This is a genomic window from Pseudomonas sp. TAA207 (genome assembly GCF_001529285.1).
GTDB classification, from domain to species: domain Bacteria; phylum Pseudomonadota; class Gammaproteobacteria; order Pseudomonadales; family Pseudomonadaceae; genus Aquipseudomonas; species Aquipseudomonas weihenstephanensis.
Genome location: NZ_LLWJ01000068.1, coordinates 1 through 57,671, shown reverse-complemented (window position 1 = coordinate 57,671; position 57,671 = coordinate 1). Strand labels below are relative to the sequence as shown.

The window sequence follows — 57,671 nt, the reverse complement described above, 5'->3', positions numbered from 1 at the left end:
TTGCGGTCGTAGGGGCGTTGGTCGAGGAATATGACGTCACTATGAGTGTAGCTAGCGGCATACGTCACACGCCCTCGCAACACGTAGACATTATAGCTTTTGCCAAGCGCCGTAGCCCGCTGAGCCACCCGACTGTGGTGTTCAGGAAAGAGGCAGTTTTGGCCGTGGGCGGCTATCCATTGTTCCGAAAAGCTCAAGATTATGCGTTGTGGTCGCTTATGTTACAGCGCGGGTACACGCTGCATAACGTGCCGGAAGTCCTGCTCAATATGCGCGCAGGGGCCGGTATGATGGAGCGCCGTAAAGCCGATCATTTGAAATATGAGCTGGCCATTTTGAAATACCAGAAAAGCATCGGCTTTTTAACGCCGAGTGAGTACCTCTTCAATGTGTGTGCGCGGTCGATCACTCGTCTGTCGCCTTCATTTGTAAGAACATTGATTTATAAATTCGCGCGCTGAGTGACAGACACCATGAAGATTTTAGTAACCGGGGCCGCTGGTTTTATTGGTCATGCATTAGTTAAACGCCTGGCCAGTTGCGCGACCTCCATTGTGGGCATTGATAATCTCAATGACTATTACGATGTTGAGCTTAAACACAGTCGACTGAAAGAGTTGGAAGCGGTCACCAACTTTCAGTTTATGAAGGCCGACATCAGTGATGCGACTCAGCTGAATGAGATTTTTCAATCGCATCAGTTTGATGTGGTTGTCAATCTCGCTGCCCAGGCGGGCGTTCGCTATTCGATTGAGAATCCGTCAGCCTACATTCAGGCTAACGTCGTGGGATTCTTTAATATCTTAGAAGCGTGTCGGCATTTTGCTGTTAAGCATCTTCTGTATGCGTCTTCCAGCTCTGTCTACGGGCTTAACAAAAAGACGCCATTCAGTGTTGACGATTCGGTGGATAACCCAATCAGTTTGTATGCCGCGACCAAAAAGTCGAATGAGCTTATGGCTCATACGTATGCACACCTTTATAAGTTCAAGACCACCGGCCTGCGATTTTTTACCGTCTACGGTCCTTGGGGTCGGCCGGACATGGCGATGTTCAAATTCACCAAGTCTATTTTCGAAGGCAAACCCATTGATATCTACAATAATGGCGAGCTTTCACGGGACTTTACGTACATCGATGACATCGTCGAGGCGGTCTCTGCGCTGGTTCAGCGTTCGCCGCGTGCTGATGAACCGCTTTACCACGTCTACAACATTGGCCATGGCAGCCCTGTCAAATTGATGGACTTTGTGCGAGCCGTGGAAAAAGCAGCTGATAAAAAAGCCATTTACAACTATCTGCCCATGCAAGCTGGCGATGTATCCCAAACCTGGGCTGATACGCAAGCGTTGTACGAGGCTACCGGTTGTCGCCCCGCGGTGAAAATTGAAGAGGGCTCCGAACGCTTCGTTTCGTGGTTCAAAAATTATTACAATGTTTAATATTTGAAAATGCAGGTGATACTTTGAAAGTTACTATTTTCGGCACGGGGTATGTAGGTTTGGTCACCGGTACCTGCTTGGCAGATATTGGGCACCATGTGACATGCGTCGATATTGATGAAGTAAAAATCAATAACCTGAAGAAGGGCATTATCCCCATCTATGAGCCTGGTTTGGAGGCGATGGTTGTTCAGAATTACACAGCGGGTCGCCTCAACTTCACGACCGATGCGCGCGAAGCCATTGAATTCGCCGAAATTCAAATTATTGCTGTCGGCACTCCTCCGGACGAAGACGGTTCTGCAGATTTGAAATATGTTCTCGCGGTGGCCAAATCCATTGGTCAGCATATGAACGAACACAAAATCGTTGTTGATAAGTCCACGGTACCGGTGGGGACCGCGGATAAGGTCAAGGCTGAAATTCTGAATCAGTTGGCTGCGCGTGACCTGTCGTTGACGGTCGATGTCTGTTCCAACCCTGAGTTTCTGAAAGAGGGTGCAGCCATTGAAGACTTTACCAAGGGCGCGCGAATCGTCATTGGTACGGATTCTGACTACGTAAAAACCCGTATGCGCGAATGCTACGCCCCCTACAGTCGTAACCACGACAAGCTGATTTTCATGGATATCCGTTCTGCTGAGCTGACCAAGTACGCAGCCAACGCCATGCTGGCAACTAAAATCAGCTTCATGAACGAAGTAGCTAACCTCGCTGAAAAGCTGGGTGCAGACATCGAAAGCGTTCGTATAGGCATTGGCTCCGACCCGCGCATTGGTTATCAGTTCATCTACCCGGGTTGTGGTTATGGCGGCTCTTGCTTCCCGAAAGATGTACAAGCCCTTGCGCGAACGGCGTTGGAAGTGGGTTATGTGCCGGAGTTGATTCAGTCCGTAGAGAAAGTTAATAACCGTCAGAAAAAAGTACTGTTCCAGAAACTGTCTGATGCTTTTGGCGGTCGTTTGGAAGGCAAAACCATTGCGGTTTGGGGCCTGTCTTTTAAACCTAATACTGACGACATGCGCGACGCGCCAAGCCGTACGCTGATGGAAGCCATCTGGGCGGCTGGCGGTAAGGTTAAGGCGTATGACCCTAAAGCCATGGAAGAATGCCACCGTATCTACAAGGATCAAGCAGGCCTGACGCTGTGTGCGACCAGTGATGAAGCATTGGCCTCCAGTGATGCCTTGGTTATTTGCACTGAATGGAAAGCATTCAGAGCCGTAGACCCTGCCTGGCTGGCGTCTAACCTGGCAGAGCGCATTGTGATCGACGGCCGTAATTTGTTTGAACCCGAAGCCATGTCCAAAGCGGGCATTGCTTACTCTTCCATTGGCCGCAATAGCACCGTTTAATGTGCGCGATCTGAGTGCAGTTCTGCAGGCGCTTTGATTTGCGGCCCCTGTGATGGATGGCAACTGTGTGTTGAGTCGCTCTGACGGCGGCTTGACACGCAACACAGTTGCAATCTGGACGCTTGGCTGGTTCGCACACCCGCAGGGCTTGAATCGCAGGCCTGTCTAGAGGTTTTGATGGATATTTCTTTATTTTTTATCGCCGTTGTATTGGGTTCTGCGTTGATGACTTGGGTGCTGCGTCAATATGCGCTGCGCCGTAACATCATCGATATTCCTAATGCGCGAAGCTCACATGTGATTCCGACCCCGCGAGGGGGAGGTGTTGCCATTGTGGTCATTTATTTATTGGCTATTGTTTTGCTCTATGTCGCCGGTGCTATTGATCAAGCCGCGGCAGTGTCCATTCTTGGGGCCGGAGCGTTAGTCGCAGTTATTGGCTTCATGGACGATCATGGCCATATTGCCGCGCGTTGGCGTCTGCTGGGGCACTTCAGTGCTGCATTGTGGGCGCTCTTTTGGGTTGGGGGGCTGCCTTCTATAGAGGTGTTTGGCTGGACCATAAACTTAAGTTGGGCGGGGTATGTGCTCGGGGCTTTCTATTTAGTCTGGATGCTCAATCTTTATAACTTCATGGACGGTATCGACGGTCTTGCCAGTATTGAGGCCATTTGCGCGTGCTTGGGGGCTGCCCTTATTTACTGGCTGGCAGGGAGTGCGGGTTATCTGCTCGTAGCGCCTCTCTTGCTGGCGGCGGCTGTGGCGGGGTTTCTTTTGTGGAACTTCCCTCCTGCGCGCATTTTCATGGGCGATGCAGGCAGTGGTTTCCTCGGTTTGATTCTCGGTGTGTTGTCGCTTCAGGCCGCCTGGGCGCAGTCTCAACTGCTTTGGGTATGGCTCATTTTGCTCGGCGTATTCATTGTCGATGCAACGTTCACACTCTTCAGGCGTCTGCTGCGTGGAGAGAAAGTCTATGAGGCGCATAGAACGCATGGTTACCAATATGCCTCGCGCTCAGCGGGTCGTCACTTGCCGGTCACCCTTGCCGTTACGGCCATCAATATTGTTTGGCTTTTCCCGATTGCCTTGGGGGTGGGTGTCTATGGTTGGAATGGTGCGCTGTGTCTAGTGCTGGCTTATGTCCCGTTGATCGCTCTGGCCTATAAATTCAAGGCCGGCACTGCTGAACCTGTGGCTTGAAAGCGGTACGTACAAGGAAATTGCGGTATTGACGCAATGAGTTAACAGTTACTCTTATCGCAATCAAGAGTTACAGAGGTGTTAGAAGGCGTTATGGATAGAATCAGATCGTATTTGCTCAACCTCTCACGCTGGCACAAACGCGTTTTGCAGGTATTCACAGATGTTTTATTAGTCTGGCTCGCGCTGTGGCTTGCTTTTGTCGTGCGCCTTGGCGTTGACGAGATGATCAATCCGATCGTGATGCACACGTGGCTTTTTGTCTGTGCGCCGGTGATTGCGATACCTCTGTTTGTTCGTTTTGGCATGTACCGCGCGGTAATGCGTTACTTCGGAAATGATGCGTTGATCGCCATTATCAAAGCCGTCAGCCTTTCATCGCTGATTTTGGCCGTGGTCGTGTACTGGTACAGCAACCATCAAAATGTGGTGCCGCGTTCGATCATCTTCAACTACTGGTGGCTGAGCCTGATCATGTTGGGCGGGCTGCGCCTGGGTATGCGTCAATACTTTCTCGGGGACTGGTTCGCAGCGGCACAACATGTGCCTTTTACCAATCGCGATGACGGATTGCCCCGGGTTGTGATTTATGGTGCAGGCGCGGCGGGCAATCAATTGGTCGCGGCATTGCGGATGGGGCGAGTCATGCGCCCTGTGGCTTTTATTGATGATGATGAAAGCATCGCAGACCGAGTGATCTCTGGTTTGCAGGTTTACCGGGCTAAAAACATACAGCAAATGATCGACCGAACGGGGGCTCAGGAGTTGCTGCTGGCCATACCGTCTTCTTCGCGCGGGCGTCGTCGAGAAATCCTCGGGTTGCTGGAAGGCTTTCCTCTGCACGTGAGAAGTGTTCCGGGTTTCATGGACCTGGCCAGTGGCCGGGTCAAAGTAGATGACATCCAGGAGGTCGACATTGCTGACTTGCTGGGTCGTGATGCTGTGCCTGCCCAAGGTGAACTTCTTGAGCATTGCATCAAGGGGCAAAGTGTTCTGGTGACCGGTGCCGGCGGCTCGATTGGTTCTGAACTGTGTCGCCAGATTCTTGCACTACGTCCAACCACGTTGCTGTTGTTTGAGCACAGTGAATTCAACCTTTACAGCATTCTTTCGGAACTTGAACAGCGTGTAACCCGCGAGTCTTTGTCGGTGAGGGTCTTGCCTATTTTGGGGTCCGTGCGCAACCCGCAAAAATTGCTGGATGTGATGCAAACCTGGCGAGTTGATACGGTGTATCACGCCGCTGCCTACAAGCATGTACCGATGGTTGAGCACAACATTGCCGAAGGCGTGCTGAATAATGTCATCGGTACGCTCAATACCGCTCAGGCGGCGTTGCAGGCAGGCGTTGCGAACTTCGTGTTGATCTCGACCGACAAGGCTGTACGGCCCACCAATGTTATGGGTAGCACCAAACGTCTGGCAGAAATGACGTTGCAGGCGCTCAGTCGCGAATTGGCCCCAGTACTGTTCGGCGATAAAGCGAATGTATCTCGGGTTAATAAAACCCGCTTTACCATGGTGCGCTTCGGCAATGTATTAGGGTCTTCGGGCTCAGTTATTCCGCTGTTTCACAAGCAGATCAAAGCGGGCGGTCCGTTAACCGTGACGCATCCGAAAATCACGCGCTACTTCATGACGATCCCGGAAGCGGCGCAACTGGTTATCCAAGCGGGTTCAATGGGCCTGGGCGGCGATGTGTTTGTGTTGGACATGGGGGAGCCGGTGCGCATCGTTGAATTGGCTGAGAAGATGATCCATCTTTCCGGTCTTAGCGTACGTTCCGACAAGAATCTGCACGGCGATATCGAGATTGAATTCACGGGGCTGCGTCCTGGTGAAAAGCTCTACGAAGAGTTATTGATTGGTGACAACGTTGTGGCCACCCAGCATCCGATGATCATGAGCGCCACCGAAGATCTACTTTCGTGGGATGAGCTTAAGCAGCGTTTGTCGCAGTTACTGCAAGCCGTTGAGCAGGATGATTATTCACGCGTGAGACAACTATTGCGCGACACCGTGAGTGGTTATGCGCCGGACGGTGAAATTGTGGACTGGATCTATCAGCAGCGCCGTTTAGAACCCTGATCGGTGTGAGCTATGTATTACGCAAGGAATTTGAAGTGCTGACATTGGTAATCCCTGTCTATTGCAACGAAAGCAATTTACCCAGTTTGCTACCTGCCATCTCCTCTATGAGTGAGCAACTCAATGATGCGCTGGAGGTTGTTTTCGTTGTGGATGGCAGCCCGGATCGTTGTTATGAAATATTGCGCGACACGCTTTCCACGCAACGTTTTGGTTCGCAACTGATTTTATTGTCGAAAAACTTCGGATCGTTCATGGCCATCCGAACCGGTTTGCAATACGGCACGGGTAGTCGATTTGCAGTGATGGCTGCAGACCTCCAGGAACCGCCGGAACTGGTGATAGAAATGAATCGCCTGTTGCTCAATGATCAAGCCGACGTGGTGGTGGGGGTACGCGAAAACAGGAATGATCCGTGGCTGAGCAAGTTATCGTCTTCACTGTTTTGGGGGGCTTACCGACGCTTTGTTGTCCCGGAAATCCCACCCGGCGGGGTTGATATGTTCGCCTGCAACAAAGCGTTTCGTGACACGCTTTTGACACTGGATGAGCGACACAGTTCATTGATTGCCCAGATTTTTTGGTTGGGGTTCCGCCGAGAACAAGTCACTTACACACGACAGACACGTGAGCATGGCAAGTCAGCATGGACATTACGCAAGAAAGTTAATTATTTGATGGACAGCGTATTCTCATTCACCGACTTGCCGATTCGTTGGTTGACGAGAGCAGGCGCTGTGGGGGCAGGAGTGGCAGCGCTGTTTGGGCTGTTGACGCTAATTGCCAAGCTGCATGGCGCAATTGAAGTGCCCGGCTATGCAATGATCATGATCACGCTGACGTTTTTGGGATGCCTCAACCTGTTGGGGATGGGAATTGTAGGTTCGTACGCCTGGCGAACTTATGAAAACACCAAGAATCGTCCACTTGCGATTCCGATGTGCAGCTCTGTCTACGCGGGTGCAAAAGCGGGTGAAGCCGTTTCGGTAATAGAAACATAAGTGTTTAAGGCGAAGCGTTGAATGTTCAAGCATAGATTTGTCCGTTTTCTGGTATCGGGCGGCATGGGAACACTGCTCTCATACGGTATTTACCTTGCCTTATTGCAAGTGCTTGATTTCAGGCTGAGTTATACCGTCTCCTATGTATTTGGGATCATTTTCGCCTACGTCATGGGGCGTTTTTTTGTGTTTAAGGCAACCCAAGGGGCAGCATCAATCCTGCTGTTCCCACTGGTGTATGCCGCGCAGTATGTGTTGGGCGTGTGTGTGGTATGGGGCAGTGTCGAATACCTCGGCATGCCTCAATGGATAGCGCCGTTAATTGCTGTTGCCGTGACTATTCCCTGTACCTATTTTCTGTCGAAGTATTTATTCGTTGGACGGTTTTGACGTGAGTAAAGAAAGTTTTTTTGCACATCGCTACACCACTCAATCTATGATTGTGCTGTTCGCTATTCTGCTGTTTGTTGTGGTGTATTGGGTGTGCGGTACTATTGCGGTCAATGCAGGGACGGGATGGGATGGTTCGATCTATTTGAACTATATTGAGCGGCTTGCCCGAGGGGAGGCCATTCATGGCGATCCGTATCGTTTAATGCGGATGCCAGGCTTTGGTCCTTTGATTGGCGGTGCCGCACTCGGGTTGTCGCCAACGTACTTCTTGACCTTTCAAATGTTGGTGAATGGGCTCGTTGTTTCCATGGGGCTGGCTTTGTTTTATTCAGCCTTGATGAATATAGGGTGCGAACGAAAGTCGGCGTTAATGTCGACAGCTTTGCTGATGTTGACCTGGCCCGTATTGGTCATGCCGGTGTATTACCCAATTCTCAGTGATCACGCTGCAATTGCGTTGAGTTGTACAGCACTTTGGCTGTGGTCAAAGTCTCTTCGGGTGTGGCTGTCAGGTCTGTGTGTGCTGAGTGTCTGGGTACTGCCCGGGTTGTTTTTATTGCCTCTTGTATTACTGTGCTTCCCTTTTCAGCACGCCAGCAAGGATGAAGGTTGTCAGTCAGCCAAGGTGTTGTCAGTTCGTATATTTGCAGTCTCCGGGGTCATTGCTGCTGCGTTGTTGTTAAAACACTTACTGCGCTTTTCTGTTGAGAAAATTGCTGTTCATGCCGTAGATAAAAATGGTCAAACAGCGCTGACTGAATGGCTACCACTGACGTATGTCGCCGCTATTTTATGCGTTTTGTATGTCGCCTGGATCTACTCAAGGATGATCGTCGACCGTTCTGTCTGGTCGGCATTGAACATAAAGTGGTTGTGCGTGAGTCTTGTGGTGCTTGCCAGTACCTTTGTGTGGGTGTACTTAAGTTTTGATTGGTCTGTAGGGTTCGCAGGCCCGCCGTTGACCAAGTTCATGACATTTCAATCACTAGCGGCGCCGTTTAAACCGCTGGTTGCACACTTTTATGCGTTCGGCCCGGTGATTGTGTTGTCCCTGTGGAGCCTTTATCGCTGGAGTATCAAGCGCGAGCGTAATGTGCCCCGGGCACTGATTGTCGTACTGGCTGCTTATTTACCCTTTCTGTTGTTCGGCTCGGAAAGCAGGCAATGGATAGGGGTGCTGCCAGTCAGTGCAGCTATCTTCGCCATGTCAGGTTTTTCGTTTGGCCTGCGGATATGGAGTGTTATTTATGCGGCTTTGCTCATCACGCCATTAATGTTTCTTCAGTCAAACAATGCCCAGGCTCTTGCACAAGGGTTGAGTTATCAAAGTGGTGAGTGGCAATATTATTTCGGCCGACAAGGGCCCTGGATGTCGGCGAGCATGTATTTATCTGTAGCGACACTGCTTCTAGTCTTTGTCCTCGTGGCGATGTTGATCCAACGCTTTAGCAAGCAGGCCGTGAAGTAAGGTGTGAAACGCTAAATTAAAATAATGAAATGGCTGAGCAGTAGGGGCAGGGCATGACAGGTGTTTGCATTGAAGATGGGCGAGAGCGAGCAGTTGGCGAGTCCGAAAAAATTAACTGTGTGCGGAATAAAAAGTGATAAATAATATTCAGTTTTTACGGTTTGTAGCAGCGTCGCTGGTAATATTTGCTCACGCACCTCTCAATGCCTTTGGTGTGTCATCACACACCATTCATCTGGGTGGTTTTGGTGTGGATATATTTTTTATTATCAGTGGATTCATTATTCCTTACATCTTGTTTGGTGCTTCTCATAACGTAAGTCAACTCCCGAAAATGGGAGGTGTCAGTTTCTTTATTCGTCGAATAGTTCGTATCTGGCCCTTGTATTTCGTGGCGACCGCCTTTGTTATTTTGACTGCCCTGATCGTGCGCTATTCAGGGTTGACCCCAAACTTTGAAGTGAACAATGTCTATGGGTTGGCTAAGTTGGACTGGACGTTGTTGTTTGAGTCTTTAACCTTCACTCATGCCGTTGTAGCGCCCACGCTGAATGTCGGCTGGACACTGCAACTTGAATTTTTGTTTTACACCGCCGTGGCTATTATGCTTCTGCTCGGTGCTAAAAGTTTTTTTCATGTGGCCATCTCCTATGCACTGTTATTGCTGGGTTCTGCACTGTTGCTTGGCTCTGCGGGGGCCACGTTTGCAAGCTATTTTCCGCCGTTAAAGCTATTGGCCACACCCATGATGATCGAGTTTTTGTTCGGTCTTATCCTTTATGGGTGCTACCTCAATGGCTATTTTTTGAATAAGTGGTTGTCGGCAGCATTGATGCTGTTGATTGTCCCAGTGTTTTACTACACAGAGCTTCATGCGCTGATGTCCAGTGTTGGGGGCGCCTATAACCGGGTGTTGGTCTGGGGTACGTTTGCATTTTTCATCGTATGGGCAGCGATAAGCCTGGAGCCCCACTACTCAATGCCAAAGGTTTTCAGTGTGCTGGGTGATGCGTCGTACAGCCTCTATTTAACTCATTGGTTAGTCCTTCCCTGGATCACCTTTGTGATCGATCGATACACGTTGTATCCGAAAATTGGCTTGTTAGGCTTGCTGGTTATATGCTTTTTCGTCTGTCAGTTTGTGGCGTTGCTCACTCACTTCTTTGTTGAAAAACCACTCAATGAAAAAGTGCGCAAGGTTGTATTTTTGAGGGGTGTAAATCGTACAGGTGTTCAGCCAGCCACCGTGGTTTGAAAGAGGGACGGCCATTGTTAACCGCGTGTGAGAACACGGGTAAATATGAGCCTGTTTCGTATCTCTAATCACAGTTTTCCGGCATGTTTCGCACCTGCTTTCATCGGTTTCGCAGTGCGCTCGTCAGGCTCAATACACATGCTGCAATTGCTTGATTTTTGACTCTTTCTCGACATCGTCTAGGTTTGGCATACAGCTCAGGAAAGCTGTTTCCATTTAACGATGTCTTGGAGTGTCACTCATGCGTATTGCACTTGTTCCTTTGTTCGTCATGGCCATGTTGTCGGGTATTTCGGGGTTGGCGGGTGCCAATACGCCAGTCACACCGCCCGCCGCAGTCGTTACACCCGCTCAAGTGGCACCTGATGTTCAAGTGATGACCATTAATTTGAATACGGCAGACGAAGCGACCTTGCAGCGTGAGCTGTCGGGTGTTGGCGCCGCTAAAGCCAGAGCCATCGTGGCCTACCGGCAAGCGAATGGTGATTTTGCTTCTGCGGACGAGTTGCTGGAGGTCAAGGGAATAGGCAAGGCGATCTACGAGAAGAACCGTGACAAGGTTGCGGTTAACTAAGCCCTATCGATGTATGACAGAAGGCCAGCCTGTGACTGGCCTTTTTGCTTTTTGTTGTTTAAGCCTGCGCAGCAGGACCTTTCAACGCTTTACGCGTTACATCCAGAATCTTCTCTTTCAAGTCGTCGTTCTCGGCGCCCCGGGAGAGAACCAGCGCACCCACTAGGGTGGCAAACAGCACAATGCTTTGATCTTCGGCGTCAGGGCCGGTCAATACATCCTGGATTTGCTTGAGCCGGGCATTGATGACGTAGTCGGTGGTCGCGCTAGGGTTGCCGTTCTGGGCCATTTCGATGGACATGGTTGGCAGCGGGCAGCCCTCGTGGGGAGAGGTGAGGTGCCATTCGGAGAGGTAAGTGTCGATAAAGGTATGCAGCGGGTCCGTGGTGTTGAACAGGTCGTTACAGCGACCATCCACCTCGGAGGCAGCGTGCTGGAGGGCTTTTTCGACCAGCTCGTCTTTGGAGGAGAAGTGCGCATAAAAGCCGCCATGAGTCAGGCCCAATGCTTTCATAAGAGGCTGTAACCCCGTTGCGCCGATGCCGTCTCGTCGAAAACGTATAGAGGCTTCTTCGATAATGCGCTGATGGGTGTGGGCCTTATGGTCTTGGGAATACCTCATGGCGTGCGTCCTTGATTTCAATCAGCCATCATATGCCTGTGTTTCCGCAGGTTGTATGGGCGATTTTATGTAAAGACGTGTAGGCGTTTGGCTATGAACACGTTTAAAGCTGTCGGTCACTCAGCGTTTAATTGTCTTTTGATTCCTTGGCGTCCATCTCTGCATTGCGTTCGGCAACGCGTTTACGCTGTTCATCAGTGAGTTCGACTTTGTTGGCGGTGTCACGCAGGGTCATCAGCCCGCCTACGATGGCACCAATAGCAACGATCAGAATTAACCAGGCATACCAGGGCATAAATCTCTCCTTGAATGGGCGCGCTGCCGAGCAAGAGGTTGCTCATTGCCTCGCCATTGATAGATGTGAGTGCAGTCAGGCGTCAGTGGTTCAATTGTAGGCCGCTTATCCCGCCATGCCCTTTAATTGTTGGACGATGACTAAAATCGCGAATTTACGATCATCGGGTGCCGGTAAGCGGCTGGTTCCGCTACAATGCGCGCCGATTTCGACCTGCCTGAGAACCCGCTAATGTCCGACTGCCAGACTCCTATTATCGTCGCCCTGGATTTCCCAACGCGTGACGCCGCATTGAAACTGGCTGATCAGTTGGACCCCAAGCTGTGCCGCGTCAAAGTGGGCAAAGAATTGTTCACCAGTTGCGCCTCTGAAATTGTCGGTACATTGCGCGACAAGGGCTTCGAGGTATTCCTGGACCTCAAATTCCATGACATCCCAAACACCACTGCGATGGCGGTTAAAGCTGCTGCTGAAATGGGCGTTTGGATGGTCAACGTGCATTGCTCGGGTGGCATGCGCATGATGGCCGCTTGCCGTGAGGTACTGGACAAGCGTTCAGGTCCTCAGCCGTTGCTGATTGGGGTCACGGTGTTGACCAGCATGGAGCGTGAAGACCTCGCGGGCATCGGCCTGGATATCGAGCCGCAAGAGCAAGTGCTGCGTCTGGCAGCTCTGGCACAAAAAGCCGGTATGGACGGTCTGGTGTGCTCGGCGCTCGAAGCGCAAGCGCTGAAGGCAGCTCACCCGTCATTGCAGTTGGTGACGCCAGGTATTCGGCCTGCGGGCAGTGCGCTGGACGACCAGCGCCGCATCTTGACGCCACGTCAGGCGCTGGATGCCGGTTCTGACTATTTGGTGATCGGCCGTCCGATCAGCCAGGCCGCAGATCCGGCCAAGGCATTGGCGGCGGTGGTCGCCGAGTTGGCGTAAACCCGCTTTGGGGCAGCGGTGTAGTCGGGTGTGACAACTATACCGCTGTACTCGGGTTGAGCCGTGCTGAGCACTGGATCGCAGCCTCGTACCTCGTCAACTCTCAGAGCACGAGGTTGCGTGTCAGACCTTCAATATGAGCTTGCCGAAGTTTTCGCCGTTAAACAGCTTCATCAGCATTTCAGGGAAGGTTTGCAGTCCCTCGACAATGTCTTCTCGGCTTTTGAGTTGGCCTTTGGCTAACCATCCCGCCATTTCTTGCCCGGCTGCACCATAGCGATCGGCATAGTCCATCACCACAAAGCCCTCCATGCGTGCGCGATTGACCAACAGCGACAAGTAGTTCGAAGGCCCTTTTACGGCCTCCTTGTTGTTGTATTGGCTGATGGCACCACAGATAACGACGCGAGCCTTGAAGCTCAAACGGCTGAGTACGGCATCCAGAATGTCGCCGCCTACGTTGTCGAAATACACATCGACGCCTTTAGGGCATTCACGTTTCAGACCTGCGAGCACGTCTTCGTTTTTGTAGTCGATAACCCCGTCAAACCCCAACTTGTCAATCAAGTAGCTGCATTTCTCTTTGCCGCCAGCGATGCCTACTACACGGCAGCCTTTGAGTTTGGCGATTTGCCCGGCAATGCTGCCCACAGCACCCGCAGCGCCAGAGATCACCACCGTGTCGCCTTCTTTGGGGGTGCCGACTTCCAGCAGGGCAAAGTAGGCGGTCATGCCGGTCATGCCCAGCGCGGACAAATACACGGGCAGTGGCACCAGAGTCGGGTCGATTTTGTAGAAGCCTCGAGGTGCGCCCAGAAAATAATCCTGCACGCCCAGCGCGCCATTGACGTAGTCACCTACGCTGAAATCGGGGTGTGAGGAGGCAATCACCTTGCCCACGCCCAACGCACGCATGACCTCGCCCAAACCGACGGGAGGAATGTACGACTTGCCTTCGTTCATCCAGCCGCGCATGGCGGGGTCAAGGGACAAATACTCGTTTTTGACCAGGATCTGGCCTTCGACGGGCTGGCCCACGGGGATTTCTTGATAGGTAAACGTGTCGCGAGTTGCTGCACCGACGGGGCGTTTAGCAAGCAGGAATTGGCGATTGGTCAGGTCAGTCATGGCAAGGAGTCTTCAAAAAGGCAAAGGCTGTTGATAGACGCTCTTGGCTTTGACCGCAAGTAAATGCGTGATGACGAATGTTTTTTTATCAGTTTGGATGATGTTGCTGGGCAGGGTTTTATCACTGCGATAAATACTTCTCGGGCTGTCGATGCGCAGCGCACTTCGATAAGGATAAAAATAATGAGCATGACATTTGCGGGCCGCGTAGCGGTCGTGACGGGTGCAGGGGCAGGCATCGGCAAAGCGACAGCCCTGGCATTTGCCGCTGAAGGGTTATGTGTAGTGGCCGCCGATGTAGACGTTCATGGTGGGCAAGAGACGGTCAGGCAGATCCAGGCCGCTGGCGGCATTGCCCTGTTTGTGCGCTGTAATGTGACCCTTGAAGCGGATGTCAAACAGTTGATGGAGCAAACCGTTAACACCTACGGGCGTTTGGATTATGCGTTCAATAATGCGGGCATCGAAATTGAGCAGGGCCGTTTGGCTGACGGCACGCAGGACGAGTTCGACGCGATCATGGGGGTTAATGTCAAAGGCGTGTGGCTGTGCATGAAGTACCAGTTGCCCTTGATGGTGGCGCAGGGCGGCGGCGTCATTGTCAACACCGCGTCAGTGGCCGGTTTGGGCGCGGCACCGAAAATGAGTATTTATTCGGCATCCAAACATGCGGTGATAGGCCTGACCAAGTCGGCGGCGATTGAGTACGCGAAAAAAAGCATCCGGGTGAATGCCATCTGCCCTGGGGTGATCGATACCGACATGTTTCGCCGTGCCGGCGAAGCAGATCCGCGCAAGGCGCAGTATGCAGCGGCCGTGCATCCGATGGGGCGCATTGGCACTGCCCAGGAAGTGGCCAGTGCCGTGTTGTATCTGTGCTCTGACGGTGCGGCCTTTACCACAGGCCATGCGTTGGCGGTGGATGGCGGAGCACTGGCGATCTGATAACCCGCTGCAGGCTCAAGCACGCTTGCGCCTGCACGCGTGTGGCTTATCGGGTTTTCCAGCTCAGGATCATCAGCGTCAAAACCCCTGCGACAATCCCCCAAAACGCTGAACCCACCGAGAACAGGGTCATGCCCGAGGCGGTGACCATAAATGTGACCAGTGCGGCTTCACGCTCTTTGGATTCGTTCATGGCGATGGTCAGGCCGTTCATGATTGAACCGAACAATGCCAGAGCGGCAATCGACAGCACCAACTCTTTTGGAAACGCCGCAAACAGCCCGGCCAGCGTTGCGCCGAAAATACCGGCAATGCCGTAGAAGATTCCGCACCACACGGCGGCGGTATAGCGCTTTTTGGGGTCTTCGTGGGCGTGCGGACCGGTGCAGATGGCGGCGCTGATGGCCGCGAGGTTGATGCCATGTGAGCCGAAGGGCGCTAACAGTAATGAAGCGATACCGGTCGTGGTAATCAGCGGCGACGCGGGCACGGTGTAGCCGTCTGCGCGCAGTACGGCAACGCCGGGCATGTTTTGCGAGGTCATGGCCACAACAAACAGCGGGATGCCGATACTGATCGTCGCGGCCAGTGAAAAGGACGGCGTGGTCCACTCGGGGATCGCCACTTCGAGGGCGAAATCCTTGAAGTCCAACAGCCCCAGTAACCCGCAGATCAACGTGCCCACCAGTAATGACCCCAGCACGGCATAGCGGGGGGACAGGCGCTTGACGATCAGGTAGGTGATAAACATCCCCAGTACCAGTGCGGTCTGGTGCTGGGCCGCGACGAATATTTCGCTGCAAATTTTAAACAGGATGCCCGCCAGCAGCGCCGAGGCGAGTGATGCAGGAATGCGTTTGACCAGGCGGTCGAAGCTGCCAGTCACGCCACAAATAATCACCAGCACGGCACAGGTGATATAGCCACCGATCGCGTCGGGGTAGCTGACGCCGCCCAAACTGGTAATCAGCAACGCAGCACCTGGCGTCGACCAGGCAATGGTGATCGGGGTGCGATAACGCAGTGACAAACCAATGCTGCAAATGGCCATGCCGATGGACAACGCCCAGATCCAGGACGATATTTGCCCGCTGGTCAGGCCCGCCGCCTGGCCTGCCTGAAACATCAGCACCAGGGTACTGGTGTAGCCGGTCATCATCGCAATAAAACCTGCGACCACGGCCGAAGGGGAGCTGTCTGCCAATGGCCGTAAGCGCTTATGAGTGGCATCCGTCATGAAGCTATATTCCTTGTTCTTTAAATAAGGGTGGGCAGGGCGCCAGCCTAAACGCAAAGGTTACATGTCATTGCAATACAGCCGTGGCAGCAAAGAGCCGTACAGTCGTACTGGCAATCTGGGTTGTGTACAATGCGCGCTGTTTTTAAGTATTAATTCATTACCAGCGGCGCCCGTTTACGTACTAACGTAAAACCTCATCCGCCGCCGCTATCCCACACGAGACCTCATGAACGAACAGTTGCAGCCCCTCAAGAAACCCACCCGGGCAGGTAAGGCCGGTCGCACCGGAACTCAGGACGATATCGTTTACGCGCATATTTTTGAGGCCATTCTCGAACAGCGATTGGCGCCGGGCACCAAGCTGAGCGAAGAAGCGCTGGGTGAGATTTTTGGAGTGAGCCGCACCATTATTCGTCGCGCGCTGTCGCGTCTGGCCCATGAAGGGGTGGTGTTACTGCGCCCCAATCGCGGTGCAGTGGTGGCCAGCCCGAGCATTGAAGAAGCGCGTCAGGTGTTTTTTGCGCGGCGTCTGGTTGAAAAGGCCATTACCGAACTGGCTGTTGTACATGCCACTGCCGAGGACCTCGCCGATTTGCGCAAAATGGTGCAAGACGAGCGTGACAGTTTCTCGCGGGGTGATCGCGGTGCAGGTATTCGCTTGTCTGGCGAGTTTCACCTCAAGTTGGCAGAAGCGGCAAAGAACACTCCGCTGATCAGCTTTCAGCGCAGCCTGGTGTCGCAAACCTCGTTGATCATTGCCCAGTATGAAAGCGGCAACCGCTCGCATTGCTCTTACGATGAGCACATGCAGTTGATTGATGCCATTGAGGCGCGCAATGCCGAGCTGGCGGTGAGCCTGATGATGCACCACATGGATCACATCGACAGCAAGCTCAACCTCGACGAAGAGAGCGCCTCGGACGACTTGCACGCGGTCTTCTCGCATTTGCTGCAAACCAAGGGCAAGCCCTCACGGCCGTCGGTGAAGCTTTGATTTGCAGTCGCTGCTTTGGGCAGCGACTGCATTCAAGCATCGAGCGTGTAAACCCGTAGGCGCTGACGAGTAACACGAGGCTGCGACCGGGCGCGCAGCGGTCGAAAAAACCATTCAACGCGGTGGCGCAGATCCACAACCATTAGAACATCGCCTTCGGCAACTGCTACGCCAACCCCGGCCATTGTCTGTAGCGTGTTCGCTCAGCGCTGGTGCACCAGGTTGCCGGCCGCAAAGGTCTGTTGCACGGTGCGGTCGTCGCCCAGCGTCATCAGGACGAACAGCGTTTCAGCGATGTTTTTTGATTGCTTGAGGCGATAGCTCAGCAGCGGAGTCGCGTTGTAGTCCAGCACCAAAAAGTCTGCATCAGTGCCCGGTTGCAGGGTGCCAATGCGGTCTTCCAGGCGCAGCGCGCGCGCGCCGCCCAATGTCGCCAAATACAACGACTTGAACGGGTTAAGGCGCAGCCCTTGCAGTTGCATGACTTTGTAGGCTTCGTTCAGGGTGTTGAGCAGCGAGAAACTGGTGCCCGCGCCTACGTCGGTGCCCAGGCCGACGTTAAGTTTGTGCTTTTCGGCCATTGGCAGGTTGAACAGGCCGCTGCCCAAAAACAGGTTTGAAGTGGGGCAAAACGCAACTGCCGAGCCGGTTTCGGCCAGCCGCGCGCATTCTTCGTCACATAAATGCACGCCGTGGGCAAACACAGAGCGCTCACCCAGCAGTTGGTAGTGGTCGTACACATCCAGATAACCTTTGCGTTCAGGGAACAGCGATTTAACCCATTCGATTTCCTGAAGGTTCTCGCTGATGTGGGTGTGCAGGTAAACGTCCGGGTATTCTGCGAGCAGTTTGCCTGCCAAGGTCAGTTGCTGCGGGGTGCTGGTGGGGGCGAAGCGCGGGGTGACGGCGTAATGCAGACGACCCTTGCCGTGCCAGCGTTCGATCAGCTCCTTGCTCTGGGCGTAGCCGGTTTCTGCGGTGTCTGTCAGATAGTCCGGCGCATTGCGGTCCATCATCACCTTGCCCGCGATCAGGCGCAGGTCCAGACGCTGTGCGGCTTCAAACAGTGCGTCAACGGATTGCGGGTGCACGCTGCCAAACACCAGTGCGGTGGTGGTGCCATTACGCAACAGCTCTTTGAGGAACACGTCCGCCACTTCTTGCGCGTGGGCTTTGTCTGCGAACTGGCTTTCGCACGGGAAAGTGTAGGTGTTGAGCCAGTCGAGCAACTGTTCGCCGTAAGAACCAATCATGCCGGTTTGCGGGAAGTGGATGTGGGTGTCGATAAAGCCGGGGGTGATCAGGGCGTCGGTGTATTCAGTGACGGCCACCTCAGCCGGCAAGGTGGGCAACAACTCGCGAGCGTTGCCGACGGCTTTGATCTGGCCGTCGTCAACGATCAGCAAGCCGTCCTCAAAATATTCATAGGACGCTTCGACGCCGACCTCGGCCGGGTCGGCGATGCTGTGCAAGATGGCGGCGCGGTAGGCTTTACAAGTCATCATGTTTCTCAGTTCGTGGCTTGGCTGCGTCGCGAGGACGGCAGCACTCTTTTAATGGGTTCGACGCTGGCACTCGGTTGGCCGAAGTGGGCGTTGTAGGTGGCGATAATTTCGCCGGCGATGGAAATGGCGATTTCAATCGGCAACTTGCCTTTGACTTCGCTCAAGCCCATCGGGCAGCGCATACGCTGCAAATGAGGGGCGCTGATGCCTCTGTCGCGCAGGCGGTGCTCGAACTTCATGCGTTTGGTTTTGGAACCAATCAAGCCGAAGTAGGTGAAGTCATTGCGTTTGAGCAGGGCTGCGCTGAGTTCCAGATCCAGGGCGTGATTATGCGTCATGACGATGCAGTAGCAACCCGCTGGCAGATCATTGACCTCATCCACCGGTTCATCAGTGATGATTTTTTGCACCCCCACCGGGATGTCGGCGGGGAACTCCTGCTCGCGCGAATCAATCCAGCGTACCCGACACGGCAAGCTGGCGAGCAGTGGCACCAGCGCCCGGGCCACATGGCCTGCGCCAAATACAGCGATCTGCGCCTGCACCTGGCCCATGGGCTCGAATAACAACACCGCCACGCCGCCGCAGCATTGTCCCAGGCTGGCGCCGAGGCTGAAGCGTTGCAGGTGCGTGTCGGGCTGACCGTTGTTCAGCCGCTCGCGGGCAATTTGCATCGCCTTGTATTCCAGATGGCCACCGCCGATGGTGTCGAAGGTTTGCGTGGCGCTGATGACCATTTTCGAACCGGCATTGCGCGGGGTTGAACCTTGTTCTTCGATGATGGTGACGAGCATGCACGGTTCGCCGCGCAGCTGTAAGTCGGCCAGGGCACTGATCCAGTTATGCATGCTGTTCATCCTGCGCCGTGGGGGCCTGTTGGGTGTGCTTGCGCATTTGCTCGCAGCCCCAGAGCACACGCTCCGGCGTGGCCGGTGCGTCGATGTCGGGTTGCACGCGGTAGTTGGCCAGGCTGGCCACTGCGTCCTTGATGGCGCACCACGCGGCAATACCGAGCATGAACGGTGGCTCGCCCACGGCTTTGGAGTGGAACACCGTGTCTTCCGGGTTTTTGCGGTTCTCGACCAGTGTCACGCGCAAGTCCAGGGGCATGTCCGCAACAGCGGGGATCTTGTAGCTGGCGGGGCCGTTGGTCATCAACTTGCCTTTGGCATTCCACACCAGCTCTTCCATGGTCAACCAGCCCGCGCCCTGAATGTAGCCGCCTTCGACCTGGCCGATGTCGATGGCCGGGTTCAATGAGGCGCCAACGTCATGCAGGATATCGGTGCGCAACATTTTGTATTCGCCGGTCAGCGTGTCGACGATCACTTCTGCACAGGCCGCGCCAAACGCGAAGTAATAAAACGGGCGCCCACGTGCCTGGCTGCGGTCGTAAAAGATTTTTGGCGTTTTGTAGTAGCCGGTGCTCGACAGTGATACCTGGCCGAAATAGGCCTGTTGGATCAGCGTCTCAAAACTCAGTAGCAGCTCGCCGACAAGCACCTGGCCGTTATGGAAAATCACCTCCTGCTCACTGACCGCGTAGGTGGCGGCAGCGAAGGCAATTAAACGCTGCTTGATGATTTCAGCCGCATTCTGCGCGGCCTTGCCATTCAGATCAGTGCCGCTGGAGGCTGCGGTGGGCGAGGTGTTGGGTACTTTGTCCGTATTGGTCGCGGTGATCTGTACGCGGCTGATGTCCACTTGAAACACTTCGGCAACCACTTGCGCGACCTTGGTGTTGAGGCCTTGGCCCATTTCGGTGCCGCCGTGATTCAAGTGAATGCTGCCGTCGGTGTAGACATGGATCAACGCACCCGCCTGATTGAGAAAGCTGGCGGTGAACGAAATGCCGAATTTGACCGGCGTCAGCGCCAGGCCCTTTTTCAGGTACGGGCTGCTGGCATTGAACGCCTTGATCGCTTCACGCCGTTGCGCGTACTGACTGCTGGCTTCCAGGTCGGCGGTCATTTCATCCAGCAGGTTGTGCTCAACGGTCTGGTAGTAGTGGGTTTCGTTGCGTTCGGTCTTGCCGTAGTAGTTGATTTTGCGCACGGCCAGCGGATCAAGCCCAAGATGGCGGGCGATATGGTCCATGACCTGCTCGATGGCCACCATGCCTTGCGGGCCGCCGAAGCCGCGATACGCGGTGTTGGAGGCGGTGTTGGTCTTGCAGCGATGGCCATTGATCGTGGCGTCGCCCAGGTAATAGGCGTTGTCGGCGTGGAACATTGCGCGGTCGACAATGGAGGCAGACAAATCGGGTGAATAGCCGCAATTGCCGGCCAGCTCCAATTGAATGCCTTGCAAGCGCCCGCGTGCGTCAAAGCCGACATCGTATTCGACGTAAAAGGGGTGGCGCTTGCCGGTCATCTGCATGTCTTCGACGCGGGGCAGGCGCATTTTCGCCGGTTGGCCGGTGATGCGCGCTACCACGGCGCACAGGCACGCGGGGCTGGCGGCTTGCGTCTCTTTGCCGCCGAAACCGCCGCCCATGCGGCGCATGTCGACGACGACTTTGTTCATCGACACGTCGAGGACTTCCGCGACTAATTTCTGGATCTCAGTGGGGTTTTGCGTTGAGCAATACACGATCATGCCGCCGTCCTCGGAGGGCATGACCGATGAAATCTGGGTTTCGAGGTAGAAGTGTTCTTGTCCGCCAATGTGCAACGTGCCTTGCAGGCGGTGCTCGGCATGTGCCAGTGCGTTTGCCGAATCGCCTCGCCGATGGGTGTGGCTGTCGAGCACAAAGTGTTTTTTGCGCAAGGCCTCGACCACGTCCAATACCGGCTCCAGGTCTTCGTATTCGATGATGGCGGCCATGGCGGCGGTGCGGGCGGTGTCGAGGTCACACGCCGCTACGGCCAGTATCGGTTGCCCGACGAACTCCACCGTGTCGATGGCTAAAAGCGGGTCGCCGGGCAGTAGCGGGCCGATGTCTTTAAGGCCGGGAATGTCGTGGTGGGTGATCACCAGGCGCACGCCGTCGATGGCGTAGCATGGCGAGGTGTCGACATGGATGATTTTGGCGTGGGCGCGGTCTGAAAGACGGGCATACACATGCAGTTGATTGGGGAATTCCAGACGGTCATCAATGTACTGCGCTTCGCCGCACACATGCTTTTGGGCACTGTCGTGCTTGACGCTGCGTCCGACACCGGTTTGCAGGTCTTGCTCGAACAGGGCCAGCAATTGGGCTTGGGACGGCTCGATCTTGTGATGGTTAGACATAAGCCGTCACCCGCGTTTGAAGGTCTGGGGTTTGCAGTTCGATGAAGTATTTGCGCAGCAGGTTTTGCGCGCTCAGCAGCCGGTATTCCTTGCTGGCGCGAAAGTCCGACAGCGGGGCGAAGTCTTCGGCCAATGCGAGGCAAGCGCGCTCAAGGTTGTCGTTGTTCCAGTGAGCGCCATTGAGCACGGCTTCACAGGCCGTGGCGCGCTTTGGCGTCGCGGCCATGCCGCCGAAGGCGATCCGCGCTTCGTTGACCACGCCCTGACTGATGCGCAGGTTGAACGCGGCGCAGACGGCGCTGATGTCGTCATCCAGTCGTTTGGAGACTTTATAGGCACGAAAGGTGGCATCGACGGATGCGCGGGGAATGATGATTTTTTCGATGAATTCGCCTTCTTGGCGCGCCGTCACGCGGTAATCAATAAAGTAGTCCTCAAGCGCCAGGGTGCGGCTCACTTCGCCTTTGCGCAGAACCAGGCGGGCGCCGAGTGCAATCAGCAGCGGAGGGGTGTCGCCAATCGGGGACGCGTTGCCAATGTTGCCGCCCAAGGTGCCCTGATTGCGGATTTGTAGCGAGGCGAAGCGTTGCAGCAATTGGCCAAAGTCGGGGTATTCACTGTTGAGCGTGGTGTAGGCGTCGGTCAGCGAAACGGCAGCGCCGATTTCAATTCGGTCTTCGATGTACTCAATGCGCTTCATTTCGGCCACGTTGCCGACGTAAATCATCACCGCCAGTGGACGGTGCAACTGGGTGACCTCCAGGGCCAGGTCTGTGCCGCCTGCCAACAAGCGCGCTTGTGGGCAAGCGTCATACAGGTCGGCCAGGTCGTTGAGGGTCAATGGCAGCAGGCAGCGCTTGTCTCCGCTGTTGAGTTCGTCTGTGCGGGTGGGGGTGATGGCTTTGAGGGCGGCGATGGTCTCGCGCTCGCGTGCATCAAACTGGTCGCTGCTGCGCTGCGAACAGGCGCGTTCGGCGGCGGCCAGAATCGGCCGATAACCGGTGCAACGGCACAGGTTGCCAGCCAGCGCTTCGTGGGCTTGATGAGTGTCGGGTTCGGTGCTGTTTTTTTGCAGCGCGAACAGCGACATCACAAAGCCTGGCGTGCAAAACCCGCATTGCGAGCCGTGGCACTCAACCATGGCGCGTTGCACGCTGTGCAGTTCGCCTTGATGCTTGAGGTCTTCGACGCTGATCAGTTGCTTGCCATGCAGGGTCGACATGAACGTCAGGCAAGCGTTGATGCTGCGATAACGCAAGCGCTCAGTGCCGTGTGGATCGGTGTGCAATTGGCCGATTACCACGGTGCAGGCACCGCAGTCGCCGCTGGCGCAGCCTTCCTTGGTTCCGGGTTTGTGCAGGTGCTCACGCAGGTAATTGAGCACGGTCAGGTTGGGGTCCAGCGCGTGCTCGGTACGCAGCGTCTGGTTAATCAGGAACTGGATCACGGAAGGCCTCGCAAAATCATTATTGTTATCGAGCGGGATGGGCTGAATTTAGTCATAACTGACTCGCGGGTCAAGAAAATGAGTGCGGGCTACCAAAACGACAGTTTCGGGAGGGTAATTACCCGGTTATTTGCTTAAATCGTGCCAAATTCTGCGTCCCGGGCACTCCGCTAGTACGTAGCAAGTGCGCTACACTGCGCCGCTTGCACTGATCAAAGATTTTGAAGGTAAAACATGACGTTCAAGGCGCCGGACAGCCTCGCCGAGCAAATCGCTCATCACCTCGCCGAACGGATCATTCGTGGCGAGTTAAAGCCTGGGGAACGCATTCAGGAACAGAAGGTGACGCTGGCGCTCAATGTCAGCCGCGGCTCTGTGCGTGAGGCATTGTTGATCCTGGAGCGTCGGCACTTGATCGCCATCCTGCCGCGGCGCGGTGCGCATGTCACCGAACTGACTGCGCACAAGGTGCAGAGCCTGTGCACGTTGATGAGTGAGTTGTACATCTTGCTGGGTAATGCAGTGGCGCAGCGTTGGGCCGTTCAGGCTGACCTGGGCCCGTTCCTGCAAATTCAGCAGCGCTTGAGCGCCAGCCTTGAGCGCCAGGACATCAGCGCGTTTGTCGAAGACAGCTTCAATGTGATGCGCGCGGCGTACCCCTTCGCCAACAATCCGTACTTGCAGGAAACCGTAGAAAATCTGCACCCGGCCATGAGCCGTGCCTATTACCTGGCACTGGAGCAGCGCAAGGCCGCGATGAATGAATTCCTCACCTTGTTCGCCCAGTTGCTCGACGCGGTGGTCGCCCGCGACCTGCCGCGCATTCGTGTGGTGCTGAGCAGCTATGCCCAGCGCAGTTGTGATCTGGTGTTGTCTGCCTTGACGGTTGCCTGAGCGTGCGTCTCAAGTGCATCAAACTGGCGGGTTTCAAGTCTTTCGTCGATCCGACCACGGTTAACTTCCCCAGCAATATGGCGGCGGTGGTGGGGCCTAATGGTTGCGGCAAGTCCAACATCATCGACGCCGTACGCTGGGTAATGGGCGAAAGCTCAGCCAAAAACCTGCGTGGCGAGTCGATGACCGACGTCATTTTCAATGGCTCAACGACCCGCAAGCCCGTCAGTCAGGCCAGCATCGAGCTGGTGTTTGATAACTCGGACGCCACCTTGCTGGGCGAATACGCGGCTTACGCCGAGATTTCCATTCGCCGCAAAGTGACCCGCGACAGCCAGACCACCTACTACCTCAATGGCACCAAGTGCCGGCGTCGCGACATCACCGATATCTTCCTCGGCACGGGCCTTGGGCCGCGCAGCTACTCGATCATCGAGCAAGGCATGATCTCGAAACTGATCGAGTCCAAGCCCGAAGACCTGCGTAATTTCATCGAAGAGGCGGCAGGCATCTCCAAGTACAAGGAGCGCCGACGCGAGACCGAAAACCGTATCCGTCGCACCCATGAAAACCTCGCGCGTCTCACCGATCTGCGTGATGAGCTGGGGCGTCAGCTTGAGCGCTTGCATCGCCAGGCCCAGTCCGCCGAGAAGTATCAGGAATATAAAGCCGAAGAGCGTCAGCTCAAGGCGCAACTGTCAGCCCTGCGCTGGCAGGCACTGAACGAGCAAGTTGGCCAGCGCGAAGCGATTATCGGCAATCAGGAAGTCAGCTTCGAAGCCCTGGTGGCCGAGCAGCGCAACGCGGACGCGAGTATCGAGCGCCTGCGTGACGGGCACCATGATCTGTCAGAGCGCTTCAACTTGGTGCAGGGGCGCTTCTATTCCGTGGGCGGTGACATTGCCCGCGTTGAGCAAAGCATTCAACACGGCCAGCAGCGTTTGCGCCAGTTGCAGGACGACTTGCGTGAGGCTGAGCGTTCGCGGCTCGAAACCGAATCGCATTTGGGTCACGACCGCACGCTGCTGGCCACGCTGGGTGAAGAGCTGGCGATGCTTGAGCCCGAGCAGGAACTGACCAGCGCTGCCGCCGAAGAGGCCGGTGCCGCGCTCGAAGAGTCCGAAGTCACCATGCAAGCCTGGCAAGAGCAGTGGGATGCTTTCAACCTGCGCAGTGCCGAGCCGCAGCGCCAGTCCCAAGTGCTGCAAGCGCGCATTGCGCAACTGGAAACCAGCATGGAGCGGGTGGCTGAACGTCAGCGTCGTTTGGGGGAAGAGCGCGCCTTGCTCGCGGCTGACCCGGAAGACGCTGCCATTCTGGAGCTGAGCGAGTGTCTGGCCACCAGCGAATTGACTCACGAAACGTTGCAGGCCACTGAGGATCAGGTGGTTGAACGTTTGGAACAGGTGCGTCACGACCTGCAACAAGCCACACACAATCAGCAACAGGCTCAGGGTGAATTGCAGCGGCTCAATGGCCGTTTGGCATCGCTTGAGGCCTTGCAGCAAGCCGCGCTGGACCCGGGCACGGGCACCGCACAATGGCTGCGCGAGCACCAGCTCAGTCAGCAGCCGCGTCTGGCAGAAGGCCTGAGCGTTGATGCGGGCTGGGAGCTGGCTGTCGAAACCGTGTTGGGTGCTGATCTGCAAGCGGTGTTGGTCGATGACTTTGCGCGGTTCGATCTGGCAGGGTTCGCACAAGGCGACTTGCGTTTGTTCAGTGCAGGCACACCCTCACAGGGCATGGCGGGCAGTTTGCTCGACAAGGTTGAGTCGACGTTCGACCTCGCGCCTTGGCTGGGGCAGGTCAAGCCGGTTGAGACCCTTGAGCAGGCGCTGGCACTGCGTGCGCAACTGGCAGACGGGCAAAGCCTGATCAGCCGAGACGGCTATTGGGTGGGGCGCAATTTTCTGCGTGTTCGCCGTGCCAGCGAAGCTGAGAGCGGCGTGCTGGCCCGTGGCCAGGAAATCCAGCGCCTTGAGCTTGAGCGCGATGAGCGCGAAGCCACGTTGGCAACACTCGAAGCGCACTTGCAGCAGTTGCGTGAGCAACAGCTGACGCAGGAAGAGGCGCGTGAGCAGGTGCGCCGTCGCTTGCAGGACGAGGCGCGGCAGCAGGGTGAGATCAAAGCCAAACTCTCAGCCAGCAAAGCCAAGGTCGAGCAACTGACCCTGCGCCGTCGGCGTCTGGATGAAGAGCTGACTGAACTGGGTGAGCAGCGCACCGTTGAACATGAACAGGTCGGTGAGGCGCGTCTGCACTTGCAGGATGCGCTGGATGCTATGGCGACAGACACCGAGCAGCGCGAGCTGTTGCTGGCGCAGCGTGACAGTCTGCGCGAGCGTCTTGATCGTGTGCGTCAGGATGCACGCCAGCACAAGGATCACGCGCACCAATTGGCGGTGCGCCTGGGTTCGCTCAAGGCTCAGTACGATTCGACGCGCCAGGCCCTTGAGCGCCTGGAGTTGCAGTCCGAACGCCTGAACGAAAAACGTGAACAACTGAACCTCAATCTGGAAGAGGGCGAAGCGCCGCTTGAAGAACTGCGTCTCAAGCTCGAAGAGCTGCTCGACAAGCGTTTGAGTGTGGATGAAGAGCTTAAAGTCGCCCAAACCGCGCTTGAAGATGCCGATCGTGAGTTGCGCGATGCCGAGAAGCGCCGCAATCAGGCCGAGCAACAGTCGCAACTGATCCGTGGTCAGCTTGAGCAACAACGCATGGAGTGGCAGGCGCTGACGGTGCGGCGTACCGCGTTGCAAGATCAGTTGCTGGCTGACGGCTATGACTTGCACGGCGTGCTGGCCACGTTAAGCAACGAGCTCAATGAGCAGCAGGCGCAAGAAGAATTGGAACGCATTGCAGCGCGAATCCAGCGCTTGGGCGCGATCAACCTTGCAGCCATCGACGAGTACCAGCAGCAGTCCGAGCGAAAACGTTATCTGGATGCACAGGATGCGGACTTGGTCGAAGCGCTTGAAACCCTGGAAAACGTCATTCGCAAGATCGACAAAGAAACCCGCAGCCGCTTCAAAGACACCTTTGATCAGATAAATGGCGGTTTGCAGGCCCTTTTCCCAAAAGTTTTCGGCGGAGGCAGCGCTTATTTGGAACTGACGGGCGAAGATTTACTCGATACAGGGGTAACGATCATGGCGCGCCCGCCAGGCAAAAAGAACAGCACCATCCATTTGCTGTCGGGTGGCGAGAAGGCATTGACCGCGCTGGCGCTGGTTTTTGCCATCTTTAAATTGAATCCGGCCCCGTTTTGCATGCTCGATGAAGTGGATGCGCCGCTGGATGACGCGAACGTCGGGCGCTATGCCCGTCTGGTGAAAGAGATGTCCCAGACGGTGCAATTCATCTACATCACCCACAACAAAATCGCCATGGAAATGGCCGATCAGTTGATGGGGGTGACGATGCATGAGCCTGGCTGTTCACGTCTGGTCGCGGTTGATGTCGAGGAGGCAATGGCAATGGTCGAAGCTTGAGCTATAAGCAAGTAGGGTCAAAAATTTCTGCTGGTAGGAATTTTCCTTTGCGCTTGAGTGATTTGTATCGTGCGCATGTAGCTTTGTTGGCATAGCTCAATGCGACAGACGGTGTAAAGTTATCTTTGGTCGTGCTAATTTAGCGTCTAATTTTTTTGTACGTGGGTAAAACGCCATTCAGAACATAGAGTTGGCGCCACGTTTTAAAGGGCTTTAGGCTCTTCTTCATAGAATCATTTTTTAGGGGCAAGGGATTACATGGAAATCGGTCTGCGCGAGTGGCTGATCGTCATCGGCATAGTGGTCATCGCCGGTATTCTTTTTGATGGCTGGCGCCGGATGCGCGGCGGCAAGGGCAAACTTAAGTTTCGCCTTGACCGCAGCTTTTCCAATGTGCCGGACGAGGAGGAGACCAGCGCCGAGTTGCTGGGCCCTTCACGTGTTCTGGACACCCCGAACCATAAAGAGCCGCAACTCGATGAACATGACTTGCCGTCCGTGAGCATGCCGGCGCGTGAGAAGGGTGCCAAGCGCGGCAAGCGGGGTGGCGAGCCAAGCCAGGGTGACTTGAACCTGAACCTCGATCTTGAGGATGACGGCCCGAGCCTGAGTGCCCGTGATGACTTCGCGCCCGAAGCCAAGCCTGCCCGTGGTCGTGCAACCTCCAGCCCGTCCATGTCGGCGGTGGTTGAAGACAAAGAGCCGCAACCCGCTGCCGAAGAAGTGCTGGTCATCAGCGTCATCAGTCGTGATCCGGCGGGCTTCAAAGGCCCTGCGCTGTTGCAGAACATTCTTGAAAGCGGTCTGCGTTTTGGCGAGATGGATATTTTCCACCGCCACGAAAGCATGGCCGGTAACGGCGAAGTGCTGTTCTCGATGGCTAACGCCGTCAAGCCGGGCGTGTTTGATCTGGACGACATTGATCTGTTCAGTACCCCGGCCGTCAGTTTCTTCCTCGGCTTGCCAGGCCCGCGTCATCCCAAGCAGGCGTTTGATGTGATGGTCGCTGCTGCACGCAAACTGTCGCAGGAGCTTAATGGCGAGCTTAAAGATGATCAGCGCAGCGTGTTGACCGCGCAGACCATCGAACACTACCGTCAGCGCATCGTTGAGTTCGAGCGTCGCGCACTGACCCAAAAGCGCTAAACCTTGTGGGAGTCAGCCTCTTTGCTCCCGCTCAAACGCGAATGAATCAACTCAAGAGCAGCCACGGCTGCTCTTTTGCATTGTGAGAGAACACCCCATGACTGCCGCCCATACTCGAATCCTGGCGCTGCGCGCTGAACTGGACCAGCACAACTATCGCTATCACGTCCTCGACGAGCCAAGCATCCCGGACGCTGAATACGATCGCCTGTTTCGCGAGCTCAAGGCGCTGGAAGCTGAGCATCCGCAGTGGATCACCCCTGATTCACCGACCCAGCGGGTCGGCAGTGCGGCGTTGTCGGCCTTTACGCAAGTGCGACATGAAGTGCCGATGTTGAGTTTGGGTAACGCCTTCGATGAATCGGACATGCGCGAGTTTGACCGGCGCGTGCAAGAAGGGCTGGATTTGCCTGCCGCTGATTTGCTGGGTGGCGGCGCCGAGGTTGAATACAGCTGTGAACCCAAGCTGGACGGCCTGGCGGTGAGCCTGCTTTACCAGGATGGGCATCTGGTACGCGGTGCCACGCGGGGGGATGGCACCACAGGTGAAGACATCAGCGTCAATGTGCGCACCGTGCGCAATATCCCGCTCAAGCTGCACGGCAGCGGCTGGCCCGCAGTGCTGGAAGTGCGTGGCGAAGTGTTCATGTCCAAGGCCGGGTTCGACCGTTTGAATGAAGCCCAACTGCAAGCGGGTGGCAAGACGTTCGCCAACCCGCGTAATGCGGCGGCCGGCAGCTTGCGTCAACTGGACTCCAGGATCACCGCCAGCCGCCCACTTGAATTCTGCTGTTATGGATTGGGGCAAGTCTCGCAAGAGTTTGCGGATACCCACATCGGTAACCTTAAGCAACTACAGCAATGGGGCATGCCCATTAGTCATGAGCTGAAACTGGCCAAGGGCATTGGCGAGTGTCTGGATTACTACCGCGACATTGGCGAACGTCGTGCGGCGCTGCCTTACGAGATCGACGGGGTGGTGTTCAAGGTCAACAGTTTGGCCTCGCAGCGCGAATTGGGTTTTCGGGCGCGTGAGCCGCGGTGGGCGATTGCGCACAAATTCCCGGCAATGGAAGAGCTGACCCAATTGCTGGATGTGGAGTTTCAGGTGGGCCGTACCGGTGCAGTGACCCCCGTCGCTCGCCTCAAGCCCGTCAAGGTGGCTGGCGTGACGGTATCCAATGCGACATTGCACAACATGGATGAAGTGGCGCGTTTGGGGCTGATGATTGGCGATACCGTGATCATTCGTCGTGCGGGGGATGTGATTCCGCAAGTGGTGCAAGTGGTGCTCGAACGCCGTCCAGACGACGCTCGCCCTGTGCACATCCCCCAAAGTTGCCCGGTCTGCGGTTCCCATGTTGAGCGCACACAACTGATCAAGCGCAGCAAGGGCCGTGAAACCGTCAGCGAAGGCGCGGTGTACCGGTGTGTGGGGCGTCTGGCCTGTGGTGCGCAACTCAAACAGGCGATTATTCACTTTGTCTCGCGCAGAGCGATGGACATCGAAGGTCTGGGTGAGAAAAGCGTTGAGCAGTTGGTGGATGAGGGGTTGGTGCGCTCGCCAGCGGACTTGTACATCCTGAGTTTCGAACAGATCGTCGATCTTGAAGGTTTTGCCGAGTTATCGAGCAAGAATCTGTTGGCTGCGATTGCCGACAGCAAGCGTCCGACGCTGGCTCGCTTTATCTATGCATTGGGTATTCCAGATGTAGGAGAAGAGACGGCCAAGGTGTTGGCGCGCTCTCTGGCCTCGCTTGAGCGCGTACAGCGTGCGTTGCCGCAAGTGCTCACGTATTTGCCGGATGTCGGTCTTGAGGTGGCGCACGAGATCCACAGCTTCTTCAGTGATGAGCATAACCGGCAGGTCATCAGCCAACTGCTGGAGCGCGGGCTTGAGTTGCAGGATCAAGGCGATCTGGGCGCCGAATTTGCAGCCAGCACCACGTTGGGTGGTTTGATCGACAAACTGCACATTCCGTTTGTTGGGCCAGGTGGTGCGCAAAAACTCGCCGACAAGTTCGGCTCGCTCCAGGGCGTGATTGATGCTGACTGGCTGGACATGCGCCAAGCCTTGCCGGAAAAACAGGCCAAGGCGGTGCGTGAGTTTTTTGACAACCCTGAAAATGCCCAAGTGGCACTGGCGATCGAGGCGCAACTGCGTGATTTCGGCATGCATTGGCACAGTGAGAAAAAAACCGTCGCCGGGTTGCCGTTAGCGGGTCAGACGTGGGTATTGACGGGTTCGCTGGAGTTGATGAGCCGCGACGTCGCCAAGGACAAGCTCGAAAGCCTGGGCGCTAAAGTCTCGGGTTCGGTGTCGGGCAAGACGCACTGCGTGGTGGCGGGGCCGGGTGCCGGCTCCAAGCTGACCAAAGCCAATGAGTTGGGCCTCAAGGTGCTGGATGAGGAGGCGTTTGTCGCGTTTTTGAGCGCGCAGGGCATCGCGCTCTGACGCAGCGCTGACGAAGGTAGCGTGCGACAGCGCAGGAATCGGACGCGATCTGCGCGAGCGGCTACGGGGTGAGGATGAAAAATCCAAGTGCTTGAGCCTGTTCATTTTTTTATTCTTGAATAGGCGGTTGTAAGTTTTCATCAGACAGGTACAATGGCGCCGTTCGCTGCTAGGCGAACGTTGTTATGGTGACCCTATCGGTCCCTCCGCAACGATTACCCGTGAACCTGGTCAGATCCGGAAGGAAGCAGCCACAGCGGGAACATTGTGTGCCGGGGTGTGGCTGGTGGGGTTGCCTCCATTTCAAAATCTCCTTTTTTCCTTCGTAAGAACACGACCGAGCTATCGGACTTTTCGTGATTTTTTGCTGTGGGTGATCGTTTTTCAGGGCGTTTTAGTCTTTGGAGTGACAAGGGTGCTGTCTGCTCTTTGAAGCTAAATGGGTGTGTCTGGCCTGATTTCATATATCGAATATGTCTTTCGAATGCATTTATATCGTCTACATTTCTAACCAGCAGGCTGTTTATTCGCTCAGGGTATAGGTGGGGTAAGTCCTCGACGTGCAGGTTGTTGTGTGGGGTACTTTGCTGCGTTATTTTAATGTATTACCTGACCTGTTTGATTGGTTATTAATTTCTAATAAGGTCGTATTTTTTTATTAAATGGAACTAGGGTGCCGATTTTTTTAGGAAGTTGTCTTTAGGACGATTCCTAAAGTTAGGGGGCGGTGCGATATGCATGCGTGGGCCTCTCAAGCCCCTTGGTTAAAACCGCTGTAAGCCTTGGTGGGCAGGGATGAGGCGTATTCGTCTATTACTATTAGGCGTCCATTTAGTGTGTTTCGTTTTTTGTGCTTAAAATAGCCGTGTGATTAACTAAGGGTGTTGTCTTGCGGGGTGTGTGTTGTTTTGTCGCGTCGTTTGATGACTTGCAAAATTGAAATTAGTTTGTAGAATTGCGCTACTTTTTGATCTTCTTCAAGCCCGTGCCTGTTCAAGGATGTTGGGTGCTGTTGTGCGTCTGCTTAATACTTTTTGGATCCTATTAAGTGTGTTTGTGGCGAGCCTTGGGGTTGTTCTTTTTTTTATATCGGCGCGTGCGAGCGTGCTGTCCACAGGTGGAGTTTTACCGTGCGCATTAACCTTCCCGTGAGCGGTGTTGAACAAACTTTTCCGGACCATCAACGGCTGATATCCGCCACTGATGTTCATAGCCATATCACCTACTGCAACGCCGAATTTGCAGCCATGAGTGGCTTTGCACAGGATGAGTTGATTGGCAGCACGCACAATCTGGTGCGACACCCGGACATGCCCGCGTCCGTGTTCGAATTGATGTGGCGCTACCTCAAGGCCGGTAAAAGCTGGATGGGCGTGGTCAAGAACCGCTGTAAAAATGGCAACTACTATTGGGTCAGCGCTTATGTGACGCCGATTCTTGAAGACGGGCGTGTGGTGGGCTATGAGTCGGTGCGGGTCAAGCCTACCCGTGAGCAAGTGGCGCGGGCCGAAGCCTTGTATGCGCGCTTGCGTGAGGGTAAACCGGCCGTGTCCGGGTTCCATCGCGCGACTCAAAGTGCCAGCGTCCTGCTACTGCCGGTGACCGCCGCGATTGTTTCGATTGCCAGTGCATACGTCCTCCCGGCTTTGGCAGCGCAGAGCCTCACTGCCGCCCTGTTTGTGGGGGTGGGTATCTGGGGTCATTCACGCGTCGGCCAGCAATTCAATCACATCGTTAATGCTTCGCCCGATGCGTTTTCAGACCCGGTCAGTGCGATGGTTTACAGCGACTCGCAGGGTGGCGTTGCGCAACTGCACATGATTTTGATCAGCGAAGAAGCGCGTTTAAAAACCGCGTTGACCCGCTTGCTGGATCTGGCCAATCAAATGGCAGAAGCGGCCGCTGACTCCAGCCAGTTGTCGAGTGATACCGAAAGTGCCTTGTTGCAACAGCGGGCTGAGACAGACATGACGGCCGCCGCCATGACTGAAATGGCCGCGTCCATATCCGAGGTGGCTGTGCATGTGCAGCACACGGCGGCTGAAGCGAACACCGCCAATCAGTTGGCAGAAGAAGGCAGTCACGTGGCCGGTACCACGCGTGATGCCATCCAGCTGCTGGCCAATACGGTGAACCAGATCAACGCTGCGGTGGGTAATCTGGCGGGGCAGACCCAGGAAATCATGGCGGCCGCTGGCATGATTCGGGCGATTGCCGACCAGACCAACCTGCTGGCACTCAACGCTGCCATCGAAGCCGCGCGTGCCGGTGAGCAAGGGCGCGGGTTTGCGGTGGTCGCCGATGAAGTGCGGGCGCTGGCGGGCAAGACCCGAGAGTCGACCGAGCAGATCCAGGGCATCATCGAAAACCTGCAAGTGGGTGCTGATGAGGCGGTAAATATCGCCAGCCTGGGTATTCAGGAGGCCGAACAGGGCGTGCGTCAGGTGTTGCAAGCGCAAGAGGCGTTGCAAGGCATCCGTCAGGCGGTAGAGCGCATCACGGACATGAGCCAACAAATGGCGGCAGCTTCGCAAGAACAGTCCTACGTGGCCGAGGATGTGTCACGCCAAATCAACAACGTGGCGCAAACCGTGCAAAATACCGCGCAAAACGCCAATGCGGCAGTGGTTCGCGGCGGTGAACTCAAGCGAATTTCTTCGGGGCTGCGGGCCTTGGTGGATCGTTTCAACCGGTAATGTGCAAGGCAGTGAATGAATCATGGACGATATGTACCGCAAGGCAGTGGATGCTGCTGCGATTTTTTCCGAGACCGACCTGAACGGCCGGATCACCTACGTCAACGAGCAGTTTTGTGAGGTGTCAGGTTATCCGCGCGAAGAATTACTGGGTGCCAATCACCGGATTCTGAACTCGGGCTTTCACCCGCCCGAGTTCTTCATCGGCATGTGGCGCACTATTGCCCAGGGGCAGGTGTGGAAAGGTGAAATTTGTAACCGGGGCAAGGATGGCACCGTTTACTGGGTGGACAGCACCATGGTGCCGCTGGTGGATGAGTCCACCGGCGAGGTGCGCAAATATTTGTCGATCCGCTTTGATGTCAGCGAAAAGCGCCAATTACTGCACACCCTGCAATGGCGGGTGGGGCACGACGTGCTCACCGGGTTGCCGAACCGGGCGTATTTGTCGGAGCTGTTGAACCGCGCGCTGGAGTTCTCTCGGGCCGAGGCCATCCCGTTGGCGGTGTGCATGCTCGACCTGGATGGCTTCAAGGCGGTCAATGATGGCTACGGCCATGCCAGTGGCGATTTGTTGTTGATCGAAGTGGCCAAGCGGTTGAAAGGCATCATGCGGGGCGAGGACGTTGTAGCGCGGCTGGCAGGCGACGAATTCGTGCTGATTTTGCGCCATGTACGCGATGCCGATGAGCTGCGCGGCGCCATGCAACGCGTGCTGGCCGCCATCTCGCAGCCTTACACGGTGTGCGACAAAACCCTCAGTGTGTGCGCAAGTATCGGCGTCACCCTCTATCCCCCTGACAATGAAGATGCGGGCACCTTGCTGCGCCACGCGGATCAAGCCATGTACGTGGCCAAACAAAGTGGCCGTAACCGCTTCCATTTGTTTGATGTACTCAAAGGGCGCGAGATCAAGGCGACGCATCAGCAAGTCGAGCGCGTGCGTCAGGCACTGGCGGCGGGGGAGTTGTGTTTGCACTATCAGCCCAAGGTCAATATGCGCACCGGTGAAGTGGTGGGTTTTGAAGGGTTGTTGCGCTGGCAGCACCCGAAAAAAGGCCTGGTGCAACCCGCAGATTTTTTACCGGTGATCGAGCAGACCGATTTGATCATCGACATCGGTGAGTGGGTGATTGCCCAGGCCATTGAGCAAATGCACGCATGGCAGGGCCAGGGCGCGCATTGGCCGATCAGCGTCAATATCGCGGCCCGGCATTTCCAGCGGGCGGATTTTGTCGAGCGGCTTAAAGTGTTGCTGGCCAGGCATGCGGATGTCGCGCCCGAAAAGCTTGACCTGGAAATCATCGAATCGACGGCCATCGAAAACATGCAGCATGTCAGTCAGTGCCTCGAAGCGTGTCAGGCATTGGGCGTGCGTTTTTCACTGGATGATTTTGGCACCGGCTATTCGTCACTGAGTTACCTCAAGCGTTTGCCGACCCAAACCATCAAAATCGACAAGTCTTTTGTGCGCGATATTTTGCATGACAAGGACGATTTGGCGCTGACCGTTGCCGTGGTGGGACTGGCGCGGGCCTTTGGGCGAAAAGTCATCGCCGAAGGGCTTGAAAGCGAAGCGCAGGGCAGTTTGTTGATGCATCTGGGGTGCGAAGTGGCTCAGGGCTATTTCATTGCACGGCCGATGCCGATTCGCGACGTAGCCAGTTGGGTGGCCAGTTTCAAGCCGCCCACCGCCTGGTTGCACCAGGCCTGCGCTTAAGTCCTCAAGGCGCGGAGGGCGTGGTATAGCGGGCGATGATGCGCTCAATCTCGCCCGAATCGCGCATGTTCACCAAGGTGTCGAGGATCCGCCCGGTTGCCAGGTGCGGATCGTTACGCACCATGCAGCTCAGCCGTTGTTCCTGGATCAGCGCCACGCTGTGCAGTTGATCCGTCTGTTGGCGGCTTTTATTGACCCAATCCAGCGCCCATTGATTGCTCACGGCGTAGTCAAAACGCCTGGCAATCAGCATTTGCAAGACTTGCTCCTGGCTGCGTGCGTCATCGCGGTGCAGCTTTGCCGCGTCAAACAAAGGCTGCAATGAGGGGTAGGTGTAGCTCAGCACCGTGCCGATTGATTGCTGGGGCAGCGTTTGCACGTTGACCGGGTTGAGGTGTTTGCGCGTGCTAACCAATACATCGCGCTGCTCCAGAAGCGGTTCGCTCCACAGGTAGTTGCGGGCACTGTGGCCTACCCAGGCGGGTGCGACAAAGCAGCGAATATCCACTTCGCCATGCTCCATTGCGCTCTGCACCCGTGCTCGGGCCAGGACTTGGAACTGCGCGGGTTGCCCGAGGTGGTGTGCCAGGCTGAGTATCAGGTCATAGAGGATGCCTGAGGTGGGTTGGCCGTCTGTGACCTCGATCATCGGCATGGCCCAGCTATCGGCTACCGCCACGCGCAAGGCAGCCGAGTGAGCTTGACCGGTCATCACCGCGAGCAGCAAAGCACACAGGATCAAACGCATACAGTCTCCGCCAGGTGGCCTGAGAGAGCTAAATAGCCCGCTAGAGAGCAGCATAGTCAGAATAGGCGGCCACACCGGATGCAATTTTGGCCTTGCTCCGCTAGCATTAGCGCCTTCTGCTTTTCAGACGCGACGGTTATCAATGAGTTATCAGGTTCTTGCACGTAAATGGCGTCCGCGCTCGTTCCGCGAAATGGTCGGCCAGACCCATGTGCTCAAGGCTCTGATCAATGCCCTGGACAGTCAGCGCTTGCATCACGCCTACCTGTTTACCGGTACCCGTGGCGTGGGCAAGACCACCATTGCGCGGATCATCGCCAAATGCCTGAACTGTGAAACAGGTATCACCTCGACCCCGTGCGGCGAGTGTTCGGTGTGCCGCGAAATCGACGAAGGCCGGTTTGTTGACCTGATCGAGATCGACGCCGCCAGCCGCACCAAGGTCGAAGACACCCGTGAGCTGCTCGATAACGTGCAGTACGCACCGAGCCGTGGGCGCTTCAAGGTCTACCTGATCGACGAAGTGCACATGCTCTCCAGTCACTCGTTCAATGCGTTGCTCAAAACCCTTGAAGAGCCGCCGCCCTACGTCAAGTTCATCCTGGCGACCACCGATCCGCAAAAGCTGCCAGCGACCATTTTGTCCCGTTGCTTGCAGTTTTCGCTCAAGAACATGACCCCTGAGCGTGTGGTTGAGCATTTGAGCCACGTGCTCAGTGTCGAAAACATCCCTTTTGAAGATGACGCGTTGTGGTTGTTGGGCCGTGCAGCCGACGGCTCGATGCGCGATGCCATGAGCCTGACCGATCAGGCCATCGCATTTGGCGAAGGCAAAGTGCTGGCGGGCGATGTGCGCGCCATGCTCGGCACGCTGGATCACGGCCAGGTGTTTGACCTGTTGCATGCCTTGATCGAAGGCGATGCGCGCGCGCTGCTTGAAGCCGTGCGTCACCTGGCCGAGCAGGGGCCTGACTGGAACGGCGTGCTGTCAGAAATCCTCAACGTGTTCCATCGCGTGGCCATTGCCCAGGCATTGCCTGAAGGCCTGGACAACGGCCACGGCGACCGCGACCGGGTGTTGGCGCTGGCCAGCGCTCTGCCCGCCGAAGACGTGCAATTTTATTATCAGATGGGCTTGATTGGCCGCCGTGACTTGCCGCTCGCGCCCGACCCGCGAGGTGGCTTTGAGATGGTGCTGCTGCGCATGCTGGCTTTCCGCCCCGCAGGCACCGCGGATGCGCCCAGTCAGCCGCTAAAGCCAGTGGGGATCAGCCAGGCCACAGTTGATTCCACCTCACCTGTGGCGGCGACTGCGACTGCGGCAGTCGCTGCGCCTGCGCCTGCGCCTGTCGCAGCGCCTGTACCCGAGGCAGCTGCGCAACCTGCTCCGACGCCAGCCCCTGTGGTGGAGGCAGCGGCGCCTGTGGTTGCCGAAATCGACTTGCCCTGGAACGAGCCAGCTGCGCCAGTGATTGAGCACGAGGCGCCCCCTGAGCCGGTGCTGGACACCGTCAGCGAGCAGCCAGAGTTGCCGCCGATGCCGTTGCCGACTCCGGACAGCGTGGTGCCGGACGCTCCCGAGTGGAGCGCGGCGCCGATGCCGCAGCCAACACCTGAGCAGGTCGACGCCGCGTTGTCGGGCATGGACCGCGATGACGAGCCGCCACTGGACGAAGATTACATTGAACCGGACATGGACTCGGCGGCTTACAGCTACCTCGACGAGTTGGCCAGTGAGCATGCGGCGCAACCTGCGCCAGAGCCTGAGCCGCTGCCTGCTTCCATGCCAGCGACGGGCCTGGCCCTTGAATGGCTGAACCTGTTCCCCCAATTACCGGTATCGGGGATGACGGCGAGTATCGGTGCCAACTGCACGCTGATCGCGGTCGAGGGCGATGACTGGCTGCTGCACCTTGACCCGGCACACAGCGCACTGTTTAACGCGACTCAGCAGCGTCGGCTCAATGACGCGCTGAACCAGCACTTGCAGCGCACCCTCAAGGTCACCATCGAGCTGATCAAGCCTGAGCAAGAAACCCCGGCGCAAGCCGCTTCACGTTTGCGTGCCGAACGTCAGCGCCTGGCCGAAGAATCGATTTATGCGGACCCGCTGGTCCAGCAAATGATTAAACAGTTCGACGCCTCGGTGCGTGACGATACGATCCAACCTGTCGACGTCATCGAGGCTCAGGCCTCTTGACGCAGGGTCAACCCTTACAGCTCGTGGCCGATAGGGCCATGAGTACATTGTGCAAATACAGATTGAGGTGATTCCCATGATGAAAGGTGGCATGGCCGGCCTGATGAAGCAGGCGCAGCAGATGCAAGAAAAAATGGCCAAGATGCAGGAAGAGTTGGCCAACGCAGAAGTCACCGGCAAGGCCGGTGGCGACATGGTGAGCGTGGTGATGACCGGTCGTCACGACATCAAGCGCGTGAGCATTGACCCAAGCCTGCTCGAAGGCGTGAGCGACGATGATCGCGAAGTGCTGGAAGACTTGTTCGCGGCAGCGGTAAACGACGCTGTTCGCAAGATCGAAGCCAACAGCCAGGACAAAATGAGCGGCGTGACCTCTGGCATGCAATTGCCACCGGGCATGAAACTGCCGTTCTAAAGCCCTTTAAAAAAGCCAGGCCGATCGCGCCTGGCTTTTTTTTGCCCGCGTACCCGCAGCCGCAGGCGGCGTCTGATTGCGAAGCGATCATAAACCTGAGCCCGCACACTTACTGAACCGCTTCAATCGCAGCCTCGTACTGCTCGTCAGAGGGCACAGCCTGGCTGCCCACGTCAGCGTGTCTACAAGATTTGACGCTGTTCCATGCGGCGGGTATAAACCGCCTCTCGTTGTTTTGTCGGACTTTTCCTTATGAGCTTTAGCCCCCTGATTCGCCAACTGATCGATGCCTTGCGCACTTTGCCGGGGGTTGGTCAAAAGACCGCGCAGCGCATGGCCTTGCAGTTGCTGGAGCGTGATCGCAGTGGCGGCTCGCGTTTGGCGCTGGCACTGAGCCAGGCGATGGAGGGTGTTGGGCACTGCCGATTGTGCCGCACGCTGACCGAAGATGACTTATGTCCGCAATGCGCCGACGTGCGTCGTGACGACACGCTGCTGTGTGTGGTGGAAGGGCCGATGGACGTGTATGCCGTTGAACAAACCGGTTATCGAGGGCGTTATTTCGTACTCAAGGGGCACTTGTCGCCGCTTGACGGCCTGGGGCCTGAGGCGATTGGCATCCCGCAACTGATGGCACGCATTGACGGGCAGGGCAGTTTTACCGAAGTGATTCTGGCCACCAACCCGACCGTCGAAGGTGAAGCCACCGCGCACTACATTGCCCAGCTGTTGAGCAGCAAAGGCCTGATCGCATCGCGCATCGCACACGGTGTGCCGCTGGGTGGCGAGCTGGAACTGGTGGATGGCGGGACGCTGGCGCACTCATTCGCCGGGCGTAAACCCATCGCCCTGTAACGTCTGAGGCGCAGCGCGAGGCGATCGTAAACGTTGGTCTGCTGCACCACGTTGAGTGGTTTTACGACGACTTTATCGCCGATCGCAGCCTCGTGTTACTCGTCAGCGCCTACAGGTTTATGCGTGCGATACCGACAACGGTGCAAGTCATCACGCGCTTGTTTCAGGGCGTTATTGCGTCAATGAAAATGCGGTCAGGCTGAAGGTTGGTACGCCGATGTCGTTCAGGCGCTCAGAGCCGCCCAGTTCCGGGAGGTCGATAATGGCCGCCGCTTCGAACACCGTCGCGCCCATGCGTCGCGCCAGAGTGGCCGCCGCGATCAACGTTCCGCCCGTGGCAATCAGGTCATCCACGATCAGCAGCGAATCCCCTTCGCACAAACTGTCGGCATGCACTTCCAGAAACGCTTCGCCATATTCCGTTTGATAGCCTTCGGCTAGTACGTTGGCTGGCAGCTTGCCTTGCTTACGAAACAGAATCAGAGGCTTGTTCAACTGATGGGCCAGCACCGAGCCAATCAAAAAGCCACGCGCATCCATCGCTCCGATGTGGCTGAAATCAGCTTCGACATAGCGTTCGATAAAGGTGTCGGCGATCACGCGCATGGCGCGCGGCGATTGGTAAAGCGGGGTAATGTCACGAAAGATCACGCCCGGCTTGGGGAAGTCAATGACCGGGCGAATCAGGGATTTGAGGCAAAAGTCGTTGAAGACCATTAGGCAGATGTCCTGGCATGCGTTAAGCGCGCCAGTATAGTCGCTATTGACCTGTTTTAGACTTCCATGGCGCCGCCAGCGAGGGCGCACAGTTGAATCGGATCGAGGATGTGGATTTCTTTGCCTTCGGCGGCCAGCAGTTCATTTTGCTGGAAGCGGGTAAAGACGCGCGAGACGGTTTCTACCGCCAAACCGAGGTAATTGCCGATTTCGTTACGCGACATGCTCAAGCGGAACTGATTGGCTGAGAAGCCGCGTGCACGGAAGCGCGCCGACAAATTCACCAAAAAGGTGGCAATGCGCTCATCAGCGGTTTTTTTCGACAGCAACAGCATCATTTGCTGATCGTCACGGATTTCACGGCTCATCACACGCATCAATTGGCGACGTAGCTGAGGCAGTTGCAGCGCCAGTTCGTCCAGGCGCTCGAAAGGGATCTCGCACACCGAGGTGGTTTCCAGTGCCTGCGCCGAGACCGGATACGTTTCGGTGTCCATGCCCGACAAGCCGACCAGCTCACTCGGCAAATGGAAACCGGTGATCTGCTCTTCGCCACTGTCGCTCAAGCTGAAGGTTTTAAGTGCGCCAGAACGTACTGCGTATACCGAGCCAAACGTGTCGCCCTGGCGAAACAGGAACTCGCCTTTTTTCAGCGGGCGGCCTCGCTTGACGATCTCATCCAACGCATCCATGTCTTCCAGATTCAACGAAAGTGGCAAACAAAGAGGGGCCAGGCTGCAATCCTTGCAGTGGGCCTGGGTATGAGCGCGCAGTTTTACTGGCTCGGACATTTCTTAAATCCTTGTGGGAAAACACACATAAGACGCAAGGGTACCCCAGCTAAGGAGTCGAGGCCAGCGCGCCATTTCAGAGCGCTGAGCTCAAGATATGCAGGATTTGGCCGACACAATTGTTATCGCTTAACCACGGGAGCAGGGAAGATGTCGTCGATGGGTGGAATTACCGTTAGCCAGAGTGGCATGTTGCCAGTCTACGAGCGGACCAAGATTAGCGAAGTGGCGCCTGCTGCCGACAAAGCGCCCAAGCTGGATGCGGACACCGGTGCGCCTGTTGAAGGGGTCAAAGTGACGATCTCGGGGGCCGCCCTGAAGACCGCGAGCGCTCAGAAAAGCCAGGACAATGACATTGCAGAAAGTGGCTTGTCTGATCAGGTGCAGAAAATTCTGAAGATGATTCGCGAACTCAAAAAGCAGATCGCCGAGAAGCAGGCGCAGTTGCAGCAAGTAATGACCAACAAGAGCCTTAGCCCTGAGCAAGCCAATGCCCAGGCCAGTGCGCTGCAATCAGCCATTTCTGTGCTCAATGCCGCATTGATGACGGCCATTTCAAGCCTGAACGAAGCCATGAAGGACTCGAGCGCGGACGACGCGGTCAAAGCCTCTTCATTGGCGGCGAAGTAGCGGTTAAATCACGCGCGAAAAACGCTGGCGGTTTTGTTGCTCAAGGTAGGCGTCAAACACCATGCACACCGAGCGCACCAACAACCGCCCAGCGGGCAGTACCGTCAATTGGTCACTGTCCAGAGCAATCAGGCCGTCGGCTGCCATTTTTTCCAAGGCCGGCCACTGGGCCGCAAAATACCCTCTGAAGTCGATATTGAATGCCTGCTCAATGCGCGCAAACGGCAAGTGCAGGTTGCAAATGATTTGCTGAATGACTTCGCGTCGGAGTCGGTCATCCTGGTTACAGATCAAGCCACGACTGGTGGCGAGCTGAGCGCTGGCCAAACTGTTTTGATAGTGCGTGATGTCGCTGTGGTTCTGGCAGTACAGGTCGCCGATCTGGCTGATGGCCGAGACGCCCAGCCCAACCAGATCGCAATGCCCGTGGGTGGTGTAGCCCTGGAAGTTGCGCTGCAAGGTGGCTTCTTCCTGAGCGATGGCCAGTTCGTCATCGGGCAGCGCAAAGTGATCCATGCCGATGTAGCGATAACCCGCTTTGAGCAATTGCTCAATGGTGTTTTCCAGCATCTGCAACTTGGCAGCGGGGGTGGGCAGGTCGCTGACATCGATCCGCCGTTGGGGCATGAAACGCTCGGGTAAGTGCGCGTAGTTGAACACCGACAAACGGTCTGGTTGCAGGGTGATGACTTCATCCACGGTGCGGGCAAAGGCTTCAGGTGTTTGCTTGGGCAGGCCGTAGATCAGGTCGATATTGATCGAGCGAAACTGCAGCGTGCGCGCGGCATCAATCACGGCGCGGGTTTCTTCCAGGCTTTGTAAGCGGTTAACGGCTCGCTGTACCTGCGGGTCGAGGTCTTGCAGGCCGATGCTCACGCGGTTGAAGCCCAGCTCACGCAACAGGCCCATGGTCGACCAGTCGGCTTCGCGCGGGTCAATTTCGATGCCGTAATCACCCGAATCATCGTCGTGCAAATTGAAATGCTGACGCAGCTTGGCCATCAATTGGCGCAGTTCGTCATGGCTGAGAAACGTCGGTGTGCCGCCGCCAAAGTGCAACTGTTCGACCTTTTGCTTGGGGTCGAGGTGGCAGGCAATGAGTTGTATTTCTTGCTCCAGACGTTGCAGATAAGGTTGTGCGCGGCCTCTGTCCTTGGTCACGACTTTGTTGCAGGCGCAGTAATAGCAAATGTTCGCGCAGAACGGCACGTGGACGTACAAAGACACAGGGCGCAACGCTTTGCGGCTTTCGCGCAACGCGTGCAGCAGATCAAACGGGCTGACCTGGCTGTTGAACTGCATCGCTGTGGGATACGAGGTATAGCGCGGTCCGGCCATGTCGTAACGGCGAATTAAATCTGAGTCCCAACGAATGGCGTCGAGCATGCGGGCATTCCCCCGGGATGGCTGGCAATGAACGCGAGTCTAGGGGGTGGGTCACTGTTGCATCTTGATTTGCATCAAGAGCTGTGCTTGGCGGGCAGGTTCTCGCGGGTGCCTGTAGCCGCTGACGAGCAGCACCCGTTTAACCATCCGATGCGGTGCTTGCAAGACACCGCAGTCTTTGGGTTTACCACGGTTACGCACTCCTAAACCCTGTAGCCGCTGACGAGCAGCGCGAGGCTGCGTCCGGCTGCACAGCAGTCGTAAAACCATTTGTCGAGGTGAACCAGGCCTGCGTCACGCGCGCAGGTTTAATGGCCCATCAGCCAATGCTGGTGCGGGCCGGGCAGGGTCCAAATACCAAACAGGATCACCAGCAACCCGCCAGCCATGCGCACGCTGCGCTTGCGCAGCAGCGCCGTGACGCGTTCAGCCGCCAGCCCGGTGGCAAGCAACACCGGCCAGGTGCCCAGGCCAAACGCAAGCATCAGCAGCGCACTGTCGGTCGCACTGCCCTGGCTGGCCGACCAGATCAGGGTGCTGTAAACCAGGCCGCACGGCAGCCAGCCCCACAGCGCGCCCAGCAATAAGGCGCGCGGCAAACTCGACACAGGCAGCAGGCGTGTCGCGAGTGGCTGGATATGTCGCCACAGCCCGCGCCCCAGGCTTTCGATGCGCGTCAGGCCGCTCCACCAGCCTGCCAGGTACAAGCCCATGCAAATCAGCAATACCCCGGCAAGGATGCGCATAAACAGCGCCGCCGGGCTGTTGGCAACGGCCCATCCCGCTAAACCGAGCAGTAAACCCGCCGCGGCATAGCTGAGGATTCGACCCACGTTGTAGGCCAATAGCAGCCTGAAGCGTCGGCTGCGTTGCTCTTTAGGAATGGCCAGCGTCAGTGCGCCCATCAGTCCGCCGCACATGCCCAGGCAATGGCCGCCACCCAGCAGGCCCAGAATGAGCGCAGATGCCAGAAGCGGTGCCAGCTCAAGCATGGGGAGGGGTCTTGTGGTCGGCTTCTTTGAGTGACGCGCTGGGCTGACCTTTGGCTTCTTCCACGGCGGCAGTGTGTTGTGGGTCCTGGTCATCAAACAGGATGCTGTGCGCCGGGCTGTCGAGGTCATCGTACTGGCCGCTGTCCACGGCCCAGAAGAAAATGTAGATGGCAATCGCGACAATCAGCAAGGCCGCAGGAATCATGATGTAAAGCGCTGGCATATGAGCTCCAGACGACCGGTTCAGGCCGGCAGCGGATGAGTGTCGAGGGTGGGCTGGGGGCTGACCGGCTTCGGCATGCGGGTCAGGCGCAAGGCATTGAGCACCACGGTCAGTGAACTGATGGACATGCCGACGGCCGCCCATACCGGGGTGATCCAGCCCAGTGCCGCAAACGGCAGCATAAGCCCGTTATACAGGCCCGCCCACAACAGGTTTTCGATAATAACCCGACGTGTGCGCCGCGCGAGGGTGAATGCTTGCACCAAAGCCTCCAGGCGGTTTGACAGCAACACCGCGTCCGCGCTGGTTTTGGCCAGGTCGGTGGCGGACCCCATCGCCACGCTGATGTCTGCGGCCGCCAGTACGGGGACGTCGTTCACCCCGTCGCCGAGCATCAATACTTTGCGGCCCTGAGCATGCAGCTGTTGCAGCACGTGCAATTTGTCATCCGGGCGCAAGCCGCCCCTGGCTTCATCGATGCCCAGTTCAGCGGCCACGCTGGCGACCATGGGCGAGGTGTCGCCCGACAGCAGCAGTGTGCGCCAACCGCGTGCTTTGCAGGCCGCCAACAAGGCCGGTGCATCGGCGCGCAAGCGGTCATCCAGCACGAACCAGGCCAGCGGGCCGTGCGCATCGCCCAGCAGCAACCATTGGCCGGGTTCTTGCGGCATGTCAGGTACTGGGCTTTGGCTGATCTCGCACACGAAGCCCGCTTGCCCGATGCGCAAGCGTTGCTCGCCCACCCGCCCTTCAAGGCCAAGGCCGGCGGTACTGAGCACATCTGAGGCGGCCAACGGTGCCCGGCCAAACGCACGAGCAATCGGGTGTTCGGAGCGGTTCTCCAGTGCGGCGGCCAGGCCCAGGCAGTGATCGCTGTCCAGGTCGCGCAAGGGGCGAATGGCGCGCAAGGCCAGACGGCCTTCGGTCAAGGTGCCGGTTTTGTCGAAAATCACCGTATCGATTTGATTCAGCCCTTCAATCACATGCCCGCGAGTCAGCAGCAAGCCCAGTTTGTGCAGGGTGCCTGTGGCGGCCGTGAGTGCGGTCGGGGTGGCCAGTGACAGTGCGCAGGGGCAGGTTGCCACCAGCATGGCCAGCACAATCCAGAAGGCGCGAGACGGGTCCAGCTGCCACCACAGCAGACCAATCGCCGCCGCCGCGATCAGCGAAAACAGCAGGAACCATTGCGCGGCCTTGTCGGCGACTTCGGCCAGGCGCGGCTTTTCGCTTTGCGCGCGGTCCAGCAAGCGCACGATGGCTGAGAGGCGTGTGTCTTGGCCCAGGGCCAGTACTTCAATCGTCAGAGCGCCGTCGACATTCAGCGTGCCCGCCGTCACGGCATCGCCGATGCTACGTGGCTGTGGCAAGTACTCGCCGGTCAGCAGCGACTCGTCGATGCTTGACTGGCCGTCCAGAATCTTGCCATCGGCTGGCAGAATGGCGCCGGGGTGAACCAGTACGTGATCGCCGACCTTGAGTTCGGTCAGCAGGATGCGTTCGCTTTGGCCGTCGCCGCTTAAGCGCAGGCAAGAGGCGGGCAGCAGATTGACCAATTGCGCGGTGGCGGCGGCAGTGCGCTCGCGGGCGCGGCGTTCCAGGTAGCGACCGGCCAGCAGGAACAGGGCAAACATGCCCACGGCATCGAAGTACAGTTCGCCAATGCCGGTAATCGCAGTCCAGATGCCAGCGATGTAAGCGCCGCCGATGGCCAGCGACACCGAGACATCCATGGTCAGATGCCGGGTGCGCAGGTCGCGCATGGCGCCTTTGAAGAACGGCGCGCAACTGTAAAACACAATCGGCGTGGTCAGAAACAGGGCGACCCAGCGCAAGATGGTGTGCATCTCGGGGCTGAGATCGATATTGAATTCGGGCCAAGTGGCCATCGTTGCCATCATGGCTTGAAACCACAACAGCCCGGCGACACCCAGTTGGCGCAAGGCCAGGCGATTTTCACTGGCCAGTTGCTCGGTAGCACGGTCAGCTTGATACGGGTGCGCGGCGTAACCGATGTGCCGCAGTTCGTTGAGCAGCTCACTGAGGGGCAATTGGCTGTCTGCCCAACGCACGTGCAGGCGGTGATTGGACAGATTGAGCCGCGCCTCGCTGACGACTGGCAAAAGGCGCAGGTGTTTTTCGATCAGCCAGCCACACGCCGCGCAGCTGATGCCTTCTATCAACAGTGTGGTTTCGGCCTGCTCGCCGTCGTGCCTTACAAACGGTTTTTGCACGTCGGCGCGGTCGTACAGCGCCAGCTCTTCGAGCAGTTGCACAGGCAGCGCGTCGGGGTTGGCTGAAGCTTCGCTGCGGTGCTGGTAATAGCTTTCAAGACCGCCCGCGACGATAGCTTGGGCCACGGCCTGGCAGCCTGGACAACAGAACTCGCGGGTTTCACCGAGCACAATTGCAGTGAATCGACTGCCGGACGGGACGGGCAGGGCGCAGTGATAGCAGGGAACAGGAGTGGTCATGGCGGTCTGTCGCGAGGTTATGCGCTTGAAAGTACGTCATTGCGGGCACGCCCGCCCTTGCAGGGTTCGCGTATCCCTGAAAGGGCGGGCGTGCCGGCAACGGGTTTACTTCTTGTGGTCTTCAGCGCCTTGAAGCGGCTCGTCACCCAATAGCAGGTCTTTGTCGTGGCCGACTTCTTCCTCTTCAAACAGACGCCAGGTCTTGCCGTCTTCAACGCCCAGCAATTCAACGAAGCGACGTCCTTCAACCTTGTCATCCAGTTGGCCGATGTAGCGGCCCGGTTCCGACTCGCTTTGGGTCATTGCAATCTTGCGGTCTTTTTCTGGCTGAGTAGGTGAGATCAGGCTCAAATCAAGGGTTTTGGGCTGGCTGTTGCCTTCAAGCACGAGCACCACTTCGCCAGTCATGCCGTCCAGGTGCAGCTTGGCTTTGAGGTTCAGGTTCTGGCCCAGCAGCTCACGGTCCAATGAGCGATTGATGCCTTTGCCCGCTTCGTAATAGTTGTCGTTGACCAGGTGGTCGGGGTTGTTCACCGCAATGGTCACCATCGACAGGGTCAGCGTTACCGAGCACGCCAGAATGGCAATGATGATCCACGGCCACAGGTGTTTGTACCAAGGGCTGTAGGGTTTTGGTGCTGGCATGGCAAGGCTCTCTTATCTGATTTGTGGGCCGATGAAGCGGCTCTTGGCTTTAACGTTAATGTCGTTGTTGTCTGCATCTTTGAGGATGAAGAACACTTCGTTGGTGCTGGACGGTAGCGCTTCGGGTGCAATCGACAGTTCAACCGGCAAGCTGACGATATCGCCCGCGGCGACCTTGATCTCGCGTTTGCCTTGCAGCTTGAGGTCAGGCAGACCGGCGGCCTCCAGCACATACGTGTGGTCGTGTTGGTCCTTGTTCATGATTTTCAGGCTGTAAACGTTTTCGATCCGTCCTTCAGCGTTCTCGCGGTACAGCACGCGGTCTTTGCTGACATCGAAGCCCACCAGGCTGCGAGTGAAGAACGCGGCTGCCAACAGGCCCATCATGGTCAGCAGCACCAGTGCATAGCCAATCAGTCGTGGCCGCAACTTATGGGTCTTCTGGCCGGAGAGGTTGTGCTCAGTGGTGTAGCTGATGAGGCCACGCGGGTAGTTCATCTTGTCCATGATGCTGTCGCAGGCATCGATACAGGCGGCGCAGCCGATGCATTCGATCTGCAAGCCGTCACGGATATCGATGCCGGTCGGGCAGACCTGCACGCACATGGTGCAATCGATGCAGTCGCCCAGCCCCATGGCTTTGTAGTCCGCATCTTTTTTGCGCGGGCCACGCACTTCGCCGCGACGCGGGTCGTATGAAACGATGAGTGTGTCTTTGTCGAACATCACGCTCTGGAAGCGCGCATACGGGCACATGTAAATACACACTTGCTCGCGCAGCCAACCCGCGTTGCCGTAGGTGGCGAGGGTGAAAAAGCCGACCCAGAAATAGGCCCAGCCATCGGCTTGGCCAGTGAAGAAGTCGATCACCAGTTCGCGGATGGGTGAGAAGTAGCCGACAAAGGTCATGCCGGTCACAAAACCGATGAGCAACCACAGGCTGTGCTTGCTGAACTTACGCAAAAATTTGTTGGCGCTCATCGGCGCCTTGTCGAGCTTGATGCGCTGGTTGCGGTCGCCCTCGGTGACTTTTTCGCACCACATGTACACCCAGGTCCAGACGCTTTGCGGGCAGGTGTAGCCGCACCACACGCGTCCTGCGTACACGGTAATGAAGAACAGGCCAAAGGCGGCGACGATCAGCAAGCCCGACAGCAGGATGAAATCCTGTGGCCAGAAGGTCGCACCAAAAATAAAGAATTTACGCTCTGGCAGGTTCCACCAGACGGCCTGATGGCCCCCCCAGTTGAGCCAGACGGTGCCGAAATACAACAGAAAAAGCCCGGCGCCGCCCACCATTCGCAGGTTGCGAAACAGGCCGGTGAATGCGCGGGTGTAGATTTTTTCCCGGGCTGCGTAGAGGTTGACGCTTTCAGGTGCCTTCTTGGCAGGTGGCGTTACGTCGTGTACAGGAATCTGATTGCTCATTAGTGCGTCCCACGGCAGTGGAAAAATGCCACGACCAGTACGTGCCGGCCGCAGTCAGAAGGTGTTGCAGTGGCGTAATGATACGCCTGTGACTCTAGCTCAAGGGTGCGACCTTTGGTCGCGTTCCGGAAAGCAGCAAGTTGGTATAGCAGTTGTAACAAGTCGTGACACAGATCAATTGACTTCAGTCCAGGGCTGAGGTGCGCCAGTGCTCTGAATCAAGCCTCCCAAGAGTTCAAAACCGGGGCACCACTGAAGGTAAAGTCTTTAGTGTTGCGGGTCACCACGGTCATGCCGTGTACCAGTGCAGTGGCTGCGATCAAGGCATCGCATTCATTGCAGCGGTCGGGCACATGCAAGCGGGCGCAGCGTCTGGCAGCACTCGCGTCAATCGACAGCACGCGCCCGGCGAAGGCTGGGACTACATGGTGTTCAAGCCAGCTTCGCAAGGGGGCTGCCTGAGCAGGATCACGTCGTTCAAGGCGCAGGATTGCGGTTTCTAGCTCAAGCAGGGTAATGGCTGAAATGTACAGTTTGTTAGCCGCAATGCTGCACGCCCACGCCACGACAGCGGGCTCGGCTTGCTTAAAAACGCGACTGAAACAAAAAAGCCCCGCCAGCGATTGCTGACGGGGCTGTTTTTTGCCGGCTTTAAACAGCCGTGTTATTCAGCTGCCTTGGCGTCTTCACCATGGGACAAGCTGTAAACGTAAGCGGCCAGCAGGTGAACCTTATCGTTCCCTTGCAGGTCGGCTTGAGCAGGCATCTGGCCCTGACGGCCGTAACGGATGGTCTGCTGCAATTGCGCAAAGCTGGAACCATAAATGAACGCGCCCGGATGAGTCAGGTTGGGTGCGCCCATCAGTGGATTGCCCTTGCCATCCGGGCCGTGACACACGGCGCAGTTGGTGGCAAACAGTTCCTTGCCTTTGGCCGGGTCGGCTTTGGCGCCTTCTGGCAATTTACGGCCATCCAGTTGGGTCAGTACGTAAGCGGCTACGTCGCTGACACCTTGTTCACCAATGACTTCAGACCAGCCTGGCATGACCGCATGACGGCCGCCCATTATCGTGGTCTTGATTTCTTCCGGGCTACCGCCCCAGCGCCAGTCGGCGTCGGTCAGGTTGGGGAAGCCGTAAGCGCCTTTAGCGTCAGAACCGTGGCACACCGAGCAGTTGGAGGCGAACAGGCGGCCACCCATCTTCAGCGCTTGCGGATCTTTAGCCACTTCTTCAATGGGCATGGCAGCGAATTTGGCGAAGATCGGACCAAACTTGGCGTCCGCCTTGGCCATTTCCTTTTCCCACTCGTGAACACCGGTCCAGCCCGTCTGGCCATTGGCAAACGGTGTTTCCTTTTGCGTGTCCAAGTGCTGGTAGCCCGGCAGCAGGCCTTTCCAGTTACCCAGCCCCGGGTAAAGTACCAGGTAGCCCAAGGCAAAAATCACGGTGCCCACAAACAACATGAACCACCATTTCGGCATCGGGTTGTCGTACTCCTCAATCCCGTCGTAAGAGTGCCCAACTGTCTCGTCAGTCTGCTCGCTGCGTTGGCCCTTTCGGGTGGCCAGCAACAACCAGGTCAAGGCGAAGATGGTACCCAGAGTGAGGACTGTGACGTACAGACTCCAGAACGTAGTCATTCTTTGTTACTCCTAGAAGCTTGCTCTTGCTCGACGTGCTTGATGGCTTCGGGATCATCCTTGAACGGCAATAAGGTTGCGTCTTCAAATTCTGACTTGCGTCGCGGGCTGAACACCCACAGCGCCAAACCGATAAAAGCCACCATCACGACGACAGTGCCCAGGCCACGAATCATCCCGATATCCATCTAGATCACCGTTTGCTTTTGATGATGGTGCCCAAGCCCTGGAGGTAAGCCACCAGTGCGTCCATTTCGGTTTTGCCTTTCACTGCATCCTTGGCGCCGGCGATGTCTTCGTCGGTGTAAGGGACGCCGAGCGTGCGCAAGACTTCCATTTTTTTCGCGGTGTCCTTGCCGTCCAGCTTGCGTTCAACGAGGAACGGGTAGGCTGGCATGACTGACTCGGGCACTACGTTGCGCGGGTTGTACAGGTGAGCACGCTGCCAGTCATCAGAGTAACGACCGCCGACACGGGCCAGGTCCGGGCCGGTACGTTTGGAGCCCCACAGGAACGGGTGATCCCACACGCTTTCACCGGCTACCGAGTAGTGGCCATAGCGTTCGGTTTCGGCACGGAACGGGCGAATCATCTGCGAGTGGCACTGAACGCAGCCGTTGGCGATGTAGATGTCACGGCCTTCAAGCTCGAGGGCAGGGCGCGGCTTCATGCCTTCGACGGGCGTGTTGGTCACGTCCTGGAAGAACAGCGGAACGATTTGGGTCAGGCCGCCAATACTGACGGCGATGACCATGAAGAAGGCCATCAGGCCAATATTCTTCTCGACTGTTTCGTGCTTCATCAGTGGGCTCCAACTACAGCGATCTTGGTCGCTGCTTCAGCTTCTACCGGGTTCGAGGCGCGTACGGTACGGAACACGTTATAGGCCATGAACAGCATGCCGCTGGCGAAGAAAGCACCGCCGATGGCGCGAACGATAAAGCCAGGGTGGCTGGCTTGCAGCGCTTCGACGAACGAGTAGGTCAGCGTGCCGTCGTCGTTGATGGCGCGCCACATCAGGCCCTGGGTGATGCCATTGACCCACATCGAGGCGATGTACAGCACGGTGCCGATGGTCGCGAGCCAGAAGTGCGTGTTGATCAGGCTGGTGCTGAACATCGCTTTCTGCCCGTAGAGGCGAGGAATCATGTGGTACAGGGCGCCAATCGAAATCATCGCTACCCAGCCCAGCGCGCCAGCGTGAACGTGGCCGATGGTCCAGTCGGTGTAGTGCGACAGCGAGTTGACGGTCTTGATGGCCATCATCGGGCCTTCGAAGGTCGACATGCCGTAGAACGCCAGTGATACCACGAGGAAGCGCAGGATCGGGTCGGTGCGCAGCTTATGCCAGGCGCCCGACAGGGTCATCATGCCGTTGATCATGCCGCCCCAGCTGGGTGCCAGCAGGATGATCGACATCGCCATGCCCAGCGACTGCGCCCAGTCTGGCAGTGCGGTGTAGTGCAAGTGGTGCGGACCGGCCCAGATGTACAGGGTAATCAGTGCCCAGAAGTGCACGATCGACAAACGATACGAGTAGATCGGACGTTCAGCTTGCTTGGGTACGAAGTAGTACATCATCCCCAGGAAGCCGGTGGTCAGGAAGAAACCTACGGCGTTGTGGCCATACCACCACTGAATCATGGCGTCAGTCGCACCGGCGTATGCCGAGTAGGACTTGAAAAGACTCACAGGCAAGGAGGCGTGGTTGACGATATGCAGCATGGCCGTGACGACAATGAATGCACCGTAAAACCAGTTACCCACATAAATGTGCTTGGTTTTGCGCTTGGTAATAGTGCCGAAGAACACAATGCCGTAGACCACCCAGACGATGGCCAGCAGGATAGCCAAAGGCCATTCCAGCTCTGCGTATTCTTTGGTCGTGGTGTAGCCCAGCGGCAGCGTGATCAAGGCACCGACAATCACAGCTTGCCAGCCCCAGAAGGTGAAGGCCGCGAGGGTGTCGGAGATCAGGCGCGTTTGGCAGGTGCGCTGCACGACGTAATAAGAGGTGGCGAACAATGCACAACCGCCGAAGGCGAAAATCACCAGGTTGGTGTGCAAAGGACGTAGACGGCCGAAGGTCGTCCACTCAAGGCCAAGGTTTAATTCAGGCCACACAAGTTGTGAAGCGATGAAAACCCCGAGCCCCATGCCAAGGATCCCCCAGACCACCGTCATGATGGCGAACTGGCGGACTACCTTATAGTTATAAGCAGTCGGACTGATTGCTGTGCTCATTCTAAGGTTCCACGGTTTAGGTGTTTTATTAGGAGTAAAAATCGGGCGCAAGTATGTATAAAGCGTAGGGTTATTGCAACGCAGCATGACCTCGGTCAATGCTTTCCAACGCTGATTCTGCGCCCTTTCCACACGTATCGTAGGGTCAAATTCGACCGCGAAAATTTAGCGTGTGGCGCACGCAGGCGAAGGGGAAGGTGGCGGTTAAAACCGGGTGGGGATAAGGCACGGCGACATCATGGCGAAGACCGCAATCGATGACAGCCGGTATAAACCCACCAGTGTGGCCCGTATCACTGCCCTTCAACTTACCGATTTTTTTCACTTGACCTGAATACGGCGTAGGCCGAATCCCAGAACTAAGAGCTTAGTCCTGAATGGCGAGAGAGCAATGAGGGAGGGGGGAGGGGTGCGACACTTGGTCGCGCTTTGGGGCGGGAACTGCCGCACCAAAATGATGCGGCAGGAAATGTCCGGAAATTATTCCGCTGATTTTTCCTCTTGCTTACCGTGCGACAAGCTGAACACGTATGCCGCCAGCAGTTGCACTTTGTCATTGCCCAACAATTCGTTTTGCGCAGGCATGTGGCCCTGACGACCGTGACGAATGGTTTGCTGCAATTGCGCCAGGCTGGTGCCATAGATGAACGCGGCCGGTTGCGTCAGGTCAGGTGCACCCATGATCGGTGTGCCTTTGCCCGTTGCGCCGTGGCACGCCACGCAAGTGGTGTCGAACGCTTGCTTGCCTGCGGCCAGATCGACCGCAGTACCTTGCGGCAGTGGCAGGCCAGCCAGGTCGTGACGTACATAAGCCGCTACGTTCTTGACCCCGTCTTCACCCAGCACTTCACCCCAGGCAGGCATGGCTGCCATGCGTCCGCCCATGATAGTGGCCTTGATGGTGTCGGCATCGCCGCCCCAGCGCCATGAGTTATCAGCCAGGTTGGGGAAGCCGAAGGCACCCTTGGCATCCGAGCCGTGGCACACCGAGCAGTTTGAGGCAAACAGGCGACCGCCCATTTTCAACGCTTTAGGGTCCTGAGCCACTTGCTCTACAGGCATGGCGGCGTACTTGGCGAAAATAGGCCCGAACTTGGCGTCTGCCTTGTCCATCTCTTTTTGCCATTCGTTGACCCCGGTCCAGCCATCTTCATAACCCGGCAGCAGGCCCTTCCAGTTGCCCAGGCCGGGGTAGAGGATCAGATAACCCACGCCAAACACCAGGGTGGCAACGAACAACATGAACCACCACTGCGGCAGCGGGTTGTCGTATTCCTCGATGCCATCAAAGGCGTGCCCCATGGTCTCGACGGTTTCGCTCTTGGTTTCACCCTTGCGCGTACCAACCAGCAGCCAAGTCAGGCCGATCAGCGTGCCGATGGTCAGCACGCAGATATAGATACTCCAGAAGGTGGTCATGCGTTGTTACTCCTAGACGCTTGTTCTTGCTCGACGTGTTTGATGGCTTCTGGATCGTCCTTGAATGGCAGTAAGGTCGCGTCTTCGAATTCGGACTTGCGCCGCGGGCTGAACACCCACAACGCCAGGCCGATAAACGCCACGGCCACGACGACAGTGCCCAGGCCGCGAATCATTCCACTACTCATCTCCAAAACCATGGCTCACCTCTTGCTCTTGATGGCAGTGCCCAGGCCCTGCAAGTAAGCCACCAACGCGTCCATTTCGGTCTTGCCCTTGACTGAGTCCTTGGCTGCGGCGATGTCTTCGTCGGTGTACGGCACGCCCATCATGCGCATCACTTCAAGCTTCTTGCGGGTGTGGCTGTCGTCTACCGGCGTGGCCACCAGCCAAGGGTAGGCGGGCATTTTCGACTCAGGCACTACGTTGCGCGGGTTGTACAAGTGCGCGCGGTGCCAGTCATCCGAGTAACGACCGCCAACGCGGGCAAGGTCCGGGCCTGTACGCTTGGAGCCCCACAGGAACGGGTGATCCCAGACGCTCTCACCGGCAACCGAGTAGTGACCATAACGCTCGGTTTCGGCACGGAAAGGGCGAATCATCTGCGAGTGACACTGCACGCAGCCTTCACGGATATAGATGTCACGCCCTTCCAGTTGCAGTGCGGTGTAAGGCTTCATGCCCTCCACCGGGGTGTTGGTCACGTCTTCAAAGAACAGCGGCACGATCTGCGTCAGACCGCCCACACTCACACACAGAATCATCAGCAACAGCATCAGGCCGATGTTCTTCTCTACGACTTCATGTTTCATGGCGAACTCCTCAGGCCATCTGCGCGGCGGCTACGACTTCAGCGGGCTCGGCGTTACGCACGGTGCGCCAAGTGTTGTAAGCCATCAGCAACATGCCGCTGAGGAAAATTGCCCCACCGATCAGTCGCACCACAAAGCCAGGGTGGCTGGCCACCAGGGTTTCGACGAAGGAGTAAGTCAGCGTGCCGTCTTCGTTGACTGCGCGCCACATCAGGCCTTGAGCGATGCCGTTGACCCACATCGAGGCGATGTACAGCACGGTGCCGATGGTTGCCAGCCAGAAGTGCGCGTTGATCAAGCCCAGGCTGTACATCTGCGGGCGGCCGAAAATTTTCGGGATCATGTGGTACAGGGCGCCAATCGAAATCATCGCTACCCAGCCCAGCGCACCGGCGTGTACGTGACCAATGGTCCAGTCGGTGTAGTGGGAGAGGGCGTTGACGGTCTTGATTGCCATCATCGGGCCTTCGAAGGTCGACATGCCGTAGAACGCCAGTGACACCACCAAAAAGCGCAGGATCGGGTCGCTGCGCAACTTATGCCACGCACCTGACAGGGTCATCATGCCGTTGATCATGCCGCCCCAGCTGGGTGCCAGCAGAATCAGTGACATCACCATGCCCAGCGACTGTGCCCAGTCCGGCAGTGCGGTGTAGTGCAAGTGGTGCGGACCGGCCCAGATATAGAGAGTGATCAGCGCCCAGAAGTGCACGATAGACAGGCGATAGGAGTAGATCGGACGTTCGGCCTGTTTCGGCACGAAGTAGTACATCATCCCCAGGAAGCCAGCAGTCAGGAAAAAGCCTACGGCGTTGTGGCCGTACCACCACTGCACCATGGCGTCAGTGGCGCCACCGTAAAGTGAGTAGGACTTGGTGAAGCTGACCGGGATTTCCAGGTTGTTAACGATGTGCAAAATCGCCACGGTCACGATAAACGCGCCGAAGAACCAGTTGCCCACGTAGATGTGCTTGGTCTTGCGCTTCATGATCGTGCCGAAGAACACGATGGCATAGGCGACCCAGACGATGGTGATCAGAATGTCGATCGGCCATTCCAGCTCGGCGTATTCCTTGGAACTGGTGTAACCGAGCGGCAGGCTGATCGCGGCCAGCAAAATCACCAACTGCCAACCCCAAAAGGTGAACGCGGCGATTTTAGGTGCGAACAGGGTCGCCTGGCAGGTGCGTTGCACCGAGTAGAACGACGATGCGAACAGTGCGCAGCCGCCGAAAGCGAAGATCACGGCGTTGGTGTGCAGAGGGCGCAGGCGCCCGAAACTTGTCCAAGGCAGATTGAAGTTAAGTTCTGGCCAGACCAACTGCGCGGCGAGAAAAACGCCGAGCCCCATACCGACGATGCCCCAAACCACCGTCATAATGGCAAATTGGCGGACCACCTTGTAGTTGTAGGCGGTACTTGTAGAAGTGTTCATGGTTCCCCATCCACGGATCAGGCGCGTACAAACGCGCGCCTGGAGTTATAAGCAGACTAAAAGCGAGGCAAGCATGGGCGTAGCGGGTGATGTCGGTATTGACAGGGATCAATGGGCGCAGCGCGTGCAGCAGCGAGGTTGGCTGTGGAACTGCGCACCAATCACCCCTGCTGCGACCTTGATCCTGGCGCATGGCGCAGGCGCGCCGATGGACAGCGTGTGGATGAACGAAATGGCTGAACGCCTTGCTGCTCGCGGGGTCAGCGTCCTGCGCTTCGAGTTTGCGTACATGGCTCAGCGCAGGCTCGATGGTGGCAAAAGGCCTTCCAATCAGCAGATAAAACTGCTTGAGTGCTGGAGCGAGGTATATGAAGAGGTGCGACGGCATGTCGCTGGGCCATTGGCCATTGGCGGCAAATCCATGGGCGGGCGCATGGCCAGTTTGCTGGCGGATGCGCTACACGCAGATGGTTTGGTGTGTTTGGGCTATCCGTTCTACGCCGTGGGTAAACCCGAGAAGCCCCGTGTGGCGCATCTGGCCGATATAAACACCCCGACGTTGATCGTGCAGGGTGAACGGGATGCGTTGGGCAACCGTGAAGCCGTGGAGGCTTACACACTGTCACCGCGCATTGACGTGATGTGGTTGGTGGCGGGCGATCACGACCTCAAGCCGCTCAAGGCCTCGGGCTTCACCCATGAGCAGCACCTGGATGCGGCTGCGGATCATATTGCGAGCTGGTTGCGCAGCCATGTTTGATACAACAGCGATAAATCATGCGTAGAGGTTGGTGCGCTGTGAACGCAAAACCTGTTGATCGTAAAACCGACCACTGCGCAGTGCCTGACACTCGAGGATGTAGGTCTTACGACGGCTACGCCGCCGAACGCAGCCTTCGGCAGCGGCTACAAGAGCGATAAATCATGCGCAGGCGTTTGTGCGCTGTGAACGCAAAACCTGTAGTCGCTGACGAGTAGTGCGAGGCTGCGTCCGGCTTCTACGCAGTGCCTGACACTCGAAGGTGAAGGTCTTACGACGGCTACGCCGCCGAACGCAGCCTTCGGCAGCGGCTACAAGAGCGATAAATCATGCGCAGGCG

49 protein-coding genes, 1 other RNA gene and 2 pseudogenes (1 of these 52 running past the window's edge) are annotated in these 57,671 nt (G+C 56.8%); 26 read left to right on the top strand and 26 right to left on the bottom strand.

Annotation, left to right across the window (positions count from 1 at the left end; genetic code table 11):
- From AP059_RS14805 to AP059_RS14760, 10 genes are all read left to right on the top strand, one after another.
- A protein-coding gene (locus AP059_RS14805) for a glycosyltransferase (RefSeq protein ID WP_059764108.1) crosses the window boundary here: on the top strand, positions 1 to 461 show its 3' portion. It extends 346 nt beyond the left edge of the window; the window shows 461 of its 807 coding nt (coding positions 347-807); its start codon lies beyond the left edge, outside the window; the stop codon is at positions 459 to 461.
- A gap of 12 nt (positions 462 to 473) precedes the next feature.
- Entirely contained in the window at positions 474 to 1,442 is a 969-nt protein-coding gene (locus tag AP059_RS14800; protein WP_059764106.1) for an SDR family NAD(P)-dependent oxidoreductase, read from the top strand.
- A gap of 23 nt (positions 1,443 to 1,465) precedes the next feature.
- Positions 1,466 to 2,797, top strand: a complete 1,332-nt coding sequence (locus AP059_RS14795) for a UDP-glucose dehydrogenase family protein (RefSeq protein ID WP_048365601.1) — start codon at positions 1,466 to 1,468, stop codon at positions 2,795 to 2,797.
- Between the two features lie 177 nt (positions 2,798 to 2,974).
- On the top strand, positions 2,975 to 3,997 hold the full coding sequence (locus tag AP059_RS14790; RefSeq protein WP_059764104.1) for an MraY family glycosyltransferase: 1,023 nt from the start codon (positions 2,975 to 2,977) through the stop codon (positions 3,995 to 3,997).
- 93 nt (positions 3,998 to 4,090) lie between these two features.
- On the top strand, positions 4,091 to 6,085 hold the full coding sequence (locus AP059_RS14785) for a polysaccharide biosynthesis protein (RefSeq protein WP_059764102.1): 1,995 nt from the start codon (positions 4,091 to 4,093) through the stop codon (positions 6,083 to 6,085).
- Positions 6,086 to 6,120: 35 nt separating this feature from the next.
- A complete protein-coding gene (locus AP059_RS14780) occupies positions 6,121 to 7,086 on the top strand; it encodes a glycosyltransferase family 2 protein (RefSeq protein ID WP_059764100.1) in 966 nt (321 codons plus the stop codon).
- Between the two features lie 21 nt (positions 7,087 to 7,107).
- Positions 7,108 to 7,476, top strand: coding sequence for a GtrA family protein (locus tag AP059_RS14775; protein WP_059764098.1), 369 nt, complete (start codon positions 7,108 to 7,110; stop codon positions 7,474 to 7,476).
- Between the two features lies 1 nt (position 7,477).
- A complete protein-coding gene (locus AP059_RS14770; RefSeq protein ID WP_131811524.1) occupies positions 7,478 to 8,947 on the top strand; it encodes a hypothetical protein in 1,470 nt (489 codons plus the stop codon).
- A gap of 133 nt (positions 8,948 to 9,080) precedes the next feature.
- On the top strand, positions 9,081 to 10,202 hold the full coding sequence (locus tag AP059_RS14765) for an acyltransferase family protein (RefSeq protein ID WP_082706814.1): 1,122 nt from the start codon (positions 9,081 to 9,083) through the stop codon (positions 10,200 to 10,202).
- Positions 10,203 to 10,443: 241 nt separating this feature from the next.
- Positions 10,444 to 10,776, top strand: a complete 333-nt coding sequence (locus tag AP059_RS14760; RefSeq protein ID WP_059764092.1) for a ComEA family DNA-binding protein — start codon at positions 10,444 to 10,446, stop codon at positions 10,774 to 10,776.
- 58 nt (positions 10,777 to 10,834) lie between these two features.
- Here AP059_RS14760 and AP059_RS14755 read toward each other — a convergent pair whose 3' ends face one another.
- Positions 10,835 to 11,398, bottom strand: a complete 564-nt coding sequence (locus tag AP059_RS14755) for a TetR/AcrR family transcriptional regulator (protein WP_059764090.1) — start codon at positions 11,396 to 11,398, stop codon at positions 10,835 to 10,837.
- Positions 11,399 to 11,525: 127 nt separating this feature from the next.
- Positions 11,526 to 11,693: a DUF2897 family protein gene (locus tag AP059_RS22075; protein WP_082149311.1), complete on the bottom strand. Its 168-nt coding sequence runs from the start codon at positions 11,691 to 11,693 to the stop codon at positions 11,526 to 11,528.
- 231 nt (positions 11,694 to 11,924) lie between these two features.
- Here AP059_RS22075 and pyrF point away from each other — a divergent pair, with 231 nt between their 5' ends.
- Positions 11,925 to 12,623, top strand: coding sequence for an orotidine-5'-phosphate decarboxylase (pyrF, locus tag AP059_RS14750; protein ID WP_162207811.1), 699 nt, complete (start codon positions 11,925 to 11,927; stop codon positions 12,621 to 12,623).
- Between the two features lie 123 nt (positions 12,624 to 12,746).
- Here pyrF and AP059_RS14745 read toward each other — a convergent pair whose 3' ends face one another.
- Positions 12,747 to 13,751: an NADP-dependent oxidoreductase gene (locus tag AP059_RS14745; RefSeq protein WP_059764088.1), complete on the bottom strand. Its 1,005-nt coding sequence runs from the start codon at positions 13,749 to 13,751 to the stop codon at positions 12,747 to 12,749.
- Between the two features lie 183 nt (positions 13,752 to 13,934).
- Here AP059_RS14745 and AP059_RS14740 point away from each other — a divergent pair, with 183 nt between their 5' ends.
- Positions 13,935 to 14,696 (top strand): SDR family oxidoreductase, encoded by a 762-nt coding sequence (locus tag AP059_RS14740; protein WP_059764086.1) that lies wholly within the window; start codon positions 13,935 to 13,937, stop codon positions 14,694 to 14,696.
- 46 nt (positions 14,697 to 14,742) lie between these two features.
- On the opposite strand, the gene AP059_RS14735 is transcribed toward AP059_RS14740, so the two are convergent.
- Positions 14,743 to 15,933, bottom strand: coding sequence for a benzoate/H(+) symporter BenE family transporter (locus AP059_RS14735; protein ID WP_059764084.1), 1,191 nt, complete (start codon positions 15,931 to 15,933; stop codon positions 14,743 to 14,745).
- Between the two features lie 229 nt (positions 15,934 to 16,162).
- Here AP059_RS14735 and AP059_RS14730 point away from each other — a divergent pair, with 229 nt between their 5' ends.
- Complete coding sequence (locus AP059_RS14730; protein ID WP_059764082.1) at positions 16,163 to 16,930, top strand: GntR family transcriptional regulator; 768 nt, start codon at positions 16,163 to 16,165, stop codon at positions 16,928 to 16,930.
- A gap of 203 nt (positions 16,931 to 17,133) precedes the next feature.
- On the opposite strand, the gene guaD is transcribed toward AP059_RS14730, so the two are convergent.
- Genes guaD through xdhA form a run of 4 tightly spaced genes read right to left on the bottom strand, consistent with a single transcriptional unit; the run spans position 17,134 to position 23,116 of the window.
- Positions 17,134 to 18,432, bottom strand: coding sequence for a guanine deaminase (gene guaD, locus AP059_RS14725; RefSeq protein ID WP_059764080.1), 1,299 nt, complete (start codon positions 18,430 to 18,432; stop codon positions 17,134 to 17,136).
- Between the two features lie 8 nt (positions 18,433 to 18,440).
- Complete coding sequence (gene xdhC, locus AP059_RS14720; RefSeq protein ID WP_059764078.1) at positions 18,441 to 19,283, bottom strand: xanthine dehydrogenase accessory protein XdhC; 843 nt, start codon at positions 19,281 to 19,283, stop codon at positions 18,441 to 18,443.
- Positions 19,276 to 21,669: a xanthine dehydrogenase molybdopterin binding subunit gene (gene xdhB, locus AP059_RS14715; RefSeq protein ID WP_059764076.1), complete on the bottom strand. Its 2,394-nt coding sequence runs from the start codon at positions 21,667 to 21,669 to the stop codon at positions 19,276 to 19,278. The genes xdhC and xdhB overlap by 8 nt, the downstream gene beginning before the upstream one ends.
- Positions 21,662 to 23,116, bottom strand: coding sequence for a xanthine dehydrogenase small subunit (xdhA, locus tag AP059_RS14710; protein ID WP_059764073.1), 1,455 nt, complete (start codon positions 23,114 to 23,116; stop codon positions 21,662 to 21,664). The genes xdhB and xdhA overlap by 8 nt, the downstream gene beginning before the upstream one ends.
- A gap of 234 nt (positions 23,117 to 23,350) precedes the next feature.
- On the opposite strand from xdhA, the gene AP059_RS14705 reads away from it, so the two are divergent.
- From AP059_RS14705 to AP059_RS14675, 8 genes and pseudogenes are all read left to right on the top strand, one after another.
- On the top strand, positions 23,351 to 24,010 hold the full coding sequence (locus AP059_RS14705; RefSeq protein WP_048365618.1) for a GntR family transcriptional regulator: 660 nt from the start codon (positions 23,351 to 23,353) through the stop codon (positions 24,008 to 24,010).
- Between the two features lie 2 nt (positions 24,011 to 24,012).
- On the top strand, positions 24,013 to 27,501 hold the full coding sequence (smc, locus tag AP059_RS14700) for a chromosome segregation protein SMC (protein WP_059764072.1): 3,489 nt from the start codon (positions 24,013 to 24,015) through the stop codon (positions 27,499 to 27,501).
- Between the two features lie 258 nt (positions 27,502 to 27,759).
- Positions 27,760 to 28,647 carry a cell division protein ZipA gene (zipA, locus tag AP059_RS14695; RefSeq protein ID WP_048365620.1) on the top strand — a complete coding sequence of 296 codons (888 nt, stop codon included), beginning with the start codon at positions 27,760 to 27,762 and terminating at the stop codon, positions 28,645 to 28,647.
- Positions 28,648 to 28,744: 97 nt separating this feature from the next.
- Entirely contained in the window at positions 28,745 to 31,102 is a 2,358-nt protein-coding gene (gene ligA, locus AP059_RS14690; protein ID WP_059764069.1) for an NAD-dependent DNA ligase LigA, read from the top strand.
- A gap of 195 nt (positions 31,103 to 31,297) precedes the next feature.
- Positions 31,298 to 31,394, top strand: an RNA gene (gene ffs / locus AP059_RS14685) — signal recognition particle sRNA small type.
- A gap of 838 nt (positions 31,395 to 32,232) precedes the next feature.
- A pseudogene (locus tag AP059_RS23075) lies at positions 32,233 to 32,514 on the top strand (PAS domain-containing protein); the annotation flags it as partial.
- 792 nt (positions 32,515 to 33,306) lie between these two features.
- Positions 33,307 to 33,798: pseudogene (locus AP059_RS23070) on the top strand (methyl-accepting chemotaxis protein); the annotation flags it as partial.
- 22 nt (positions 33,799 to 33,820) lie between these two features.
- On the top strand, positions 33,821 to 35,518 hold the full coding sequence (locus AP059_RS14675; RefSeq protein ID WP_059764066.1) for a putative bifunctional diguanylate cyclase/phosphodiesterase: 1,698 nt from the start codon (positions 33,821 to 33,823) through the stop codon (positions 35,516 to 35,518).
- 4 nt (positions 35,519 to 35,522) lie between these two features.
- Here AP059_RS14675 and AP059_RS14670 read toward each other — a convergent pair whose 3' ends face one another.
- Entirely contained in the window at positions 35,523 to 36,266 is a 744-nt protein-coding gene (locus AP059_RS14670) for a substrate-binding periplasmic protein (RefSeq protein ID WP_059764064.1), read from the bottom strand.
- A gap of 142 nt (positions 36,267 to 36,408) precedes the next feature.
- On the opposite strand from AP059_RS14670, the gene dnaX reads away from it, so the two are divergent.
- The 3 genes from dnaX to recR all read left to right on the top strand — a co-directional run bounded on the left by dnaX (position 36,409) and on the right by recR (position 39,736).
- Positions 36,409 to 38,466, top strand: coding sequence for a DNA polymerase III subunit gamma/tau (gene dnaX, locus AP059_RS14665; RefSeq protein ID WP_059764062.1), 2,058 nt, complete (start codon positions 36,409 to 36,411; stop codon positions 38,464 to 38,466).
- 76 nt (positions 38,467 to 38,542) lie between these two features.
- Positions 38,543 to 38,881 (top strand): YbaB/EbfC family nucleoid-associated protein, encoded by a 339-nt coding sequence (locus AP059_RS14660; RefSeq protein WP_048365718.1) that lies wholly within the window; start codon positions 38,543 to 38,545, stop codon positions 38,879 to 38,881.
- A gap of 252 nt (positions 38,882 to 39,133) precedes the next feature.
- Positions 39,134 to 39,736, top strand: a complete 603-nt coding sequence (gene recR, locus AP059_RS14655; RefSeq protein ID WP_048365626.1) for a recombination mediator RecR — start codon at positions 39,134 to 39,136, stop codon at positions 39,734 to 39,736.
- Positions 39,737 to 39,907: 171 nt separating this feature from the next.
- Here the strand turns inward: recR and AP059_RS14650 are convergent, their stop codons facing one another.
- Both AP059_RS14650 and fnrA read right to left on the bottom strand, forming a co-directional pair.
- Positions 39,908 to 40,453, bottom strand: coding sequence for an adenine phosphoribosyltransferase (locus AP059_RS14650; RefSeq protein ID WP_059764059.1), 546 nt, complete (start codon positions 40,451 to 40,453; stop codon positions 39,908 to 39,910).
- 56 nt (positions 40,454 to 40,509) lie between these two features.
- Positions 40,510 to 41,244: a Crp/Fnr family transcriptional regulator FnrA gene (gene fnrA / locus AP059_RS14645; protein WP_048365628.1), complete on the bottom strand. Its 735-nt coding sequence runs from the start codon at positions 41,242 to 41,244 to the stop codon at positions 40,510 to 40,512.
- Positions 41,245 to 41,394: 150 nt separating this feature from the next.
- Between fnrA and AP059_RS14640 the strand changes: the two genes are divergently transcribed.
- Positions 41,395 to 41,874, top strand: coding sequence for a hypothetical protein (locus AP059_RS14640; protein WP_238938337.1), 480 nt, complete (start codon positions 41,395 to 41,397; stop codon positions 41,872 to 41,874).
- A gap of 3 nt (positions 41,875 to 41,877) precedes the next feature.
- Here the strand turns inward: AP059_RS14640 and hemN are convergent, their stop codons facing one another.
- The 15 genes from hemN to ccoN (AP059_RS14565) form a co-directional block, all read right to left on the bottom strand.
- Positions 41,878 to 43,260 (bottom strand): oxygen-independent coproporphyrinogen III oxidase, encoded by a 1,383-nt coding sequence (hemN, locus tag AP059_RS14635; RefSeq protein WP_059764057.1) that lies wholly within the window; start codon positions 43,258 to 43,260, stop codon positions 41,878 to 41,880.
- Between the two features lie 308 nt (positions 43,261 to 43,568).
- A complete protein-coding gene (locus AP059_RS14630) occupies positions 43,569 to 44,252 on the bottom strand; it encodes a sulfite exporter TauE/SafE family protein (protein WP_059764055.1) in 684 nt (227 codons plus the stop codon).
- On the bottom strand, positions 44,245 to 44,475 hold the full coding sequence (gene ccoS / locus AP059_RS14625) for a cbb3-type cytochrome oxidase assembly protein CcoS (RefSeq protein WP_059764053.1): 231 nt from the start codon (positions 44,473 to 44,475) through the stop codon (positions 44,245 to 44,247). Before ccoS ends, AP059_RS14630 begins: the two co-directional genes overlap by 8 nt.
- A gap of 20 nt (positions 44,476 to 44,495) precedes the next feature.
- Positions 44,496 to 46,946 carry a heavy metal translocating P-type ATPase gene (locus AP059_RS14620; RefSeq protein WP_059764051.1) on the bottom strand — a complete coding sequence of 817 codons (2,451 nt, stop codon included), beginning with the start codon at positions 46,944 to 46,946 and terminating at the stop codon, positions 44,496 to 44,498.
- A 105-nt stretch (positions 46,947 to 47,051) separates the two neighbouring features.
- Positions 47,052 to 47,591, bottom strand: coding sequence for a FixH family protein (locus AP059_RS14615; RefSeq protein ID WP_048365633.1), 540 nt, complete (start codon positions 47,589 to 47,591; stop codon positions 47,052 to 47,054).
- A gap of 12 nt (positions 47,592 to 47,603) precedes the next feature.
- The gene (gene ccoG / locus AP059_RS14610; RefSeq protein ID WP_059764049.1) at positions 47,604 to 49,019 is read right to left on the bottom strand and encodes a cytochrome c oxidase accessory protein CcoG; all 1,416 of its coding nucleotides are present in this window, start codon (positions 49,017 to 49,019) and stop codon (positions 47,604 to 47,606) included.
- A 218-nt stretch (positions 49,020 to 49,237) separates the two neighbouring features.
- A complete protein-coding gene (locus tag AP059_RS14605; RefSeq protein WP_059764047.1) occupies positions 49,238 to 49,639 on the bottom strand; it encodes a type II toxin-antitoxin system VapC family toxin in 402 nt (133 codons plus the stop codon).
- A 44-nt stretch (positions 49,640 to 49,683) separates the two neighbouring features.
- On the bottom strand, positions 49,684 to 50,661 hold the full coding sequence (gene ccoP, locus AP059_RS14600; RefSeq protein WP_059764045.1) for a cytochrome-c oxidase, cbb3-type subunit III: 978 nt from the start codon (positions 50,659 to 50,661) through the stop codon (positions 49,684 to 49,686).
- A complete protein-coding gene (locus AP059_RS14595) occupies positions 50,658 to 50,849 on the bottom strand; it encodes a cbb3-type cytochrome oxidase subunit 3 (RefSeq protein WP_080960189.1) in 192 nt (63 codons plus the stop codon). Before AP059_RS14595 ends, ccoP (AP059_RS14600) begins: the two co-directional genes overlap by 4 nt.
- 5 nt (positions 50,850 to 50,854) lie before the next feature.
- Complete coding sequence (gene ccoO, locus AP059_RS14590) at positions 50,855 to 51,463, bottom strand: cytochrome-c oxidase, cbb3-type subunit II (RefSeq protein ID WP_048365636.1); 609 nt, start codon at positions 51,461 to 51,463, stop codon at positions 50,855 to 50,857.
- The gene (gene ccoN, locus AP059_RS14585) at positions 51,463 to 52,905 is read right to left on the bottom strand and encodes a cytochrome-c oxidase, cbb3-type subunit I (protein WP_048365637.1); all 1,443 of its coding nucleotides are present in this window, start codon (positions 52,903 to 52,905) and stop codon (positions 51,463 to 51,465) included. The genes ccoO (AP059_RS14590) and ccoN (AP059_RS14585) overlap by 1 nt, the downstream gene beginning before the upstream one ends.
- A gap of 480 nt (positions 52,906 to 53,385) precedes the next feature.
- The gene (gene ccoP, locus AP059_RS14580; protein WP_048365638.1) at positions 53,386 to 54,324 is read right to left on the bottom strand and encodes a cytochrome-c oxidase, cbb3-type subunit III; all 939 of its coding nucleotides are present in this window, start codon (positions 54,322 to 54,324) and stop codon (positions 53,386 to 53,388) included.
- The gene (locus tag AP059_RS14575; protein ID WP_082149327.1) at positions 54,321 to 54,512 is read right to left on the bottom strand and encodes a cbb3-type cytochrome oxidase subunit 3; all 192 of its coding nucleotides are present in this window, start codon (positions 54,510 to 54,512) and stop codon (positions 54,321 to 54,323) included. Before AP059_RS14575 ends, ccoP (AP059_RS14580) begins: the two co-directional genes overlap by 4 nt.
- Before the next feature lie 15 nt (positions 54,513 to 54,527).
- Positions 54,528 to 55,136: a cytochrome-c oxidase, cbb3-type subunit II gene (gene ccoO / locus AP059_RS14570; protein WP_048365640.1), complete on the bottom strand. Its 609-nt coding sequence runs from the start codon at positions 55,134 to 55,136 to the stop codon at positions 54,528 to 54,530.
- A gap of 10 nt (positions 55,137 to 55,146) precedes the next feature.
- Positions 55,147 to 56,571 carry a cytochrome-c oxidase, cbb3-type subunit I gene (gene ccoN / locus AP059_RS14565; protein ID WP_048399153.1) on the bottom strand — a complete coding sequence of 475 codons (1,425 nt, stop codon included), beginning with the start codon at positions 56,569 to 56,571 and terminating at the stop codon, positions 55,147 to 55,149.
- A gap of 73 nt (positions 56,572 to 56,644) precedes the next feature.
- On the opposite strand from ccoN (AP059_RS14565), the gene AP059_RS14560 reads away from it, so the two are divergent.
- Entirely contained in the window at positions 56,645 to 57,331 is a 687-nt protein-coding gene (locus tag AP059_RS14560; RefSeq protein WP_059764043.1) for an alpha/beta family hydrolase, read from the top strand.
- The last annotated feature ends 340 nt before the right edge of the window (positions 57,332 to 57,671 follow it).

Coding starts and splice junctions, on each gene's coding strand:
- AP059_RS14800 (WP_059764106.1), top strand. CDS start 474: ATGAAGATTTTAGTAACCGGGGCCGCTGGTTTTATTGGTCATGCATTA.
- AP059_RS14790 (WP_059764104.1), top strand. CDS start 2,975: ATGGATATTTCTTTATTTTTTATCGCCGTTGTATTGGGTTCTGCGTTG.
- AP059_RS14785 (WP_059764102.1), top strand. CDS start 4,091: ATGGATAGAATCAGATCGTATTTGCTCAACCTCTCACGCTGGCACAAA.
- AP059_RS14775 (WP_059764098.1), top strand. CDS start 7,108: ATGTTCAAGCATAGATTTGTCCGTTTTCTGGTATCGGGCGGCATGGGA.
- AP059_RS14760 (WP_059764092.1), top strand. CDS start 10,444: ATGCGTATTGCACTTGTTCCTTTGTTCGTCATGGCCATGTTGTCGGGT.
- AP059_RS14755 (WP_059764090.1), bottom strand. CDS start 11,398: ATGAGGTATTCCCAAGACCATAAGGCCCACACCCATCAGCGCATTATC.
- AP059_RS22075 (WP_082149311.1), bottom strand. CDS start 11,693: ATGCCCTGGTATGCCTGGTTAATTCTGATCGTTGCTATTGGTGCCATC.
- pyrF (WP_162207811.1), top strand. CDS start 11,925: ATGTCCGACTGCCAGACTCCTATTATCGTCGCCCTGGATTTCCCAACG.
- AP059_RS14745 (WP_059764088.1), bottom strand. CDS start 13,751: ATGACTGACCTGACCAATCGCCAATTCCTGCTTGCTAAACGCCCCGTC.
- AP059_RS14740 (WP_059764086.1), top strand. CDS start 13,935: ATGAGCATGACATTTGCGGGCCGCGTAGCGGTCGTGACGGGTGCAGGG.
- AP059_RS14735 (WP_059764084.1), bottom strand. CDS start 15,933: ATGACGGATGCCACTCATAAGCGCTTACGGCCATTGGCAGACAGCTCC.
- AP059_RS14730 (WP_059764082.1), top strand. CDS start 16,163: ATGAACGAACAGTTGCAGCCCCTCAAGAAACCCACCCGGGCAGGTAAG.
- guaD (WP_059764080.1), bottom strand. CDS start 18,432: ATGACTTGTAAAGCCTACCGCGCCGCCATCTTGCACAGCATCGCCGAC.
- xdhC (WP_059764078.1), bottom strand. CDS start 19,283: ATGCATAACTGGATCAGTGCCCTGGCCGACTTACAGCTGCGCGGCGAA.
- xdhB (WP_059764076.1), bottom strand. CDS start 21,669: ATGTCTAACCATCACAAGATCGAGCCGTCCCAAGCCCAATTGCTGGCC.
- AP059_RS14705 (WP_048365618.1), top strand. CDS start 23,351: ATGACGTTCAAGGCGCCGGACAGCCTCGCCGAGCAAATCGCTCATCAC.
- zipA (WP_048365620.1), top strand. CDS start 27,760: ATGGAAATCGGTCTGCGCGAGTGGCTGATCGTCATCGGCATAGTGGTC.
- ligA (WP_059764069.1), top strand. CDS start 28,745: ATGACTGCCGCCCATACTCGAATCCTGGCGCTGCGCGCTGAACTGGAC.
- AP059_RS14675 (WP_059764066.1), top strand. CDS start 33,821: ATGGACGATATGTACCGCAAGGCAGTGGATGCTGCTGCGATTTTTTCC.
- AP059_RS14670 (WP_059764064.1), bottom strand. CDS start 36,266: ATGCGTTTGATCCTGTGTGCTTTGCTGCTCGCGGTGATGACCGGTCAA.
- dnaX (WP_059764062.1), top strand. CDS start 36,409: ATGAGTTATCAGGTTCTTGCACGTAAATGGCGTCCGCGCTCGTTCCGC.
- AP059_RS14660 (WP_048365718.1), top strand. CDS start 38,543: ATGATGAAAGGTGGCATGGCCGGCCTGATGAAGCAGGCGCAGCAGATG.
- recR (WP_048365626.1), top strand. CDS start 39,134: ATGAGCTTTAGCCCCCTGATTCGCCAACTGATCGATGCCTTGCGCACT.
- AP059_RS14650 (WP_059764059.1), bottom strand. CDS start 40,453: ATGGTCTTCAACGACTTTTGCCTCAAATCCCTGATTCGCCCGGTCATT.
- fnrA (WP_048365628.1), bottom strand. CDS start 41,244: ATGTCCGAGCCAGTAAAACTGCGCGCTCATACCCAGGCCCACTGCAAG.
- AP059_RS14640 (WP_238938337.1), top strand. CDS start 41,395: ATGTCGTCGATGGGTGGAATTACCGTTAGCCAGAGTGGCATGTTGCCA.
- hemN (WP_059764057.1), bottom strand. CDS start 43,260: ATGCTCGACGCCATTCGTTGGGACTCAGATTTAATTCGCCGTTACGAC.
- AP059_RS14630 (WP_059764055.1), bottom strand. CDS start 44,252: ATGCTTGAGCTGGCACCGCTTCTGGCATCTGCGCTCATTCTGGGCCTG.
- ccoS (WP_059764053.1), bottom strand. CDS start 44,475: ATGCCAGCGCTTTACATCATGATTCCTGCGGCCTTGCTGATTGTCGCG.
- AP059_RS14620 (WP_059764051.1), bottom strand. CDS start 46,946: ATGACCACTCCTGTTCCCTGCTATCACTGCGCCCTGCCCGTCCCGTCC.
- AP059_RS14615 (WP_048365633.1), bottom strand. CDS start 47,591: ATGCCAGCACCAAAACCCTACAGCCCTTGGTACAAACACCTGTGGCCG.
- ccoG (WP_059764049.1), bottom strand. CDS start 49,019: ATGAGCAATCAGATTCCTGTACACGACGTAACGCCACCTGCCAAGAAG.
- ccoP (WP_059764045.1), bottom strand. CDS start 50,661: ATGACTACGTTCTGGAGTCTGTACGTCACAGTCCTCACTCTGGGTACC.
- AP059_RS14595 (WP_080960189.1), bottom strand. CDS start 50,849: ATGGATATCGGGATGATTCGTGGCCTGGGCACTGTCGTCGTGATGGTG.
- ccoO (WP_048365636.1), bottom strand. CDS start 51,463: ATGAAGCACGAAACAGTCGAGAAGAATATTGGCCTGATGGCCTTCTTC.
- ccoN (WP_048365637.1), bottom strand. CDS start 52,905: ATGAGCACAGCAATCAGTCCGACTGCTTATAACTATAAGGTAGTCCGC.
- ccoP (WP_048365638.1), bottom strand. CDS start 54,324: ATGACCACCTTCTGGAGTATCTATATCTGCGTGCTGACCATCGGCACG.
- AP059_RS14575 (WP_082149327.1), bottom strand. CDS start 54,512: ATGAGTAGTGGAATGATTCGCGGCCTGGGCACTGTCGTCGTGGCCGTG.
- ccoO (WP_048365640.1), bottom strand. CDS start 55,136: ATGAAACATGAAGTCGTAGAGAAGAACATCGGCCTGATGCTGTTGCTG.
- ccoN (WP_048399153.1), bottom strand. CDS start 56,571: ATGAACACTTCTACAAGTACCGCCTACAACTACAAGGTGGTCCGCCAA.
- AP059_RS14560 (WP_059764043.1), top strand. CDS start 56,645: ATGGGCGTAGCGGGTGATGTCGGTATTGACAGGGATCAATGGGCGCAG.